Source organism: Cobetia sp. PDI-12MA, from assembly GCF_059507695.1.
Window position 1 is genome coordinate 2,754,687 of record NZ_CM183351.1, and the last position, 57,671, is coordinate 2,812,357.

Here is a 57,671-nt window from a genome sequence, read left to right on the forward strand (position 1 = left end):
CCAGCGTCAGACGGATGAAGTCCTCGGCCTCGGACTCGACCTGATCCTCGGTACAGAAGATGTGGGCGTCGTCCTGGGTGAAGCCACGCACGCGCATCAGCCCATGCAGAGAGCCGGACGGTTCGTTGCGGTGGCAGGAGCCGAACTCGGCCAGACGCAGCGGCAGGTCACGGTAGCTCTTCAGACCCTGATTGAAGACCTGGACGTGGCACGGGCAGTTCATCGGCTTGACCGCGTACTCACGCTTCTCGGACTCGGTGGTGAACATCAGCTCGTTGTAATGCCCCCAGTGCCCGGATTTCTTCCAAAGCGAAAGATCGACCACCTGCGGTGTCTTGATCTCCTGGTAGCCATTGGCACGCTGGATACGGCGCATGTACTGCTCGAGCACCTGGTACATGGTCCAGCCATTCGGATGCCAGAACACCATGCCCGGCGCCTCTTCCTGCATATGGAAGAGGTCCAGCTTCTTGGCCAGCTTGCGGTGATCGCGCTTCTCGGCTTCCTCGAGACGCTTGAGGTAGGCCTTGAGCTGCTTCTTGTCCGGCCAAGCGGTGCCATAAATGCGGGTCAGCATCGGCTTGGTGGAATCACCACGCCAGTAGGCACCGGCCAGCTTGAGCAGCTGGAAGTGCTTGAGGTGGCGGGTATTCGGCACGTGCGGGCCGCGACACATGTCGGTGTATTCTTCGTGGTGGTAAAGACGGATGGTGTCGCCTTCGCCGATGCCCTCGATGATCTCCTGCTTGTACGGCTCATCGCGCTTCTCGAAAGCGGCCATGGCCTGGTCACGCGAGACATACTCACGCACCACATCGTACTCGCTGTCGATCAGCTGCTTCATGCGCTTCTCGATGGTCTCGAGATCTTCCGGGGTGACCGAACGGCCAAAGTCGATGTCGTAATAGAAACCGTCATCGATGACCGGGCCGATGGCCATCTTGGCCTCCGGGTAGAGCTGCTTGACGGCATGACCGATCAGGTGCGCGCAGGAGTGACGAATCACGTCCAGGCCTTCCGCATCACGCGCCGTGAGAATGGCGACGTTGGCGTCTTCGGTGATCATGTCAGCGGCATCGACCTCGACGCCATTGATCTTGCCGGCCACGCAGGCCTTGGCAAGACCGGGGCCGATGGACTCGGCCAGCTGCATCACGGAAATCGGGGTATCGAAGGTACGCTGGCTGCCGTCAGGCAGAGTAACGATAGGCATGAAGAATTCCTTGCGTTCAGTGGTGGCCCTTACCAAGGGTCACGTGAAGCGAATTTGGCCGAACGCGGGGCGCCGGCTCGAAATAGGGCAATGACGATCACACCCCTCACGCTACTGACCCCGGCCTACAATGCCTGGGGCGCCGCCCACCACCCCATGATGATCGAGTGACCAGTCAGGGTGTGGACACATAACGCGGGAACATGAGCGAGGCAAGACCTTAGCAGCCCGTTCAAAAGTCGTAAAGATACGCTTGAGCCACTGAAGACCATGCACGACACAGACGCAGACGGGGCGCCCTGAGGCGCCCCGTCTGATTCAGCTTACCGCGTTCGGCTTACTTGACTTCAGCAAGCTCGACACGACGGTTTTCGGCACGGCCTTCAGCGGTATCGTTGCTGGCGACCGGCTGCTCTTCACCGTAACCCACAGTCTGGATACGGTTGGTGTCAACACCTTCGGAAGCCAGGTAGGACTTCACGGAGTCAGCACGCTTCTGAGACAGCTGCTTGTTGTAGGAGTCAGAACCCACGGAGTCAGTGTGACCTTCGACGCGAACGCGGACGTTCTCGTTGGAGACCAGCTTGGCCGCCACACCGTTCAGCACTTTCTCGGCGTTGGCAGTCAGCTTGGCGGAGTCGAACTCGAAGTTCACGTCACGCAGGACGAGGTCAGCGACACAGCCCAGGGCATTGACCTTGGCGCCGGCCGGGGTATTCGGGCACTGGTCCTGGTAGTCCGGCACGCCGTCACCGTCGGAATCGAGCGGGCAGCCTTTCGCGTCAACAGTGACGCCGGCCGGAGTACCCGGGCACTGGTCCTTGTAGTCAGCAACGCCGTCACCGTCGGTGTCCAGCGGGCAGCCTTTCGCATCAACAGCGACGCCTGCCGGAGTCCCCGGGCATTGGTCACGGTCGTTCGGCACGCCGTCACCATCGTCATCCATGGACTTCGGAGCATCGTCAGCACACAGCAGTGCGCCAGCGGTCGCGCCGCCGACAGCACCCAGAGAAGCGCCGGTGTCTTCGTCGCTGTCACCAGAGACGCCGTAACCAATCCCGCCACCGATCAGGCCACCGGCCAGACCGCAGACGAACGGCTGGCTGTACCAGGGCTTCTCAGCAGATGAAGACTGGGAAGCAGAGCTTGCGCAGCCAGACAGGCCAACAACCAATGCAGAACCCAGAACCAGGCCAGTCGTAGATCTTTTCATGTAAGACTCCTTCTTAACACAGCGCAATATGTAACGAGGGTGTTACGTATCGACTCAGTATAAGAGCCGAACTCGTTACGATGAAAGGAATTTTATTCAAATCTTCCTTTAAGAAGAAAGCACATGCAGGTGCGTCCTTCCAGCTCTGATCGGGTCTGTTTCCCTTGAAAACGGTACCGATCCTCAGGCATACGTTGAAGGAAAACAGTGTTTTTTGCAACGTCGAAAAACTTTGACACTAACTGTATCAGATTGGCGACGCTGTAAAACCCCTGTTTTACTCTCTTCCAAGGTGCTGGCGTACCAGCCCCTCGAAAATCTCGACGCCGGGCGCCAACAGCGTATCAGGAAAATCGTAATCGGGGTGGTGGAGCCCCGGCATTTCCTCACCTGCGCCAAATGTGAACATGGCGGCATGGCAGTCTCGTGCCAGCACGCCAAAGTCCTCGGACCAACGATGCGCCTGGGGGAGTTCCACGCAATCAAGCCCTTGCTGCCGCGCCACACGGCGAATCATGTCATTCGCCTCAGGCGAATTCCAGGTCGCATCAAAGGTGTCACACCAGTCAACGTCGATACCCAGACGGTCTTCTTCCGCCTCGCTGCGCGCCAGTGACACGGCCGCTTCCGCCAGCGCCTTCATCATGTCATCGCTCTCGGTGCGCAGGGTGACCATCACCTCGGCATCGCCTGGCGAGGTACCGAACGCGACCTCGCCCAGGCGCGCATGGATCAGGGTCACCATCGCAAGTCCGGTTTCATCGGCAAATTGCAACGGCAGACGCGACAGGCCTTGCATGATGCGACACATGGCCATCGCCGGACTGCGACCGTTTTCCGGGTGGGCCGCATGCGCACAGAGCCCGGAAAGCCGCACGATCATGCCGCGCGAGGCACAGGTGAAGGCATGGTCGCGCACGCTGACTTCCCCGAGGGGACGCCCCGGCAAGTTATGACACGAGTAGAGATAATCCGGCTTGAGTGCGGCAAAGGCCTTGCTGCGCACGACGGCACGCGCCCCTTCGCCGGTTTCCTCGGCGGGCTGGAACAGCAACACCACCTCGCCCCTGGCGACCGGAGACGCCGTCAGGCGCTGCGCCACGCCCAGCATCCAGCTCATGTGGCCGTCATGGCCGCACAGGTGCCCGACATGCGGATGACAGGAGGACCAGTCGCCACGCGGCGCCTCATCGATGGGCAGAGCATCCAGCTCACAGCGCAGCATGACGCGCGGGCCTGGCTCGGCACCGCGGAAGATGGCGGCCAGACCATGCCCGCCCAGACCGCTGACCACCTCGGCGCCGGCCTCCTGCATCCAGCCGGCGATGCAGGCCGCCGTGGCGGCTTCCTGTCCGGAGAGTTCCGGTGAGCGGTGCAGTGCGTGACGCAGCTCGGCCAGCGGCGTACCCAGCAAGGAAAGTGTCGTGTTCATGCCTGCCTCTTGAAGACTCATCAGACGGCCTGCCCCAGATCTGCTGGAGAAGCGGGACACTTGCGCCCCAGGTAATGCTGATGCCAGAACTCCATGTTGCTCAACACGCGACTCGCCGCCAGCTGCAGCGACTCCGCCAGCGCTTCCTCGACGGCGATGCGCTCCTTGTCTTCGGCCAGGCGCTCACGCGGCGACAGCTCCTTGCGCGCCGAGTGTGTGTGCAGGTGTGAGACCCGCCCATGCAGTACACCGAAGACCGAGAGCACGTCATCTTCGGCCAGTGAGGTATCGAGAATCTCGATCAGTACCTTGCAGCGCAGACCGCCTTCCACCATGTCGACCTGCCCGGCTTGCATGGCGCGTGCGATGGCTTCGAGGCTTTCCAGACAGTTGGCGCGTGCCTGGATGAGCTCTTGCTCGCGGCGCGCTTCACGCACCTTGACCTCGCGACGCAGCTTGAGGGCATAGAACGCCAATCCCGCGATGATGATGATCGCGATGACGGCCAGAATGATGCTGATAGTCAGGGACATGCCTTTCTCCTGCGGTAAACAAGCCATGAGTATAGGGACTGCACACGCGACACCCAAGGCGGGGCACTGCGACCGATGACCACGCACTCCGCCCCAGCCCGAACCTTTCGTCAACAAAAGACCCCGCATCAGGGATACGGGGCCGGTCGTGTCATTCACTCATGCGCGCTTTTCTCTGTCGCACTCATGCTTCGCTCGGCACGCGAGCGGCCAGTCTGGCAGCGCAGACTTCACCGCCCCGTCATCAAGGCCTCGAAGCTGGCCTTGAGCTTGAGATTCTGCGCCTGATGCGAGTAATTGCGTGCCAGGCTGGCCAGCGCAGTGCTCAGCGCCTGCGTGTCGCTCTCGAGCAGATGGGTGCAGCGCTCGGCCCACTGCTGTGGCGTGGACCCTGCGGCCATGACCAGCTCAGGATAGTCATCGAGCAGCTCGGCCGAGCCGACCCGCGCATTGAGCAGCACAGGCGCGCCACAGGCCATCGCCTCCAGCGCGACACGTCCGAATTCCTCGATATGGGCCGGCATCACGAACAGGTCCAGCGCGCCGTAGAGCGTCTCGACCTCCGGGATGGTCGAGCGCCAGAGCATGCGCTCGGCGATGCCCGCCTCTCTGGCCTGCTGCTGGTAAGGCGCGGCATCATCCTTGCCTACCACCAGGAAACGATAGCGGCCCGGTGAGGCCTGCTCCATCAGCGCCGCCATCGCCACGAACCCTGCCACATTGCGCTTGGTGAAGTTGCCGGATGACACCAGACCGACCAGCAGCTCATCTTCGGCCACGCCCAACGCCTCACGCTGGGCGGTGCGCCCTGCGCGCGCACGCTCGACCGTGAATTGCACCGGGTCATAGCCCGGGTAGCTGATCTCGATCCTCTCAGGCGCGATACCGTAGCGCGCCATCAGATCCTCGCCCATCATGCGCGAATTGACCGCGACCTGACGGAACTTGCCACCCTTGAGCACGTGATCATGAATCGCCGCCACTTCGTGGTCGCGAGGCAGCTCACGGCCATGGATGCACTGCGAGGCAAGGTGCACGCAATTGTGCAGATAGACGGTATCCGGGCTTTCGCAGTCACCATGACTGATCAGCAGGTCGGGCGCATGACGGCTGGCCCAGGCCTGGACACGGCGATTGAACCAGAAACGACGATATGCCCCCTTGAAGGGCCACCGCCACAGGCGCACCAGCTCCGCGCCGTGGGAGCGAGCCAGTTCAGGCTTGCCGCGCTCGGCGAGTATCACCACGCGATAGCCCAGCGCGCGCAACGCATCCGCCTGTTCGAAGGCATTGCGGCTGGCACCGGTGTTCTTCTCGACCTGACGAATGGCGATCGCGGCCAGCTTGCCTGCATCAGTGCTCACGACGCCTCCTGCACACGACGCATGGAGTCACCGCGACCGACCGCGTAGTACATCAGGCCAGCGGCCTTCATGGCGGCGGGCTCGAACAGGTTGCGGCCATCGACCACCACCGGGAAGCCGAGCTGGGACTTCAGCCACTCGCCGTCCAGGGTGCGGAATTCCTTCCACTCGGTGCACACCACCAGCGCATCGGCACCCTTGACTGCCTGCTGACGGTCGGCGACCAGCACCAGATCGTCGCGCTCGCCGTAGATGCGGCGGCATTCCTTCATGGCTTCCGGGTCATAGGCCTGCACGGTCGCGCCAGCCGCCCACAGCGCTTCCATCAGCGTGCGGCTCGGCGCGTCGCGCATGTCATCGGTGTTGGGCTTGAAGGCCAGACCCCAGACGGCGATGGTCTTGCCCCTGAGGTCGCCATCGAAGGCCCGCGACAGCTTGTCGAACAGCGTGACCTTCTGGCGCTTGTTGACGGATTCCACGGCGGTGAGCAGCTCGGCGTCATAGCCGACCTGACTGGCGGTACGCGCCAGTGCCTGGACATCCTTCGGGAAGCAGGAGCCACCATAGCCACAACCGGGATAGATGAAGTGGTAGCCGATACGCGGGTCACTGCCGATGCCGCGGCGCACTTCCTCGATGTCCGCACCCAAGCGCTCGGCCAGGTTGGAGATCTCGTTCATGAAGCTGATCTTGGTCGCCAGCATGGCGTTGGCGGCGTACTTGGTCAGCTCGGCGGCGCGCACATCCATGAACATCAGCTTTTCATGGTTGCGGTTGTAGGGCGCGTAGCATTCGCGCATGCGCTCACGCACCGCTTCGGAATCGGTGCCGACCACGATGCGCGCGCCACGTGTGAAGTCCTCCAGCGCGGCGCCTTCCTTGAGGAATTCCGGGTTGGAGCAGACATCGAAGTCGACACTTTCGCCGCGCTCGGCAAGCACTTCAGTGACTCGCGCCGTGACACGGTCCGCCGTGCCCACCGGCACGGTGGACTTGTCGATGATGACCTTGTAGTCATTCATGTGCTCGCCGATGGTCTCGGCCACCGCAAGCACGTACTTGAGGTCGGCGCTGCCGTCTTCGTCCGGCGGTGTGCCCACGGCGATGAACTGCAGCACGCCGTGCTCGACGGCCTGACGGGCATCAGTGGTGAAGTTGAGACGGCCGGCCTCGACATTGCGCAGCACCATGCTCTCCAGCCCCGGCTCGAAGATGGGGATCTCGCCCTGCTTGAGGCCATCGATCTTGGCCGCGTCAACGTCCATGCAGATCACGTCATGGCCGACATCGGCCAGACAGGTGCCAGTCACCAGGCCTACGTAGCCTGTTCCGAAGACAGTGATTTTCATGTCAGTCCTTGAGAGTTTCTGAAGGTAATGAAGCAGGTGACAAGGTGAACGCCGACGAATCCTCTGGCGGCGTCACGCGGGAATCCGATTCTGGCGCTTGCCCATCGCGCGTCGCGCCCTGTCCGGACATGAACTCCGGACGCTCCAGCAGCTCGGTGGTCGCCTCGACCGCTTCCTCGAGCTCTTCGGCACCCGGCGCGAGAGGTCGGGAAAGAAAGTCCGACGGCAGGGCTTCATAGAAGTTCAATCGTCCCAGCTGGTCCAGCACCGGATGACGCTCACGCGGCTGATAGCAGACCGCCCAGGGCGACAGGCACGGCTTGTCACCGGAGAAGCGGATACCCATCCAGTCGCTGGCCAGATAGGGCAGATCAAAACTGGCGAAGGGCTCATCGGCGTTCGAGCGCAGGCGAGTCAGCTCACGCGCGGGATTGGGCGCCTGCCCCATCTGCCACAGCCATAGCGGAATGCGGTACGGTGCCTGGCTGGGGCGATCACCACCATGCACATAGGCGTCACTGAGCGGGTCATGCTCGAGGCCGTGGTCCGACAGATAGAGCACGCCAGCAGGCTGCCCTTCGAGGCGCTGGAAGACGCCCTCGATTATCTGATCCGTGAAGCGGATGCTGTCATCGTAGGCATCGGTCAGCGGCGAGCGGCTGTCCGGAGTCAGGAAATAGCGCAGTGAGTCCGGGTACTGCAGGCTGGCCGGCGGATGGCTGCCGTAGAGATGCAGCACGATCAGCCGCGGCCCCTCGACCTCGCGCGCCAGTGCCTCATCAAGTGCATCCAGCAAGCCGTCGTCATAGTCGGTCATGATGGTGCGAGCGATATCGGCACGCTGGGCGATGGCGGTGATCCAGGTGCGCTCGGAGGTGATATCGAGCCCCTGGCGGGACAGCCACTCGGTATGATAGCCGGCCTGATTGGCCAGCGAGATCAGGTTGGCGTCCAGATAGCGTGGCGAGAAGGTCCGCGGGTCAGTCAGGCTGGCCAGCATCGGTACCGCCAGCACGGTCTGCGGCGCCGGCGCGATGGCCTGATCGAAGACCACCAGCTCATCGCGGCGTGCATCGAGATTCGGCGTCGTGGCGCGGGAATAGCCATACAGCGACAGCTGATCGCGGCGCTGGGATTCGCCGATGATCAGGACGAAGACAGCATCCTCCGACACTTCGGGGCTGCGCGAGACGCCGCCGAAATCATAGTCATCCGCCATCAGCGCCTTGTAGCGTTCCTTCTCCCACCAGGCATGCGAGGTGGTGGCCAGATTCCACCCCGGCGAGACCGACAGCGTCGTGATGACCAACGGCACGCTGGCCCGCCCCCACTGCCAGCTACCGGCCAGCAGCATCAGCATCCAGAGCACGAAGGCGATTCCGCTGCGCCCACCCAGCCGGGCACGCGCCAACCCCGACCCGAAGCGATTGCCCAGTGACAGCGCCAGCAGGAAGAATCCCAGCGGAACGATCAGGGCCAGCGGGAATTTGAACAGCATCGCCATCGATTCGCTGCGACTGGTATCCAGCGAGCTGAGCGCAAAGGCCAGGCCGTAGCGGGAATCGTAATAGACGGCGCTGACCACACTTGCGGAGAGATTGACACCCAGCGCCGCCATCAGCCCCAGCGCCGGCCAACGCCAGCGCGGGCGATGGAGCGCTGCCAACAGACACGGCCACAGCAACAGGTTGCCGAACAGGATCAGGCCGCCCTCGAGCAGGCCGTGATAGATCAACGGCACCAGACTCGCCAGTAGGGACAGCATGATGGCGGAGATCACCCCAGCCCGCTTGCTCGCCTGATCTCTGCGCGCAAACAGGCGACGGATGAAGCGCTGCAGCAGGCCCTTCATGTGCGCCCTCGCCATGACATGAGTGCTTCAACCCTTGCGCGGGCCGATGGATGCACGAGCCGTCGAGCCCCGGCCACCCTCAGACGTCCAGCGCCTGGCGCCAGCGACCATCCGCTTGGCCACAGGCGATGAAGAAGGGATTCACCAGCGTATCGCGGGCGTTGTAGTCCAGACGACGCGGCTGTGCGGGCAATGACTCGGCATCGAAGACCTGGCCGCCGGCCGCTTCCAGCACGGCCTGTGCCGCCGCGGTGTCCCACTCGCTGGTCGGCGCGTAGCGCGGATAGAGATCCGCCTTGCCTTCCGCGATGCGACAGAACTTGAGCGAGCTGCCACAGCTGACATTCTCCACCGGTGCCAGGCGCTCGATCAGCGCCGCCGTGCGCGCATCGAGATGCGACTTGCTAGCCACGACTCTCAATACCTCCGGCTCCGGGCTGACCGCGATCTCGACACGCCCGGCGGCGTCTTCCCGGAAGGCCCCCACGCCGGCAAGCCCGCTCCAGGTCGTCTCCAGTACCGGCGCATCCACTACGCCCAGCACACTTCGCGACCCTTGGATCAGGGCCACGTTGACGGTGTATTCACCGCTGCCGGTGACGAATTCGCGCGTGCCATCCAGCGGATCGACCAGCCAGAAGGTCTGCCAGTCACGCCGCGCCACGATATCGGCCTTGTCGCTCTCTTCCGAGAGCACCGGAATCTGCGGTGCCAGACGGGCCAGCCCCTCGACCAGCACATGATGCGCCGCCATATCCGCCGCCGTGACGGGACTGTCATCCGCCTTGGCGCGCGTGCCGAGCTCTCCCCCACGGGCGACGGCGAGTATCGCCTGCCCCGCTTCACGGCAAAGCTGTTCAATGGCCGTCAGCAGTTCAAGATCGGGGGTGACATCAGACTGGATCATGGGGGGCTCGCAGAGAATTCGAAGGAGTCGGCATGGGCCCTTGGGCCCGCCATCATCATACGCAAAAGCGGCCGCGGATGCTGCCCGCGACCGCTTCGAGAGGTCTTCACACAAGCGCCGTCAACTCAAGCTCGGTCAATTCAAGCTTGGTCAAGTCAAGCTCGGTCAATTTCGGCGCACTGACCATGCAGTATCAGTTGTCAGGCACTGCGATAGCCGTTGGGGTTGCGTGACTGCCAACGCCAGCTGTCGGCCATCATGCGGTCGAGACCCAGCTCTGCCTTCCACTTGAGCTCGCTGAAGGCCTTGTCCGGCTCCGCCCAGCACTCGGCGATATCGCCGGCACGACGCGATGCGATGCGATACGGCACCGGACGACCGCTGGCCTTCTCGAATGCCTTGACCATGTCCAGCACGCTATAGCCGGTTCCCGTCCCCAGGTTGTAGGTGTGAACGCCATCGCGCGCATCACCGGCCAGGTAGTCCAGCGCCTTGAGATGGCCATCGGCCAGATCGACGACGTGGATGTAATCGCGCACCCCGGTACCATCCGGCGTCGGGTAGTCATCACCGAACACGGCCAGTTCCTTGAGACGACCCACGGCGACCTGGCTGATATACGGCACCAGGTTGTTGGGGATGCCGTTGGGGTCTTCACCGATGGTGCCGGACTCATGGGCGCCCACTGGATTGAAGTAGCGCAGCAGCGCGATACGCCAGCTGTCATCCGCGACAGCCAGGTCGCGCAGCACTTCCTCGACCATCAGCTTGGAGCGGCCATAGGGATTGGTCGCGGAGGTCGGGAAGTCTTCACGGATCGGCGTGGAAGCCGGATCGCCATACACGGTGGCGGAAGACGAGAACACGATACGCTTGACCCCGGCACGCGCCATGGCGGCACACAGCACCAGGGTGCCATTGACGTTGTTGTCGTAGTAGGCCAGCGGCTTGGCGACGCTCTCGCCGACCGCCTTGAGCCCGGCGAAATGGACCACGGCCTCGATATCGTGACGCTCGAACAGGCTGTCGAGCAGCGCGCCGTTGCGGATATCCCCTTCGACGAACGGCACTTCACGCCCGGCAAGCGTCGCCACACGCGCAAGAGAGGCTTCGCTGGCATTGGACAGGTTGTCCAGCACCAGCACCTGATGGCCGGCCTCCATGAGCGCCAATACCGTATGAGACCCGATGTAGCCTGCACCACCCGTGACCAGAATCATCAATCATCTTCCTTGTGAAGTAACGCGACAGCGGGCCACGCAGTTGCCCTGCGCTGGCCCTGTTCATGGCTGCTAACCCTACCTTCCAGCCCTTGCGCTCACAAGTCCACAGCCAACGACAGCGTCTGTCGCCAGACAGCAACCTGACCCGTGCAAGATGGCGTCACACAGGGGCCTGGCCGGAGGTTGGAACGCCTCGGATCACGCGTCGCGCTTGCGCGGCGTCAAGGTTTCACTAACCGGCGTTTCAAAACAGGCAATGAAGGCTATTGAGCCGCGCCGCAATACTGAGACAATGGCCGCGCCTTGTCGCCTGAGCGCCCGGCTGATCGACTCGCGAGCGACTTTCTGACAAGGCAGGCAACATGACACGCCGTGCACGTCACCCCGACCGGGGATATATGCGCGGCATGTAATGAATAACACCAACACGACAACTCGCCATCACCTACCATGACCCATACCAACAACACGATGACCACCATGATGAGGAAGCCAGTCGCCGACCGGCTTCTCTGGAGTCGACATGCCTGAGCAATCTCCCGATCACATCGCTGATCAGTCCACTACGCCGCCACAAGCGCCACTCGCGGCGCGCATCGGCCTGATACTCGGACCGCTCCTGTTGCTGATGACCTGGCTTACACCGGCGCCGGGTGACATGCCGGACAGCGCCTGGCTCTGCGTCGGCCTGGCCCTGCTGATGGCCACCTGGTGGGCTACCGAGGCCCTGCCGATCCCGGTGACCTCACTGCTGCCCATCGTACTGGTGCCGGCACTTGGCATTGACGACATCAAGAGCACCACAGCCGCCTATGCCAACCCGACCATCTACCTGTTCCTCGGTGGTTTCCTGCTCGGGATCGCCATGCAGCGCTGGGACCTGCATCGCCGCGTGGCCTTGCATACGCTGAAGCTTGCCGGTCATTCCCCGCGCCGCCAGATCGCCGGCTTCATGATCGCCACCGGCTTCATCAGCATGTGGGTATCCAACACCGCCACCAGCATCATGATGCTGCCCATCGGCATGTCAGTGGTCAGCCTGATGTCGAGTGGTCAGGATGAGCGCGACAGCAATGACCCGGAACTGAAGCGCTACGCCGCCGCCTTGCTGCTGGGCATCGCCTACTCCGCCAGCCTCGGCGGTATCGCGACCCTGATCGGCACGCCGCCCAATGCCCTGCTGGCAGGTTACCTGTCCAGTGATCAAGGCATCGAGATCGGCTTCGCCCAGTGGATGCTCGTCGGCCTGCCGGTCGCCATCGCCATGTGTGCCATCACCTGGTGGTGGCTGACGCGCACGCCCTTCTACTTCAAGTCCGAGACGGCAGACAGCGGCGAGATGATCAGCCGCGAGCTCAAGGCACTGGGTGCCATGAGCAGCGCCGAGAAGCGTGTCGGCGTTGCCTTCCTGGTGGCTGCCCTGCTGTGGATGTTCCGCCCGCTGATCAACCAGATGGGCCTTGCCTGGCTGTCGGACACCGGCATCGCCATGGCCATCGGCGTGGGCCTGTTCGCCATTCCCTCCGGCACCTCACGCGGTCGTCGACTGCTGGTGTGGGAAGACGCGCGTGACCTGCCCTGGGGCGTGTTGCTGCTGTTCGGGGGTGGCCTGGCACTGGCGGGCGTGATCAAGAGCTCGGGCCTCGCCGAGTGGATCGCCGGCCAGCTGTCGATGTTCAGCGTGCTGCCGCTTATCGGCCTGGTCGCCATCGTTGTCGTGGTGATCATCTTCCTGACCGAAGTCACCTCCAATACCGCGACGGCAGCCGCCTTCCTGCCGCTTTTGGGAGCACTGGCGCTGTCACTGGACATCGATCCGCTGCTGATCACCGTACCGGCGGCCATCGCGGCCAGCTGCGCCTTCATGATGCCGGTGGCGACCCCGCCCAACGCCATCGTGTTCGCCACCGGCCACCTCAAGATCCAGACCATGATGCGCGCCGGCTTCTTCCTGAACCTGGCCGGTACCGTGGTCGTCACCCTGCTGGCCTATGGCCTGATCGTGGCACTGTGGGTGTAGAAGCAAGTGCTGACGCGGAGCCTGGAAGGCCACGAGGAAGAGTACGAGGAGAAGAGTGAAGGTGAGAACGAGGGGGAAAACACAAGCGCCTGACAAGTTTTTCACTGCCCTTGAAGCCTGAGCCCTCGAAACCTGTAAGCCTCAGCCCCGAAACGACAACGCCGGACTCCAATGGAGTCCGGCGTTGTCGTTCATGCCAGGCAGATTCTGCGACTTCTCATCATGACACCTGCGGTCATGCTCAGAAGAAGCCGAGGAAGCCCTTGATGATCAGCGAGTTGGCGATATCGATCAGGAAGCCGCCCACCACCGGCACGATGATGAAGGCCAGACGCGACGGCCCATGATGCTGCGTGACCGCTTGCATGTTGGCGATCGCCGTCGGCGTGGCGCCCATGCCGAAACCACAGTTACCCGCGACCAGTACCGCTGCGTCGTAGTTCTTGCCCATCAGGCGGAAGGTGATCTGGGTGGTGTAGAGGAACACCAGCGCAACCTGTGCCAGCAGGATGGCCAGAATCGGCAGTGCCAGATTGGCCAGATCCCAGAGCTTGAGTGTCATCAGCGCCAGCGCCAGGAAGATGGACAGGCTGATATTGCCCAGCACATCCACGGCGTGGGTATTGAGGTGCTTGTCGCCGAAGGCGCGCACCACATTGCCGATGACGATACAGCTGAACAGCACCCACACGAAGGTCGGCAGCGAGAAGGCGGTGCCCGACGTGAGCGACTGCAGCTGCTGGCCACAGACGACTCCGAGCAGCAGCATGAAGAGTGTCTTCAGGGCATTGGCCGTATTCAGCGGATGCTGGACTTCCGTCTCGTCATATTCGGAATCGCTGACCTGGGCGTTGATGTCCTGCCCTTCGCGCTTCATGCGATTGATCAGGAAGCGTGCCGTCGGCCCGCCGATCAGGGAACCGAACACCAGCCCGAAGGTGGCACAGGCCATCGCGACTTCCATCGCGCCATTGATGCCATATTCATCGGCGAAGACGTTGGCCCATGCTGCGCCGGTGCCGTGACCACCGGACATGGTGATGGAGCCACCGAGCAGACCCAGCACCGGATCAAGACCGAACAGGCTGGCGACACCGACACCCAGCAGGTTCTGCAGGATGAGCAGACCGATGACCAGCGCGAGGAACAGCACCAGCTTGCTGCCGCCGGCACGAATCATGCGAACGTCTGCCGACAGGCCAACGGAGCCGAAGAACAGCAACATGAAGGGAGTCTGGAGGCCGCCGAAGAACTGGAACTCGTAACCCAGGCCGCGCAGGCCGGTGACGATGATGGTAGCGATGAGGCCGCCGACCACAGGCTCGGGGATATTGAATTCGCGCAGCACGCGCACGCGCTCGACGATCAGATGGCCAACGACGAGGACAAGCGCCGCCAGCAACAGGGTGGTGATAGCATCAAGTTGAATCATGCGATACCGATGAGTAGTTGTGGGTTGTTCTAGCGGACCTCCTGAACGAGAGGTGCACTGGCGATTCCCGACCAGAGCATGGATGGGGACGCATCCATTATCTCTTCCATCAGGGGGGTTGCCTTTGCACCGCTTGGAATTGTTGTGTTCTCGAATCCGGTCTGCCACCAGATCGTTATCATTATGCGGGTGCAGCGATGATACGCAGGGTGGGCACCGGTGCAAGCCCGGATGTTGACTGAGCCGTCAACATCAGACAAAAGTCTATAGGGGCCTGGCGAGCATGACACGTATTTTCCACGCAAGCCTGCCCGCGTCAGCCCAGCAACGGCGGGCGTGAGCGCCAGCCGGGCAACTTCTGCCCTGCCGCGAAACGCAAAGACCCTCGCTCTGATGAGCGAGGGTCTCGAGAGAGGCAAAAAAGCCTCTGATCAGTCACGCATGAGGCGTGATGTCATCAGACAGCGACCGGGCCGGCTTCCTCGGCACGTTCCGCTTCGCTGCGTGCACTGCTTTCCAGACCGCGATTGACCGCCGACAGCACGGCCTTGAGCGACGCGCTTACGGTATCGCCATCCTCGGCCATGCCGCAGACACGCTTGCCATCCAGGTTGAGCATCACGAAGGCCACCGCGACGGCATCGCTGCCTTCGCCGAGGGCGTGCTCACCGTAGTCCACCACGCTGACGGTGGAACCGGTGTGGCGCTGCCAGGCATCCATGAAGGCGGAGATGGCACCATTGCCTTCACCGGCCAGCGCGATCTGCTCGCCCTTGTCATCGACCAGTGTCGCGGTGAGCTGCTCAGCCCCTTCGCGATCCAGACGATAGCCCTTGAGACTCAGCGGCGCTTCGCGCTTGAAGCTGGCATCGAGAATCGCGCGAATCTGGTCGCTGGACAGCTCACCACTGACCTGCTCGCTGGCCTTCTGCACGTGCGGCGCAAGCTCGAGGCTCATCCAGCGCGGCAGGCTGATGCCGTGATCCCGCTCGAGCAGGAAGGCCATGCCGCCCTTGCCGGACTGACTGTTGACGCGGATCACCGCCTGGAAGTCGCGACCGAGATCCTGCGGGTCGATGGGCAGATAGGCGACCTGCCACGGCTCGTCAGGCTGCTGCTTCTTGAGGCACTTGCGGATGGCATCCTGATGGCTGCCGGAGAAGGCGGTGTAGACCAGTTCGCCGACCCACGGGTGACGCGGGTGAACCGGCAGGTTGGTGCACTCGGTGTAGACCTGGATGATCTCGTCCGGGTTGGAGAGATCCAGCTCCGGATCGATGCCCTGGCTGTAGAGGTTCATCGCCAGGGTGATCAGGTCCATGTTGCCAGTGCGCTCACCGTTGCCCAGCAGGGTGCCTTCGATACGGTCAGCCCCGGCCAGCAGGCCAAGTTCGGCGGCGGCGGCGGCGCCACCGCGGTCGTTGTGGGTGTGCAGCGAGATGATCGCACAGTCACGACGGCTCAGGTGCTTGATGAAGTACTCGACCTGGTCGGCGAAGTGATTGGGCGGGCCCACTTCCACCGTGGCCGGCAGATTGAGGATGCAGCGTTTTTCCGGCGTCGGCTGCCAGACATCCATCACCGCTTCACAGACCTCGACGGCGTAATCCATCTCGGTGGAGGTGAAACTCTCCGGCGAGTACTGGAACACCCAGTTGGTGTCCGGGTAGCGCTCGGCGTAGTCCTTGACCAGCTGAGCACCCTCGACGGCGATGGCCTTGATGCCGTCACGGTCCATCTCGAACACCCGCTCACGCTGCACGGTGGAGGTGGAGTTGTAGACGTGAACGACGGCATCACGCGCACCGACCAGCGATTCGAAGGTGCGCGCGATCAGATGCTCACGCGCCTGCACCAGCACCTGGATGCTGACGCCTTCCGGGACCTGATCTTCCTCGATCAACCAGCGCACGAAGTCGAAATCGAGCTGACTGGCGGAGGGGAAACCGACTTCGATCTCCTTGAGGCCGATCTTGACCAGCAGCTTCCACATCAGCTTCTTCTGCTCGACCGTCATCGGCTCGAGCAGCGCCTGATTGCCATCACGCAGGTCGACACTCGCCCATAGCGGCGCCTGAGTCACGGTACGCGACGGCCACTGGCGGTCGGTCAGTGCAACAGGGGGCACGGGGCGATATTTGGTGTGGTCGAAGGCAGCACTTGGCGTGGATGCAGCAGTCATGGTCGGTTCCTTGGCGGTCTGGGTACGAAAAACCGGCAATCGAGGCCCGATACGGGAGATCGATGGCACCTTTCGCACTCAACAGTGTCCCAATCGGGGCGCCTGAGTAAATGTGAGATGACGAAGGCGTGAAGGCCTTGCATCCGAAAGCTTGCCGTCAGCAGGGCAAGCAAGCAAGTCGGGGGCAGAGTAACGTCACTGCCCGCCGCAAGCCCTGGGACCGGATCACGGTCTCCAGCGCGGGAAGAAGGACGGTGGGATCACCACCAGAGCCCTTTCGGCAGCCTCGCTTCGATCAGAAGCCGACTGCGTACCGCGTTCACCGGTTGCAAGAGGCATGTCGCCAGCGCCGGTGGCTCATCCTGCTCAGGTCTGTCGTTCGCGTCGTGCGTCGTGTCATGCGACAGCCACGACCCGAGCGGACGTCTTCATCGCTGAGCAGTGATTACAGTATATGCCGCATTTCAGGGCGGACGATTGCGAAAATTACATGACATCGCCATCTTAAAAGCAGATTATTTCACCATTCATATCTTCATCGCCAATGGATTGCGAAAATGAGCCAGAATATTTCTCTTCCGACACTGGACCGCTTCGACCGTCGCATTCTTGACGAGCTTCAGCACTCGGGTCGCATCAGCAATCAGGAACTCGCGGAGCGCATCGGCCTGTCCCCGTCGCCTTGCCTGCGCCGTGTTCGTGCGCTGGAAGAAAGCGGCATGATCACCGGCTACCGCGCCCAGATAGATGCCCGCAAGCTGGGACTCAGTCTGATGGCGCTGCTGCATATCTCGATGGACCGTCACACCCCGGAGCGCTTCACCAACTTCGAGGACACCATCGCCTCGCTGCCCCAGGTGATGGAATGCCTGCTGATCACCGGCCAGGAAGCCGACTACCAGCTCAAGGTGGTGGTCAAGGACATGGATGACTATCACGACCTGCTGCTCAAGCAGATCACGCGGATCGAGGGTGTGACCGGCGTGCATTCAAGTTTCGTGCTGCGCCAGGTGATCGATCACCAGCGCGTCCCGACGACCTCCTGAGCCTGACTGTCTGAATCAGGCCCTCATCAACATGAAAGCCCCGTCGGCTATCACCGGCGGGGCTTTCATGTTGATGAAGACACCAGCGTGATCACGCGGTGTTCAGGGCGTGCCGATCGGGAAAGTCACTCGCCACCGATGATGCCGCGGCGAATCTGGTCTTCCTCGATGGATTCGAACAGCGCCTTGAAGTTGCCCTCGCCGAAACCATCGTTGCCCTTGCGCTGGATGATCTCGAAGAAGATCGGTCCAATCACCGTCTCGGTGAAGATCTGCAACAGAATCCCCTCCCCCGGCGCGCCATCGACCAGCAGATTCAATGCCTTGAGGTCCTCGACATTCTCCTCGTGGTTGGGCACCCGCGCATCGACCTTCTCATAATAGGTGGCCGGCGTGGTCAGGAAGGTGACGCCATTGGCCTTGAGCGCCTTGACGGTGGCATGGATATCATCCGTCGCCATCGCCAGGTGCTGAATGCCCTCCCCATTGTATTCGCGGATGAATTCCGCGATCTGGGAGTCATCATCCGCTGACTCGTTGATGGGGATGTGCATCTTGCCGCAGGGTGCCGTCATCGCGCGCGAGAAGAGCCCGGTCATCTTGCCTTCGATATCGAAATATCGGATCTCGCGGAAGTTGGCGATACGCGAATAGAAGTCTGCCCATACATCCATCTGACCGCGCCCGACATTGTGGGTCAGGTGATCCAGCGTATGCAGGCCGACACTGTTGGCATTCTCGATTGCGCCATCAATGGCGACGAAGTCGGTATCGTAGATCGAGCGCTCGCGGTGATGGTCCACGAAGTACAACACCGAACCGCCGATGCCTTGCACCGCGGGGATGCCCACCTCGCCCGGCCCGACCGGATGCTCGACGCTGCGCGCACCGTGCGCCAGTGCGTAACGATGCGCCTGCTCGGCATCCGCCACACGCCAGGCCATCGCACAGGCACTCGGGCCGTGGATCGCCGCGAATTCCGCCGCCGGGCTATTCGGCTCGGCGTTGAGCACCACATTGATACCGTGCTGCTGGAACAGGAACACCTGCTTGGATCGATGGCGGCGGGTCTCGGTAAACCCGAGCTGGTTGAACAACTTGCGCAGGGCATCAATGCCGGCCGCATCCGGGGCCGTGAATTCGACGAACTCGAAACCGTCCGTGCCAATGGGATTGTGCTGTTCGATACGCGCCGGTGCGTTCATGAGAGGCTCCTGAGTCAGGCTGCCGACAGGGCAGGCAAGGTAGAGAAAAGGCGGGCAACATCCTTCACGACAGGTGAATGCGTCACACTGACCACCTGTCGTATCCCGATTCCGTTATCGGAAATCTATGCCTTGCCTGCCGCCCTGCCCATGCGCCTTGCGCCTGCATTGGTGCCGTGCCCTGCCTCCCCTCACGCCAGACATGTAACGAATCTCTGCCATAGCGCAGACGGCCATCTCGACACTGCCCTCTCGGGGCGCTCCCGCTGCGGCGAGCGCCTGACACTGCGTCATGCTTTCTTTACACCCATCGGCGCATCACGCTTGCTGCTGCCTCTTGCCCGTCTTGCGTTGGCTGCTAGAGCCAGGCGCCGCTGCCCAATTGCCAGGCCACCCATAGCAGAATCGTGGCGATGAATGCCTCGATGACCTGCCAGGCGCGCGGGCTGGTCAGGCGTGGCGCCAGCCAACCGGCACATGCCACCAGGCCGAAGAACCAGCCGAAGGAGGCCAGGCTCGCCCCGACGATGAAGCTCTCCGGTGACGGCTGTTGCGCGCCGATCGCGCCCAGCATCACCAGCGTATCCAGATAGACCTGAGGGTTGAGCAGCGTGACGGCCAGAGTCGCCGCCAGCACCTTGCCAAGATTGGCCTTGAGGGCGTTGCTGGCCGTCAGCTGGCCGCCAGTGCGCATGCGCCCCAACGCCTTGAGTGCCTGCCAGAGCAGAAATGCCACGCCGCCCCAGCGGGCAATGCTCATCAACAGCGGTGATTGCTGCATCAGCGCGCCAAGCCCGAGCACGCCGGCGATGATCAGCACGCCATCGCACAGTGCGCAGAGCCCCGCCACCCACCATTGATGCTCGCGCTTGAGCCCCTGCCCCAGGACGAAGGCGTTCTGCGCCCCGATGGCGATGATCAAGCCTGCGCCTACCCCGGCCCCATTGAAGAATGACCACCACATATCGCCTGTCCTTTCGTCGTGTCGTTGCCGTGACTGACAACGCATGCCACGGCTGCCAGTGCTGAGGCAGGCAGAGTACGCTAGGATGAATACATCAAGGAAATTGATTCAGGGAATGGATCATAAGGAATATTGATGCTGGACTATAAATTGCTGGAGGCGCTGGCGGCCGTCATCGATCAGGCGGGCTTTGAACGCGGGGCGAGAGCATTGGGGCTGACGCAGTCAGCGGTCTCGCAGCGCATCAAGTTGCTGGAAGCACGGCTGGGGCAGCCGGTACTGGTACGTACACCGCGACTGGGGCCGACACCGCTCGGGCGGCGCCTGCTCAATCATGTCCAGCAGGTACGCCTGCTGGAGCATGACCTGCTCGACCAGATTCCCGCCCTCGGCGAGAGCGAGCAGCGACTGCGCATCGCCATCAATGCCGATTCGCTGGCCACCTGGTGGCCGACCGTCACCGGCAGTTTCTGTCGCGAGCGTGACCTGTTGCTGGACATGCTGGTGGAGGATCAGGAAGTGGCGCTCAGGCGCATGCGCGACGGTGAAGTCGCGGGCTGCATCTGTGCCACGCCACGCCCGGTGCAGGGTGCGCGCTCCCATCCGCTGGGCAGCATGCGTTATCGGGCGCTGGCCAGCCCGGACTTCGTGCAGCGCCATATCGCGAAGAAAGGCCACGCCATCCCGCCCATTCTGCCGGCCGAGACCCTGCGCAACATGCCCGCCATCGTCTATGGCCGTGATGACCGCCTGCAACACCGGCTGTTGTCGACCATGGGCTTCGATGAGCCCTTCCCACACCATCTCTGCCCGTCATCGGAAGGTTTCGTGCGTCTGGCCCTGAGCGGCATGGGCTACGGCATGATTCCCGAGCAGCAGGCGGCACATCTGCTGGCCAGTGATGCGCTGGTGGATATCGCGCCAAACCATGCCCTCGATGTACCGCTTTACTGGCATCACTGGCGCCACGGAGGCAGCACGCTGGACAAGCTCACCGACCACCTGTTGCGGGAATGTGCCACGGCATTGCGCCCGATGCCGGAGCAGGAGACACCCCGCCCCGGCACGCTGTGAGAGCACGCTTCAGTCGTGCATCAGGCCCATCAGAAGGGACTCAACACAAGAGCCTCAGCCACCCTGTTGCTCACGCACCAGCTGGGACAGGAAGCGATCACAGGCCGTCAGCTGGCTGAGTTCGATGTACTCATTGGCCTGATGCGCGACCCCGATGGAGCCTGGCCCGCAGACCACCGTCGGCCAGCCTTCACTCTGGAACTGGCCCGCCTCCGTGGTGTACGCCACGGCCTCGCTGGCCCGCTCGTCGCCCAGCAGGCGCTGGCAGAGACGAATGGCCGGGTCTCGATCGCCATGCCCCAGTGAAGGCACCGTTTCCACCGTGCGTTCGCTACGAATCGCCACTTCCGGCGCCCGCTCACGATAGGGAGCGACCAGACGCTCGGCGTGGGCATCGATCTCCGCCAGCATCGCCTCGACATCCTCGCCCGGCAGGTGGCGCAGCTCCCAGTCGAAGATGCACTCCCCGGCGGTGATGTTGACCGCCGTGCCGCCCTCGATGCGCCCGACGTGCAGACTGGCGTGGGGCACATCGAAGCGCTCGTCCAGATGGCCGCAGTCGATGCGCGCCTGCATGCGGTCTTCGATGAAGGTCACCATGCGCGCCGCCAGATGGATGGCACTCACCCCCTGATAGACCAGGCTGGAATGCGACGGCTTGCCGGTCACCGTGGTGCGCAGATCGGTAATGCCCTTGTGGGCATCGACGATCGCCATCATGGTCGGCTCGCCCACCAGCACCGCGGCCGGACGCGGCAGGCGGTCACGCAGGCGCGCGATCATGCGCGGCGCGCCCAGACAGCCGATCTCCTCGTCATAGGAGAAGGCAAGGATCACCGGCTTCTTGAGCGTGCCCGCACGCTGGGCATTCACCAGTGCCGGCACCGCCGCCATGCAACAGGCGATGAAGCCCTTCATGTCGGAGGAACCACGCCCATAAAGGCGACCCTCGGCCTCACGCAGCGTGAAGGGATCACTGTCCCAGGCCTGGCCCTCCACCGGCACCACATCGGTGTGCCCGGAGAGCACCACACCGCCCTCGACCTGTGGCCCGATCACCGCCAGCAGATTGGCCTTGTCGCCGCCATCGTTGTGGATGACCTCGGCACTGACACCAGCCACTTCCAGGGCGTCGCGCAGGCAATGGATCAACGCCAGATTCGACTCGCGCGACACGGTATTGAAGCTGATCAGGTGCGCCAGCCAGTCGCGGCTGTCGGGCCAGTCGGAGAAATCGGCGCGCTGTGGCATCAGGCTGGCGGTATTGGCGATGGGGGACGCTGAAGCGGACATGGGCATTCCTGTGCAGATACATCAGAACGGAGAGCACCACGCGCAGCGCGCTGGCCTCATATGCTCACCGGTATAGCGCAGCGCCTCTTCGACAACAAGGGCCTGACTGCCACAAGCGCCTGGCTACGACAAGCGTCCGGGGGCCCGGGGCTGCGTTCAGCCACAGGTGGCCGGCGCCTTGCGACGCACGGGATACAGTACCAGCGCAATTCCCAGCAGGAAGATGCTGCACGAGACCCACTGCGCCAGCGACAACTGCTCATCGAAGATGACGTAACCACTGAGCAGCGCGAAGACCGAGACCAGCAGCGTCAGCGGCGCCAACTGACTCATCGGATACTTGAGCAGCATCCGGTTCCAGACCCAATAACCGAACAGCGTCGTCGGATAGGCCTGAAACAATACCGAGATCCAAGCATCTTCCCCCCACTGCTGATAGGTGGTGCTCAGCACGCCCCAGCCGTTCATCGCGACGCTCAATGCGATCAAGGGCAGTGGCGCGAACAACATGCCCCAGATGTTGAAGGCGAAAGGCATGCGCGTGCCGGAGCTGCGCAGTATCACGCCCGCCAATGGCCAGCAGGTCGCCGCCAGCAGGATGAAGGCCACGCCAGCCAGTGTCACGTTGCCGTTGGTGGTGAAGATCGCAACCACCAGACCGATGAGCGAGACCAGAATGCCCGCGGCCATGCGTGGCGAGATGATCTCCCTATAGAGCAGCACACCGACCAGCACCGTCGTCAGCACATCGACCTGCAGCAACACTGCAGCCATGCCTGACGACAGCCCGAAGGTGATCGAGCACGACGCCATGCCCCAGATCCCGGTACCGAATACCAGTCCGTAGGCCATCAGATGGCGCCATGGCACTTCCGGCTTGCGAATGAAGAGGATGATCGGGAAGATCGCGCACACGAAGCGCGCTGCAGCGATCAGCAAGGGGTCCATGTCACTGACGCCAAGTTTGATCATCGAGAAGTTGAAGCCCCAGATTGCCATCACGCTGATGATGAGCAGTAGATCCCGTCCCTGCATGGCCGTCCTCCTTATCCCTTGCGATGAACGTGCGCCAAGCGTGCGATCAGGCTTGATCGACGCCGAGAAAGGCTCAGTCTCACTTGTCACATCAGAAGCGTACAGATACAGTTTTCTGATATTCCACCAGTACAATTTCCCATGGCGCTCTATCGACAGCTGGCAGAGAAGTGCATTGAGGATATCCAGAGCGGTAGGCTCAGCACTGGTGATCGCATGCTGTCGCTGCGCCAGTTTTCCCGCCAGCACGGCATCAGCGTGTCGACAGCGGTCAGCTGCTACGCGGAGCTGGAATCACAGGGTTGGCTGGTGGCTCGTCCACAGGCCGGCTTCTTCATTGCTGACCAATCCCATGTCGTGCCCACTCCCCGCTGGCAAGCCTTCCAGAGCCGAGTCGCCACTCCGCAACGCAGGTGCATGAGCGGGCACGGCATGGAGGGACACCGCCCGACTGCACACCACACAGACAAGTGTCGTCAGGACAGACTGTGGGGGCCGCTGGGCACGGCGCATCTGGCGCTGGACAAGGTGACTCGGCAGGCACTGGAGCGCAGCCTGCGCCGTGCCATGAAGCGTGCCTCGCATAACCTCACCCGCTATCCGGCTGCCCAGGGAGACCCTGCACTGTTGAGTGCACTGACGACTCACTTCACCCGGACAGGCTTTGCCCTGAAGGATGAAGAACTGGTGATCACCCACGGCTGCATGGACGCCGTGAAGATCGCGCTCGAGGTCTGCACGCGCCCCGGCGACACCGTGGCGGTCAGCTCGCCGTGCTACAACGGCCTGCTGGATCTGCTCTCGCAGCTATCACTCAACGTCATCGAGATTCCCTCCTGCACTGAGGGCATCGATCTCGATCAGTTCGAGCAGCACCTCGACAACGGCCAGCTGCAGGCCGGTCTGTTCTGCACTACGCACATGAACCCGCAGGGCATCACCCTGACCCCCGCGCAGAAACAGCGCCTGGCATACCTGGCCAATCACTATCGCGTGCCGGTGATCGAGGATGATGTCTATCTCGAACTGACCCATCGCGTAGCGCCGCCGCTGCCGGCGGCCTATCACGATACAGAGGGCTTCATTCTGTGGTGTGGCTCGGTTTCCAAGACCCTGTCACCGAGCTACCGCCTGGGCTGGTGCCGCCCGGGCCGCTTCCTGGCGGCATATCTCGAGCGCGCACTTGGCGTGCCGACACTGATACAGTGCGCCATCGCGGACTTCATCGATTCCGGTGCCTATGCCAGTCACCTCAAACGCGTTCGTCACCAGCTAACCCAGCTCAGGGCCTTCTATCTCAATTACCTGAGCAAGCACCTCCCCGCTGGCAGCTGCGTGACTCAACCACAGGGCGGCCTGGTACTGTGGGTCGAAGTGCCGGGGCTTGATGCCAGGGCCCTTGGCAAGGCTGCCGTGCAGCAACAGCTCGATATCCGCATCGGCCCCTGGTTCACGGAATCCCCGCGCTACCGCGACTGTCTGAGGCTCAATATCGGGCTTGTCCCGGATGAGGTGATCGAGAAGGAACTCGCCCGCCTGATGAAGCTGATCGAATTGCACTGTTCAGTCTGAGGGTGGCTTCCAACAACCAGAAACGACGATGCCACGCCCCATTCACAGGGCGTGGCATCGTCATCTGTGGTGAAAGACTTCTGCGACAGGAGCGCCTGGCAGAAATCAGCCCTGCTCAGCATCCATCCGGTCTGGAATCAGGCGGCACGGCCGTTGCGCACCATGGCGTGGGGGTCGATGACGAATTTCTTGGCAGCGCCGCCATCGAAGTCCGCATAGCCCTGCGGCGCTTCTTCCAGACTGATGACCTGCACATTGACCGCATCGGCGATATTGACGCGCCCGAACAGGATCGCCTGCATCAGCGGGCGGTGATACTTCATCACCGGGCACTGGCCCGTGTGCAGCGAGTGGGACTTGGCCCAGCCCAGCCCGAAGCGCATCGACAGCGCCCCGACCTTGGCGGCATCATCCTCGGCGCCCGGGTCTTCGGTGACATAGAGACCGGGAATGCCGATCTGGCCGCCGGCACGCGTCAGCGCCATTGCCGAGTTGAGCACCGTGGCCGGCTGCTCACGGCCGTGGTCACACCCGCAGCCATGCGCCTCGAAGCCGACGCAATCGACGAAGCAATCCACTTCGCGCTCGCCAAGAATCAGCTCGACCTTGTCTTCCATCGAGCCTTCCTGACGCAGATCGATGGTCTCGCAGCCGAAGCTCTCGGCCTGCTGCAAGCGCTCGGGGATCATGTCACCGACGATGACACAGGCCGCCCCCAGCAGCTGGGCGGAGACGGCCGCCGCCAGCCCTACCGGCCCGGCGCCCGCGATATACACCGTGGAGCCCGGCCCGACCCCCGCGGTCACACAGCCGTGGAAGCCGGTGGGGAAGATATCGGACAACAGCGTCAGATCACGGATCTTCTCCATCGCCTGGTCGGCATCCGGGAACTTGAGCAGGTTGAAGTCGGCATAGGGCACCATGACGTAATCTGTCTGACCACCAGTCCAGCCGCCCATGTCGACATAGCCGTAGGCCGCACCGGGACGCGCCGGATTGACGTTCAGACAGATCCCCGTCTTGCCTTCCTTGCAGTTGCGGCAGCGGCCGCAGGCAATGTTGAAGGGTACCGAGACGATGTCACCGACCTTGATGAATTCCACATCGCGCCCGGCCTCGACGACCAGACCGGTGATCTCGTGGCCAAGTACCAGGCCCTGCGGGGCCGTGGTGCGACCACGCACCATGTGCTGATCACTGCCGCAGATATTGGTCGAGACGACCTTGAGAATGACCCCGTGTTCACACTTGCGATTTCCCAGCGCCAGGGTCGGATAGTCCAGTGATTCGACACTCACCTTCCCCGCTCCCTGGTATACGACTCCACGATTGGCATTGGCTGACATGACGTGCTCCTGGCTGGCATGGGATTTGGCACGTGGCCGGCCACAGGCAAACAAGCAGGCTTGCGCCACCCGTCACTTTTCCTGCACCGGCCACCGGCCCCCGGTCGGTGGCGTCCAACCGGTAGGGCTCATGCAGACTAGGTCAGTTGCCACAGGCTGGCTGTCCAGATGAGGCATCGACATGCCTAAATGAGACAGCTCACGACCAAAGTGTCACTTTGGTTACCCGCAGCCCGTTTGCCAGTGCCCCGCGCCTCTGTCGTTGGCGGCAGGCGACAGCCAGCGTCGATGCTTCTCGACACTTGAAGCACGCGCTCATACCCCCCAGTACTGATGTCAGCGTCATCTTGACGACAGGTATCGCGACCCGAGCCCGTTTTGCGGCGGCTCTGGAAGACAGTTCTGAAAGACAGCTCTGAAAGACACTTCAAGGAGAGATCATGACCCTGACATCCAACGCCCTGCGCAATTCCTGCATGACCCTGGCCATCGTCGGTTCCGCCTTCATCGCCGGTTGCGGCAACACCAGCGTGATCGAGAAGCAGGACACGCGCTACGAAGTCAGCGCCGTCGATGAAGACCGCGATGATGCCATCGCACAGGTCAAGGAACGCGCACTCGAGGTGTGTGAAGAGCAGGACCGCGACAAGTACGATGTGCTCGACTCGCGCGTCTTCGGCCCGCACGACGCCACCGCCAAGGCCGCCGACGGCAATGACCAGCTGGAAGGCGGCACCGTCAATGAAGACACCGAAATGGCTGCCGCCACCCATGAGGGCGAAGGCTACAAGGTCGTCTGGACAGTGCGCTGCCGCTGAAGCGCTCCCCCGTCAGGTAGCGTGACCTGACAGCGCGATCGAAAGCGCAGCATCCATCGGAAAGCCGCCCTCAGGGGCGGCTTTCTTGTGTTCCGACATCCGAAGCCCCCCCGGAAAGCCGACACTGCCAAGCCTGTGTTCCAAGTCCGCAACCATAGGTTGCCCCGGAAATCAGCCTATTGCGTCACCACATTAGACGACTCTTGACTATGCTGAGACGACAGCTGCCCCAACGCCGCTTCTGATCGCCGCGTATACCTGGTGAAGAACGTTGTTACCAGACACCCGGCTGGCATACCTGCGGCGACTCGGATGCTGAACATGCATGAACCTTGTTGCATGAAGCGTGTGCACTGCCGTGCGAGACATTCGGCAACCCTATCGCCCGGGGACTGTCGATCACTGCCATACACCATGACGAACCCATCAGGACTCTCTGCGCCCGCGCGCCGTCAAGGAGGCTTTTCCATGAGTATCGAACAACGTCTGGCCCCCGTTGCACTCCCCGACACCCGTCATCGACGCACCGTCGAACACCTGCTGGCAGGTTCCGGCGTCAGGCTCAATGGGCCTGATCCCTGGGACATTCGCGTGCGCCATCCGGACCTCTTCCGGCGGGTGCTGCAACAAGGCAGCCTGGGACTGGGCGAGGCTTACATGGAAGGCTGGTGGGACTGTGAGCAGATCGACGAGATGATCTGTCGCCTGTTGCGACATGGCCTGGGCAGCCGCGCCCACACCACCAGCGAGCGAATCGCCTATCGACTGCAGGCCGGAGTGATCAACCTGCAGAGCCGCCGCCGCGCCGGCGTGGTCGGCAAGGTACATTATGACTTCGGCGTCATTACGGCTGAGATGGACGCCGTATGGACGTCTGTACTTCCCATGGTTACTGGGAGAAGGGATTTTCTGGCTGTCCATGTCGACTCCTTGGCGTGTGGACAGCTCGCACACGATTTTGTCCATATCTCTGTTACTCCCCATGCACAGTAATGACGATGCGCCGGCTGCCGCCATGGTTGCGGTGTTCACATAGATAGATACCTTGCCAGGTGCCCATGTTCATTCGGCCATCAGAGATAGGAATCTGAACACTGGGACCTAGGATACTGCTTTTTAAGTGTGCGGGAAGGTCGTCACTCCCTTCAAGTATATGTTGGTAATAAGGTTCATTTTCAGGCACTGCACTATTAAAGAAGCTTTCGAAGTCGTTTCGTACAGTCGGGTCGGCATTTTCGTTGATCGTCAATGAAGCTGAAGTATGCTTTATAAAAACACTCAGTAAGCCTATTTTTATATTCTTTATGTCGCCGATAGCCTGTGCAACCTCATCGGTGATCAGGTGAAAGCCTCGAGAGCGGGGCTTCAAAGTAATTTCTTTCTGGATCCACATAATTCATCTCCTATTTTCGAAGTGTAACAACCTTCTTTAGGGTTTCAATTTCTTTCTCAAGCTGAGCAAGTCTTTCCAGAAGCATCAATTCACGGTTAAGAGTCTGGTGGTAGAGTTCCCGGTAATTGTTCTTTGCGCTTTTCTCAGCTTTCAGCCTATTGTCATTGGACTGATATGAGTGATTGATGTTATCAGCCGCATCGTCAATAGCCTCGATCAGCTCAGAAAAAGAAGCGCGAGATTTCTTGATGGATCCCCGCTTTCGGCCAGCCTCAAGCGCAACAGTATCTTTATTGATGGGGCTGCTCTTGGGAACTATGGCCGGCGTATTGGAACGCAGTCTACTTAACGCTTCCCAATAATCATTCAATGCACTCATTGATCACCTGCCTTGCTCATGACGCGGTCTTTGTATTCGAGGAGATGGAGGAGTTCCTCCTTTTCTGTGCGAAACTCTACGCTATCAGGAGCGGTGTCTTCCAGCTCGTCGATGAACAATTGTTGCCTAGCAATGACACGATCAAGCTTGCTCTGTTTAATAACAGACCTAGAGCATGTTAGGCAGGAGGTCATCGAACGAAGCAGCTTCTGGTCACAGGGCGCAACCGTTGTGCAGGCACCCAATGGTGTTTGAGTATACGCGATTTCACCCTTTTTGAACTGTTTTATTAGCTCTTCTCTGCTATCCGAAAAGACCAATTGTTTGTTGCTGCTAGGTTTGTTCCGGTCAATAAAGGTACCATGTGCCCCATACAGAGGCTCTCCAGAACTCAGAACATCACTAATGTAGGCAATGGCGTCTGCTTCTGGTTTTTCCCGTTTGATCAGCTGAGCAATGTGCTCTTGACCAGTGGCATCATAGTTTTGGCTGCTGGATTGAGAGTAGTAGATGGTCATTTCTCGACTGACGTGCTTTAGCTGCCTTTTGAGCGAGGGGAGAGAAACTAGAGCCGATTGGGCGACATAGAAAGAAAGCGAACGTCTGAACTGGTGGATTGTAAATCGCCATATGCTGCCCACTGCAAAGGCTTTCTCACTTTCCCAGGCACGGAAAGGGTTTATTTTTTCAAGCTCATTGAGATCGTCTTCAGTAACCCTGAATGCATCTTGATCCAGAAGGTTGTAGATTTCATGAGATTTGCTTGATGCATCACCCATGATTATGTTGATTCCATCATAGTCAACCCGGGTGAAAAGTGAAAGATACCCTATTGATATGAATAGCGGGGTTTCGTGATACAGTAGTTTGATCTTCTGTGAAACGAGCTTGGCAAGCATGCCGGCTATCTCGTAAGCTCTTTCTACTTCTTGGCTGGTGATCCAGCTAACCCCCTTTTTTTGACCCACAAACTTACTGGTTGTCCCTAAAAGCTTGTAAGTTCCATTAGATACTTTCAGCGAATTAGTTAGAAGGCTCAGCGATTCGGAGCTTCGCATTCCTGTGTAGATATGTAAAATAATACGAGCGCCATGCTGAATTCGCGTTAAGAAAGTTGACAGAGAAGGCATGTTTTTAACTTTGTACTTGACTAGGTACTCCCAGATGCCGTGTTCCTGTGCAGCTTCCTTGAAAAAAGGTTTGAAATCTTTTGTGCGATAGCCAATCTTTGTTTGTAAAGCTGAAGAGCGTGCATAACGGTCACAGGCAAGGATTGACTCAATGAACCTTTGCAGCTGGTCTTTGATCTCATGGAGATCTTGAAAGAAGTCATCCAGCTGCTGTATCAGTTCTGAGTAAATTCTGTTGGGGATCACCGGATGCTGGTTGTCTTCACCCAAGCTGTGTAGTCTTCTTTTTACCGTCTCGAACTTAAAATTGGATAATATTTTATACCCCGACGCTTCGCTTGGTAGCGTGATTAGGTGAGATAACACGGAAGATAGACCAGCAAGAAGACTTCTCGTTGTAATCTTGCCCACAAATTTGGTTAGTTCGTCTTCCGCCTGAAGCACTTCTTTGATAGTTAGTCCATGGTTCTCACAGTATTTGGCCAGACTTCTGACTGCTTTGAAATATGTCATCGTGGTGCTAATGCTGATACCCGATGCTCGCCCAGAATCTACCATAAATAATAAGAGGAACATCAGCCATTTGACTTCTTCTTTTGTGCTGTTGCTGAAGATCTTGAAATTGAATCTTGCATTACCAGTGTTGCCACTCAGGCGATAGGGTCTAAAATCCCATACATCATCTGAATAGATAGATAGTGTTTTGCCCTCAAGAGTCTTTGATACAACAAAATCAGGAAGAGGGCGTTGGCCCACTTCATTTGGAGTAAATGGGGCAGGCGCACTGGCGATGTCCTGGGCCAGTGATGAAAAGTTTGGATAGTAGGCCTGTGCTTTCATCATATTAACTCCAGGTCATCCATAAGTTTAAGCTTCTTGGCCCAGTATTTGGATAGCAACTCTTCGTCTTTTATTGAGCTTTGTATTTCTTGTGCATCAACTTTGGAGAGCTTGCCCGATGCCTCTATCTGTGAAGCTATGCTGTTGATGGCATCTACGACCGGTTGAAGCATTTCCTCGAAGTGATGGTCATTGAAAGCTAAATGCTTTGACTGCTCAAGTATGTATTTGAGGCTTAAGATTTTTCTGTAATCTATAGTGTCTGCGTGAACACGGAAGTTTTTGCAGAACAAACACCCTTCCGGTGTTTTACAGTCTGGCTGGATATGTGAGCTTGAAGAGGGGGTGGGTGAGTGAAGCTCTACACACTGCCCTGTGGCGATAGAGTTGGTAGGCTTTTTATTGGAGATTATGATATCGTTTTTAAACTTGGTGAAAAAGTCCGTCAGCTCCTTGCTGGCTTGCTGGTCAGAGCCTTCAGAATAATGCTTTATCACCGTCTCCGGTGTGTTCTGTAATAGCGTAGCGGTGGTGCTTAAGTCAGCTTTTTCAAGTAGCCAGTTGCTCTTGTGGGCTCGCCACATGCGCGTTGTGATTTTGGTTTTGAAGTCGAAACATATTTCAAGCCTTCGATGGAAGTCCGTTGATAGGTTCATGGATAGAGGGTAGATATCTTTCCCGTTGAAGGAGAAGAAGAGATAATTAAAGCTTTCCCTTCCGGTTCCTTTGATTAAGTGGTCTCGCAACCTTAATGCTTTCCTGAAAAGGTTGAGAAACCTAGCCTCAATGTAGAATTCAACCGGTCTTCCGCCTGCCCTATACTTGATTGATCGAAATCCCTGTCGGTCGATGCCGACCTGGTAGTCGTCTGACCACTCTAAAGAGGCGAACTGCCCGAGGCTCATACCCGTGCTGGAAGAAAATAGCATCATGAAAGCCTGAAAGGCCATTGATGCGGCCCTCATCCTATGGATACTGTATTTATCATTATTGGCTTGATCGATTCTTTTTAATGCTCTATTTCGAGCAACCTTTGCATTTTGTCCTTGGGAGCGGTGCCGTGGCATTTTTCGTGCTATTTCTTCAACACCGAATATCGTTCCATTGATATAGTCGTAAGCTTTATAGTTTTTCCCATTCTGAGTTTTTTTCTTGATATTCGAGGGGCCCGCAAATGGCATCTGAGTAGGGAAAAACCAATAGTAGCCATGTTCAAAGTCTAGCCTCTTAGGGAAGCGCTCAAAGTCAATGATAAAGTCAGACAGTTGGTGGAATAATAATGTGTAGAACTTTAGTGCTGATCGTGCTTGTTTCTGCTCAGGTGTTTCAGTGATGTTAACCGCTCTAAATGAGCGACTGATTTTTCTAACGCCTCTGAAAAGATCACCATAACGATCAGAGTAGATGTTTCTACCAGCAGTGAATAGCACTAGCTGAAGAGTGGCAGCGGTATTGATATTCATCTGACTCTTTCGTACAAGGTCAATTAAATATTCTGTGAATACTCCAACTGCATCTATATAATGCTGTTGGGAGTCCAGGCCTTGCACGTAGCTATCGTCACACCAATTAACAAAGCGTTGAAATTGACCGACTGATGTTTTTAGGCTGGCTGGTGATTTTCCTAGTCGTATATGCTGACTCAGATAGTCAAGGTAGTTTGTGATAAAAGTCCTTCGACCCGTACGGTAACTGTCCGTATCCACAAGGTTGATAACGCTTTCCTCCCTTGTGTTATCGCCACTTTTGCGTCTGCGGACCGAATAACACCAGGAGCCAACGTCCATAGGGAATTTGTAACCGGGAATGTAGACACGAACCAAGTGCGGGGCAATCAGGGTAAGCTTGCCTTGCGTATCGAAGGGGAGGTCCGAAAGTTTATATACTGTAGTGTTGCGCTCCATCCAGGCCATAGAGTCACTCTTCGTTAACAATTCGTTCCAAGAAGGATTCAAAGTCGCTTTGCAGGTGGCTAGCGATCTTGAATTTCTTCCGGTAATTCAAGTAGCCCTCAGTTGTGCTGAGTTGGCTATGCCCCATTCGCTCCCGCACGTACATCAATGCCTGAAAGAACTCGGGCCGCTGTTCATCGGTAGCGTGTCTTTCGCTATGTTGGTCAAGCAGGCTCTCCACAAGATTCATGCCGAAACTGGCACGGAGGTCGTGGAATCGAAAGGTGAAATCATGTCCATGCTGATTCAGGTTTGGCATCAGTTGTTGATGAATGAACTGAGTCACAGCATTACCGCGTGGCGGAGAGCGATATAGAAACGCAAAAGGGTCGCTTGTGGCCATGTAGTAAGGCTGACCTGCTCGGGTCAAAAAGAGATACTGCTCATCAACCTCCGGATAGGTGTGCTGACTTTTCGCCACCCGTTGCAATCTGCGCGGTGATTGGCTGTAGATCTGGAGCCTGGTGTAGAGCCAGACTGGCACAAGTAGCGTCATTTGCTTGCCATACTTGGTGTTGACCAATGTGCCATGCCCGACCTTGATTCGCTTCGATACGGTGCCGTCACGTGGTGGTGAGGCCACATGCTTCGAGCGAAGCGTGAAGACGGTTTGTAGTCGGGCACCTGTCGTCAAGGCGAGCAGGAACGCCAGCGTCATCTCGGTATTGCCAATGCGCTGGAGTGCCTCGACTAAGGCTATCTGCTCGTCTTTCGGCAGTGGCCGCAGTTTGCCGCCGTCTTCCAGGTATTCGCTGAAATCGTGACTTTGTCGCGCTGTGCGGAACGATCGGGTCAAGTCAGTGCTCTTGACTTGCCTCTGGTGCTGGAGGCCTTTCGCATCCTTGAAGCTGAGGCGCGTGTCACTCTCGACCCAAAGGGGGTGGGGGAAACGAACACCATCATGCTCCAGCCAGCGATAAAAATTCTGCACTGTACTCATGCGGCGTTTGGCCGTGCTGGCTTTGATGGTGTGAAAGCCCACGAGGTCATGCAGGAAAGCGCAGTAGCGATAGGTCGGGCGAGCACGAGGGCGTCCGGGGACGTTGAGGAAATCGATATCGTCATCGAGCTGCCACTGGCGAAAGTGAGCGAGGTCGCCAGCGATAGACTCCAGGGTGCGATGGCTGATCGGCGAGATGTCAGCTAGCCGGCTTAAGAGGTAGCGGTTGGCTTCTTGCCAGGGGCTACCGTCCGGATCCAGCACCACCGGGTAGTGGTAGCAATTGTCCCGGAAATGGCTCTGAAGGCGCTCCGCCCAGAAGGGCCGCCCATCACGGGGGGAGCACCGCCATGCCTCGGGGCTGGGACTTTGGGAGACGGTCGGCTGGTAACAGTCCAGCTTGCGCAGTATCTCAACGCGCACCTGTGTCGGTGAAGCCTTCACTACCATGCACCTTTTTATTGCATCAATGGCGATGAGACAAAAATAGCTTGACAGGAGTGAGAAGGCAAACCAGTATTCTGCATCATTGACGATGAAACGAGATCAATATGCAGCTGGGCGACCTAGCAAGTATCCAGGCGGGCTACCCGTTCCGGGGCAAGATTGCCGACGTGCCGGAAGGGGAAGCTCTGGTGGTGCAAATGCGAGACATCGCGGATGACGGCATCGAATGGGCCTCTTGCACCCGCACTGCACTCACCGGCAAGCGAGCGCCGAATTGGCTCAAGCCGGGCGACCTGCTTGTGGCTGCACGAGGCAGTCACTACTACGCAATCGAGGTGGATACTCAGGCCGAGGAGCATTGCGTGGCGGCGCCGCACTTCTACGTGGTGAAAGCCCAGCTAGAGCGGATTCTCCCTCGATACCTTTGTTGGCTGATCAACCAGCGCCCTTGCCAGCGCTTCCTGGAACAGAATGCCGAAGGCAGCCTGACCAAGAGCATCCGGCGTCGTGTGCTGGAATCGCTTCCCATTACCGTTCCTCCGCTCAAGCGGCAGCACCAGTGGGTCGGGCTGATCGATACGCTGTCGCAGGAGCGCAGGCTGCTGCATGAACAACTGGCCGCTAATTCGGCATTGCAGTCGGCACTGGCCGCTGATCTGCTGGGCCATCAGGATGAACGCAACCCATGACAGGACATGACTCAATGAGCGAGCAAATCAACCAGGACAGTATCAACAAGGCCCTGTGGGCGGCCTGCGATACGTTTCGCGGCACCATCAGCGCGGACACCTACAAAGACTTCATCCTCACGATGCTGTTTCTGAAGTACATCTCGGATGTATGGCAGGACCACTACGATAGCTACCAAGCCGACTATGGCGATGAGCCGGAGCTGATCGAAGAGTTGATGAAGAACGAGCGCTTCGTCCTGCCGCGCAATGCCAGCTTCTATACGCTTTGGGAGCACCGTCACGAACCAGGTAATGGTGAGCGGATCGACCAGGCGCTGCACGCCATCGAGGAAGCCAACGGTACTAAGCTCAAGGACGCGGGCAAAAGCGTGTTCCAGGACATCTCCTTCAATACCGACAAGCTCGGGGAAGAGAAACAGAAGAACACCATTCTGCGCCACTTGCTGGAGGACTTCGCTAAGCCGGAGCTGAATCTCAAGCCCAGCCGCGTCGGTTCACTGGACGTGATCGGCAATGCCTATGAGTACCTGATCAAGAACTTCGCCGCCTACGGTGGCCAGAAGGCCGGTGAATTCTATACGCCACCGGAAGTGTCGGATCTGATCGCAGAGCTGCTGAATCCGCAGCCGGGTGACACCATCTGTGACCCTGCCTGTGGCTCAGGCTCGCTGCTAATGAAGTGTGGTCGCAAGGTCCTGGCAAACTATGATAGCCGTGAGTATGCCCTCTATGGCCAGGAAGCCATCGGTTCGACCTGGTCACTGGCCAAGATGAACATGTTTCTTCATGGCGAGGACAACCACAAGATCGAATGGGGCGACACCATTCGCAATCCGAAGCTGCTGGACCGAAACGGCGAACTCATGCTGTTCGACATCGTCACGGCGAATCCCCCTTTCAGTCTCGACAAGTGGGGCCATGACGATGCGAGCCATGACAAGTTCAGTCGCTTCCGTCGAGGCATCCCGCCCAAGACAAAGGGGGACTACGCCTTTATCCAGCACATGGTTGAAACGCTGGAGCCGTCTTCTGGCCGCATGGGAGTAGTGGTGCCTCACGGTGTGCTTTTCCGTGGCTCTAGCGAGGGCAAGATCCGTAAGCAGCTGATTGACGAAAACCTGCTTTACGCTGTTATCGGCCTGCCGGAAAAGCTCTTCTACGGTACGGGTATCCCTGCGGCCGTCCTTATTTTCAAGAGAAAGAAGTCAGATGATTCGGTGATTTTTATCGACGCCAGTCGTGAATTCAAGCCTGGAAAGAATCAGAATCTACTGACTAATGATAATATCCGGAAGATCGTTTCGACCTATCGCGAGCGTGTTAATGTCGATAAGTACGCTTATCTAGCAACTCGTGAAGAGATTTTGGAAAATGACTACAACCTCAATATTCCGCGTTATGTGGATACATTTGAGGAGGAAGAGGAGATTGATTTGGTCGCCGTGAGGGCCGAGCGAGAAAAGCTGAAATATCAGCTGTTCGAGCTGGAAGGTGTAATGGACAAGTATCTTCAGGAGCTTGGATATGGTGAATGACGAAGGTTATTCGCAACTTGAATTGATGCAGGCACGAGTTAAATTCGTGCCTGAAGGTTGGGGCTTTGGTTATGTCGGAAAAATATTTAATATTAAAAACAACTTGCGCAAGCCGATAAGCGAAGAAGAAAGGAAAAATAATCCCGGATCGTATCCATATTATGGGCCGACAAAGGTTCAGGGCTACATAGGCACCTTTGAGCAGGATGGAAGCTATGCATTGATCGGTGAGGATGGCGATCATTTCTTGAAGTACAAAGTGCAGTCGATGACGCAATTGGTCGATGGGAAATGTACCGTCAATAATCACGCGCACATCATTGAAGGGACAAAAAAGGCTACTAGAGAATGGTTTTATTACTATTTTATGCATCGTGACATATTTAGCTTTCTGAGTCGTCAAGGTGCTGGTCGCTATAAATTAAATAAAGCATCGCTTGAGAAAATCCCGCTGCTTATTCCTCCTGTAGAAGAACAGGAGAAGATAGCCAAAATTTTGACTACCTGGGATAAAGCTATATCCAAGGCTGAGCAGCTTCTCGCCAATAGCCAGAAGCAGAAAAAAGCCCTGATGCAAAAACTGCTGACTGGCAAGGAACGCTTACATGATAAGAATGGGGTAAGGTTCGGTGGAGAGTGGAAGTGGCTTAAAGCGAGCGAGTTGTTTAGGACAGTATCCAAAAAAAATAACTCTGATAATGAAGAGTTGCTTGCAGTAACTCAGGATCAAGGTGTTCTGCCGCGTTCATTTTTAGAACGACGGGTAGTGATGCCTGATGGCTCTACCAACGGTTACAAGCTGGTTGTTCCGGGGAATTTTGTTATTAGCCTTCGTTCATTTCAGGGTGGGCTAGAATATTCTAAATTCAGGGGGGTCGTCAGTCCTGCATATACAGTTTTGGAGCCTATTAAAAAAATAGAGGATGAGTTTTATAAGCAGTATTATAAGTCCCATGAATTTATTGGGCACCTTGCTGTTGCGGTGATTGGTATAAGAGATGGAAAGCAAATTAGTTATGGCGACTTCTCTTTTTTGAAAATCCATACCCAAGCTTAGAAGAGCAACAGAAAATCGCAGCTGTTTTATCTTCTTCTGATCAAGATTTGAATGCCCTTAAGAAGATGGTCAATGCCTTAAGGCAAGAGAAGAAAGCCTTAGCGCAACAGTTGTTGTCAGGTAAACGTAGAGTGTGTATTGAGGATGTCGTATGCTGAAGCAAATACATATCAATAATTTTAAAAGCTACAAAAGCCAGGTCTTGCACCTCTCGCCGCTGACGTTGATGATCGGAGCTAATGCTTCTGGTAAAAGTAATGCACTGGAAGCTTTCCGCTTTTTATGCTGGTTGAGCCAAGGGCAGAAATTGTCTGTCTTGAAGCATCGGGTTGATGATTCCGAGCAGGTTTTACGCGGTCAAGTTAAGGACTTGGGATATCTAGGTTCGGAGAGTTTTCAGCTGGGGTGCCTGACAGATGATTCAGTTTGGAATCAGTTTGATGTCGAGGTGACACTGCGAGATTCTGAGTTACATATATCTAATGAATGTATTGTGTCTCCCAGTGAAGGGTTTCCGCTTTACAGAGTTGAACAGCCCTCCTCAGGCCTGAGCACGGACGTAAGGGTGGCGTATAACAATTTTGCTAAAGGCGGGAAAAAGCCGCAGGTAACTTGTACAGACCAGATTTTGATTATGAGCCAGTTGGCGAGCTCGGCTATGTTTCAGTCTGGACATAAAAAAGCTCAAGTTGAAATTCCCAAGGTAACCGGGCGATTTCAGAAGCTGCTAGAAAACACTCTGTTTTTAGATCCGGTGCCCTCCTTGATGAGAGGTGAAAGTTATCCAGAAAAACAGCTGCGTGGTGACTGTGCCAACTTGTCAGGTGTCCTATATAGCTTGTGGCAAGACAATGATGCCCGTCCTGTTGTCATTGAATTTATTAAAAGCCTGCCCGAGCAGGATGTTCAAGATATTGAGTTTTTCGAAGATCGCCGTGGTCAAGTGGCTCTGGAGCTTATAGAGAGCTTTGGTGGGCAGGCGAGAAAGTATCCCGTTGAGTTGCTATCTGATGGAACTTTGCGAGTACTAGCAATTGCTGCTGCCATTCTGTCTGCACCAGAGGGCTCTACTGTAGTCATTGAAGAAGTCGATAATGGTGTGCATCCCTCTAGGGCTCGCCAGCTGTTGGCTACAATGCGCGAGCAGGCTGAGAGTCGCAATGTGCACCTTCTGCTTTCTACACATAACCCAGCGCTAATGGATGCTTTGCCAGATAGATCACTAGGTGATGTGGTCTTCTGTTATCGTAATCCAGAAGTTGGCGATAGTTGTTTGGTTAGGTTGTCTGATCTTGATGATTATGTTGGGCTTGTATCACAAGGCCCGTTGGGTGAGCTAGTAACTAACGGTGTGGTTGATCGCTTTATCAAGACTCCTGCGACGCCAGAAGATAAAAGGCAAAATGCGATGGACTGGTTGGCCAAAATGCAGGGGGATGACCAATGAGTTCTGTCTGTCTTATTGATACTAGTGTTTTCTTAAACCTTTTGAATGTTCCTGGGAAGAATGCTGAAAAGGAACAGGTTGTTGAATCTTATTCCGAGTACGCCGAGCTTGGGATGACTTTTATTTTGCCAATGGCTACTATTGTCGAAACAGGAAATCATATCGCACAGAATGGCGATGGAAACCAAAGGCGAAGCGTCGCTGGTCGATTCTGTGAGGTTGTGGAAGGTGCTTTTTCTGGAGCTGCACCTTATCGTCCGAGTGATTTTCCTGCTGCTACCGAGGTGCTCAGGTGGCTTCATGAATTTCCTAATCATGCTGGCTGTAACAAGAGTCCTGAAAAAACAGGTGAAGGGACTAGTTTTGGTGACTTAAGTATTATTAAAGAGTTTGAAAAATGTGTTGAACGTTTCTCAATGTCTGAGGTTTTCATCTGGTCTCTGGATGGTGATCTCTGTTGTTATCACTATGTTCCATAGTTAGTGTCAGCAAATTTTTTAAAATTTAATGAGATAGAAATGGCTCAGAACGCACCTAAGTTTCAGGAAGAATACAGTGCTAAAATTCCTGCTCTCTCGTTATTGTCTCAATTAGGCTGGTCGTTTATTACACCTGAGCAGGCATTGGGTGCACGTGATCAGCAGCCTGATGAGGTGGTGCTTCGAAATATTTTGCGTCAGGAACTTGAAAAACGTCGCTTTTTCTTTGGAGGTAAATCTTACCCTCTTTCCAAAAATGCGGTTGATAACCTGATTGATGAGATATCTACGCCCGCCCTGAATGAAGGGCTGCTGACAGCGAACGAGAAGCTCTATAACCATTTGCTCTACGGCATCTCGGTCACAGAATTTGTGGAGGGCCGTAAGGCTAGTCCGACAGTGGCTCTGATCGATTGGGAGATCCCAGAGAACAATAGCTTCCACTTCACAGAGGAGTTCAGCGTTGCTCGCTCGGGAGGCGTGGATACGCGCCGGCCGGATATCGTCTGCTTCGTAAATGGTATCCCCTTGGCGGTGATTGAGGCCAAGCGGCCTGACGGCCAGTCTCACAAGGGGCCAACTCTTCAGGAAGGGATTTCTCAGTGCTTACGTAATCAGCGCTACGACGAGATTCCCCATCTCTTCGCATACAGCCAGCTTCTGTTCTCCATCAATGGCCACGAGGGGCGCTATGGCACCTGCCATACACCAGAGAAGTTCTGGACGACCTGGAGCGAGGAGGACATTCCGGATGCCGACATGCATTCGCTCAAGAATGCGCCTCTCTCGTCGCAGCAACTAGATGCGCTCTTAAGTCATCGTCCCCCAGCAGACCGCGAATGGTACGAACAGCGTCTGCAGGCTGGCGAGTTGGCCGTGACTGGCCAGGACAGGCTCCTGATCAGTCTGCTTTCACCGGGGCGTCTGCTGGAGATGACGCGCTTCTTCACCCTATTCGACAAGAAGGCCGGGAAGATCGTCGCTCGCTATCAGCAGGTGTTCGGTATCAAGCGGCTGATCGAGCGGATCAATACCCGGCGTCCGGATGGTGGACGAGAAGGTGGTGTCATCTGGCATACCACGGGCTCCGGCAAGTCCTTCACCATGGTGTTTCTCAGCAAGGCACTGATCCTGCATGAATCGCTCAAGCAGTGCCGCCTGGTGATTGTCACCGATAGAGTCGACCTTGAGAGCCAACTGAGTGCCACCTTTACGTCCGGTGGCGAGCTGGCTACCAAGAAGGACAAGGCTGCGGCCATGGCCACCTCAGGTACACGCTTGGCCGAGCAGATTGGTAAGGGCAACGAGCGCATTGTCTTCTCGCTGATTCAAAAGTTTAACTCCGCGACTAAGCTTCCGGAGTGCCACAACGACAGCTCTGACATCATCGTCTTGATCGATGAGGGGCACCGCAGCCAAGGCGGCGAGAACCATATCCGCATGAAGCAGGCGTTGCCCAATGCCGCCTTTGTGGCTTTTACGGGCACCCCCCTGCTGAAGGAGGACCGAACCACTAACAAGTTCGGCCCCATCGTTCATGCCTACACCATGCAGCGAGCTGTAGAGGATAAGACGGTTTCCCCGTTGCTCTATGAGGAGCGTATCCCTGATCTGGATGTGAACGAACGGGCCATCGATGCCTGGTTCGAGCGGATCACCGAAGGGCTGGAAGATGCTCAGAAGACAGACCTCAAACGCAAGCTGGCCAGGAAGGGGCAAATCTACAGTGCCGATGACCGTATTCGTCTGATCGCACTCGATATCGCCAACCACTTCATCAAGCACGTGCCGGAGGGCCTCAAGGGCCAACTGGCATGCGACAGCAAGAGATCAGCCATCAAGTACAAGAAGTACCTGGACGAGGCCGGACTGTTCGAGTCGGCGGTGGTGATGAGCCCACCGGACACCCGTGAAGGTAACACCGAGGTGGATGAAACCACCTTGCCGGAGGTGCAGCAGTGGTGGAAAGACAATGTCGGCAACCAGGAAGAACAGGTTTATACCCGCAGCGTGATAGAACGCTTCAACAAGAATGATGACCTCAAGCTGCTGATCGTGGTCGACAAGCTGCTGACCGGGTTCGATGAGCCTAAGAATGCGGTGCTCTACATCGATAAGCCGCTTAAGTCCCATAACCTGATCCAGGCTATTGCTCGCGTGAACCGCCTGCACGACAAGAAGCGTTTTGGCTTCCTGATCGACTATCGCGGCATTCTGGCCGAGTTGGATACCACCATCGCCCAGTATCAGGACCTGGCTTCACGCACCCAGGGGGGCTTCGATATCAACGATATCGAGGGGCTCTATCACTCCATGGGTACGGAGTATAAGCGGCTGCCTCAGCTCTACACCCAGCTGTGGTCCATCTTCGAAGGGGTGACGAACAAGCAGGATATCGAGCAGTTACGCCAGGTGCTAGTCCCACGTATGGAGACTCTGGAGCCCGCCTCGTCGGGAGGAAAGTCCGAGCTGGTTGATGTGCATCAGAAGGTGCGTGAAGACTTCTATGAGGCGCTGACGGCGTTTGCCAGCTGCCTAAAAGTCGCGCTTCAGTCTGCCACCTTCTTCGAAGACAAGAGCTTCACTGACGACGATCGTCGTCATTACAAGGAGACTCTCAAGCAGTTTTCCAGCCTTCGCCAGCTGGTCAAGCAGGACGCTGGCGAGTCCGTGGACTACGACGACTACGTGGAGCAGGTCAAGAAGCTGCTGGATCGCCATGTGGTAGGTATCGATATCCAGGAAGCGGACGGGGCCTACGAAGTTAGCCGTATGGGAGCACCGCAGGCGCCAGAAGTCTGGAGCGAGGACAAGACCCGCAACGAGACGGATATCATCAAGACTCGGGTCACCAAGATGATTGAGCAGGACCTCAAGGATGACCCTTACGCCCAGGAAGCCTTCTCGGCTCTTCTGCGCCAGGCCATCGAGGAGGCCGAGAAGCTGTTCGACCACCCCTTGAAACAATATCTTCTGTTCAAGGAGTTCGAGCAGCAGGTCAGCGAGCGCCGACTAGATGAACTGCCCGACGCTTTTCAGGGCAATCGGCATGCGCAGGCGGTGTATGGTGTCTTCAAGCAGGCGTTGCCTAAGGTGCTGTCCAGTGACGATTCCCAGGTTCAGCAACTCTGGATCAATCTGGCATTCGAGACCTGTGAGGTGGTCGACGACGCGGTAGCCGTTCACTCCATCAATCCGCAGAACATCGAAGCCGCGATACGCAAGCAACTGTTGCCGGTGGTCTTCAGGCAGTGCAAGTCCGTTGGCGCGGGCATGGATCAGGCGAAACAGATTGTGGAGAGCATTGTTCAGATCACCCGAGTAGGATTGGCAACATAATGAGCGTCATGATCGCTGATGCCGCTCTCTATGGTCGCGAGCTGGTGTTTCGTTATGGCGACGAATGTATCACCATCCGGCGCCTGGACCGGTCCCAAGGCATCAATCGGGTGCTGATCAAGGTCCATCCGGATACCCGGGTCGAAGCCCTGGCTCCACGGGAAGCCAGTGACGATGAGGTGCTCGATGCTGTTCGGCAGCGGGCGCGGTGGATCTATCAACAGCTACGCCAGTTTCGCGCTCAGAATGAATACGTGATCCCACGCCGCTATGTGAGTGGCGAAAGCCATTACTACCTGGGCAGGCAGCACCTTCTGAAAGTGATCGAGACGCTGACGGAGCGACAAGGTGTCAAGCTGCTACGCGGTCGGCTGGAGGTACGCGTTCGCCATAGGCGGCCTGACAAGGTCAAACAGCTACTGGCACGCTGGTATCGGGAGCGTGCGGGTGAGGTGTTTGGGCGGCGGCTCGACGCCATGCTGGAACAGGCGCTCTGGGTCTCTGAGCAGCCACCGATGCGGGTGCAGGCCATGCAAACGCGCTGGGGAAGCTGCTCGCCGCAAGGGCGTCTGACGCTGAATCCGCACCTGGTGAAGGCTCCTCGGGAATGCGTGGATTACGTCATCCTGCATGAGCTATGTCACATCGCGGAGCATAACCATAGCGAGCGTTTCTATCGCCTGATGGGGCAAGTGATGCCACAGTGGGAGGGCGTCAAGGCCAGGCTGGATGACATGGCAGGCCGACTGATCGATTGAGCGGGGCAGGTATGGCGCACGGATCAGATGAGCTGGAGGCCGGGAAACACGGTCAGTTTCGGCGTCTCAGCGTACAGGAGCTTCAGGATCTCCGTGATGAGATGCGTGAGGCGGGCCACTGGATGAAAGCGCAGCTCAGGAAGAAGCGACGAGGGATCGTCAATCCGAAGAAGACACGCTAGGGGTTGCGGTGCGGGGGAAGAGGTCGGCGACCTCGATGCCGAGGGCTTCGCTGATCTGGTAGACCTTGGTCAGGGTGATGTTCTTCTCACCGCGCTCTATGTGGCCCATATAACTACGGTCCACTCCGGCCAGTGCAGCCATGGCCTCCTGAGATAACCCTCTGTTTTTGCGGAGCTCTCTGACCCTCTGGCCGAATGCCACCAGCTTCTCGTTCCGCATCTGTCCCGCTCCATCCAAAGGATGGAACTATCACGGCCCACTGCATACAATTCCACGGACTATAATTCTCATTTGGAGTGGCCTGGATGCAGTTGGAGATTCTCACTGATGATGAGCAGAACGCTCGCATCTGCGCGGACTACTGGCGACAGACTGAGGAAGGCGAGTATGCGCTCAAGATACGCGAGATTGCGACCACTCATGGAATGAAGCCCCATGTGGTCAGTAGGTTCGTCGAGCAGCACGCCTTCATATGGCTGGAAGACATCTGCTGTGGGCGTTGCAAACAGCCGTACCGCTTTGGCACCCGCAGCCAGTATCAGGAGCGCCGGTGGCTTCAGGATCGGGTCTGCAAAGCATGTATGGGTGCTGAGCGCCAAGCCATCGCCGACAAGAAGAGGGACTTGATCCTGAAAATGCGGCAGTCGGCGGAAAACAACACGCCAGACCCAGCAATGCTAGACCTGACCAGCAAAATCTACCTTTTAGCTGTGATTCAGGCGTTAGGCGATGAAAACTTCAGTATCATTGAGCCGCTAGATGATTACCCCGCCTGTACTCTGTCGCCCGATTTTGTCTATGACCACAAAGTTCTTCGGCATTTGATTGACGGCCACCTACTGCTAATCTGCCTGGATACGCGTCTTGAGGCGGTCGAACTTCAGGAAGATGATCGGTTCAGTATCGATCTTGGTGAGTGCGCGTTTAACCTTGCTTTAGGCGCTGATCAGATCACGGCGCTGATCAATGATTTTTTCGATGAGGAAACCGTACAAAGCTTCCGACAGGCGCCGGAATTCATAACGCTATGCAAGGAAGTCCAACTGAATGAATGCCTCGGTTTTCTGAAGACTGTTCTGGAGGAACATCAACTGTACCTGTCGCCGGGGGAGAAAACTCGGCAGGTTCTAAGCCAGTGCTTAGAGAAGTTCAGTGTGGCCCAGGTCTACAACTTCATTTGGCGAGCCGCTAAGGACGCAGCCGCCTATTATATGAGAGGTTCTATCAGCAAAAGGCAGGCAGCTAACTCGGTCGTAGGAAACATCTCACGGAACATGGAGCGGGCTTTGGCCAATGGCTGGGATGTGAAGCCGTTTAACAGGAACTATAGTCTTCCTCAGTCTTCCCTGAGCCGCATCATCTTTAACATGGTGCTGGGAACTGATGATGGTGGGTTTGAGTATTTGTTAACTGATCTTTTGGAAGAAAAAGAAGCCGTTTAGGTATGTCTGAGATTTTTTAGAAATTTGCGAACTTAGTGTTGTTGTGCTTTAAAAAACCGACCCTCTCAGTCATTAGGTGTGATGGCTGAGAGGGCTTGAGGGCTTAGGTTTTAGTTTTTACAGCCATTTTTGTCACACGTTATCCGTTGAGATGATGAAACCCAATGATGAGAGTTTTCTCGGGTGTTAAATCCGCATCCTGTGGTTCCACCTTTTGTTCCTTTGTGCACCACGCCAGTAGGTGTGTGTTTGACAGCCATATCAAACCTCTTTTTTAACAATTTTTTTGCGATGAGTGGATTGCTCGTAGGTGGTGACGTATGCAGGGATAGTGTAATGCTTTTCTACATTCAGCCACCCTAATGAAAATAGCCGAGGTTTATTTTCTTGGCCAGAAATGAAGAGTAGGCACGATCACTTGGCTGTTATCTCATGGGAGGCGGCTTCTAGCCAGGAAGCTGAGGTGAAGGGGGTTGGATGTGTCCATACGGAGGTATATGTCCATATCCGGAAAGGCACACTCATATAACCCGTACAATGACCTCTTCACGCGCATGCTGGATGACACCCTGTGCTACAGCTGCGGCTACTGGAAAGATCTGGCGGTGAGCGCGGAGAACCTGTGCAAGGCGCAACAGGCCAAGCTGGATCTGGTGTGTCGCAAGCTGGGGCTCACGCCCGGCATGCGCCTGCTGGATATCGGCTGTGGCTGGGGGAGTCTTGCCGCCTACGCCGCGCGCCATTACGGCGTGGAGGTAGTCGGTATCACCATCTCCGCCGAGCAGGCCGCGCTGGCGCGCGAGCATTGCGCAGGGCTACCGGTGGAAATCCTGCTCAAGGACTATCGCGACCCTGACTTCCGGCGCACGGTCGGAAGCTTTGATGCCATCGCCTCGATTGGCATGTTCGAACACGTCGGCCACAAGAACTACGCCACCTACTTTGCGCATGCCGCGCATCTGCTGCGCCCCGGCGGACGCTTCGTGCTGCATACCATCGGCTCCAACCAGAGTGATATCTCGGCCGACCCCTGGGTCAATCGCTATATCTTCCCCAATGGCGTGCTGCCCAGCGCCAGTCAGCTGGTACGCGCCAGCGAAGCGCATCTGGTGATGGAGGACTGGCACAACTTCGGCGCCGACTATGACCCGACATTGATGGCGTGGCGTGCCAATCTCGACCAGCACTGGCATGAACTGGCCGATACCTACTCACCGCGCGACAAGCGCATGTTCGAGTACTATCTCGGCGCCTGCGCAGGTGCCTTCCGCGCCCGCCAGCTCCAGCTGTGGCAGGTGGTGTTCACCCATGGCACCGCAGGGCGCTACGACGCGCCACGCTGATCGGATGCTACCCCTGGCGACTGCGCTGATATTCAGCCTGGGAGCGCGCGATGCTGGCACTGGCATTGTCTTCGAACTGGAGAAGAGCTCGGGCGAAGGCATTGAGCTCTTCGTCATCGAAGCCGACGTACAGCTCGGCACGCACTCGCTCGATGCGCTCCGTCAACTGGGCCAGGCACTGGCGGCCTTGCTCGGTGAACCACAGACAACGCGCCCGCTTGTCGGTCTCATGCGCCACGCGCGCGATCAGCTGCCGAGCCTCGAGCTGGTTGAGGGTGCGCGTCAGAGACGGCATCTCGATGCCCAGCTCACTGGCCAGCATCTGTTGGGTACACCCCTCGCCGAGCTTTTCCAGATGGACCATGACCGTCCAGCGCGATTCCGTCATGTCCAGGCTACGCACCGCGCTGGTGATGGCGGTGCGCCACAGACGATGGACCCGGCCGACTTGGCCACCCAGCGAGGGCTTGATCTGCTCGTGAAGCGGGATTTCCTGTGTCGAATCCGACCCCGGAGAAGGTGCGCTCATGTTTCATCTCTCGACATGAAGGCTCCCATGACACTTCCCCTCATCGGTACTGAGCGGAAGCCCCACGAGAGCCTGGATTGGTGAGGCGTCAGGGTAACTGTTGCCGCCGACACCAGACGCCACCTACATTAGCTTGCTAACAATATGAGAATCATACCCTTTATTAGCGAGCAAAACAATTCGCCAATCCCGATATCCAGACACGCATTCAAGCCCCTCTCCGCTCCTGCCTTCTTGCCTGCCTTCTCCCCCTTCTTCTCCTTCTCCTTCTCCTTCTCCTTTTCCTGCTCGTCCGCTTTTCTCGCGCCCTGTTGTGCTGACTCTCCCGCCATCAACTGCACCGTGGGTCACTCCTGTGCGATGCCGTGACGCTTGAGCTTGTTGGCGATGGTGGTATGCGAGACCCCCAGACGCTTGGCCAGCAATCGGCTGGACGGATACTCGGGATAGAGATGCGCCAGGATGCGCCGTTCGACTTCGTCATGGATATCGCCCAGGCTGCCGGTCAGGTCGATATTGTCCAGCCCCTCATCACGCGCCTTCCCGGTCAGGCGCAGATGCTGCGCCTCGATCACCTCGCCATCGCACAGCGACACGGCCTGAAACAGCACATTCTCCAGCTGACGCACGTTGCCCGGCCAGTGATAGCCCTGCAGGCGCGCCATGGCCTCGGGCGAGATATCTCGCACACGAGCGCCGATCTGGCGCACTGCCCGCTCGAGAAAATGCCTCGCCAGCTCCTCGAGCCCATCCAGACTTTCCCTGAGCGGCGGGATCTGCACACACAGCACATTGAGGCGATGGAAGAGATCGTGACGGAAGCGCCCTTCACTGCACAATGCCGGCAGGTCCTGTTGGGTGGCGCAGATCACGCGCACATCGAGGAAGGTTTCCTCATCGCTGCCGACACGCCGGAAACCGCCGTCCTGCAAAAATCGCAGCAGCTTGACCTGCATGCGCGGGCTCATCTCGCCGACCTCATCCAGGAAGATGGTGCCGCCACTGGTCAGCTCCAGCAGGCCCAGCTTGCCCTCCGGGCGCGCGCCCTCGAAGGCGCCCGGGGCGTAACCGAAAAGCTCCGTTTCAGCCATCGACTCCGGCAGCCCCGCGCAATTGAGCGCCATGAAGGGTGCCTGGCCGCGGGGGCTGGCCAGGTGGCAGGCCCGCGCCAGCAGCTCCTTGCCGGTGCCGGTTTCGCCCTCGATCAAGAGCGGCGCATCCAGCGGAGCCATGCGGCGAGCTTCCTTGACCACCGCCGACAGCTGACGGCTCGCCTGGAATATCGCTTCGAAGCCGCGCACCTCGGTGCGCTGGATCTGATAGATGCGCGAGCCCAGGCGGTCTGCACGGTGCAGGGTGACCACGGCACCCGCCAGCGAGGCAACATCCTCGTTCTCGGTGTGCAATGGCGCGATATCGGCGAGAAAGGTCTCCTCCCCCACCCGCAGGCGCAGGCCATTGACGCGGGCATTGTTGCGTCGGATCAGCTCCGGCAGATCGACATCCTGGACATGACGCGTCAGCGCCAACCCCGGCACCTCATCGATGCGTACCCCGAGCAACTTGCCCGCCGCGCGATTGGCCGCCACCACGCGTCCATCCATGTCGATGGACATCACCGGGTCTGACAGCGATGACAGCAGCGCATTGAGCTCCAGATGGCGTCGCTCGGTGGGCATCAGGCTGACACGACTGACCTTGAAGACCCCAGGAATCTCCTCGAGAGTCGGCTTCAGGGTGGAGAGCTGCATACGCAGCATGTTGGGCACATGCAGATAGATGGAGTTGTTGGCCTCTCCGCCCACCTCACCGCGCAGCACATTGAGGCCGTAATCGGCAAAGGGAGCCAGGATGTCGCGCAGGATCCCGATTCGATTCTGACAGGTCAGTTTGAGGCGCATGGCGTTCTCGGCATTGTTGTTGGAATTCTTGTCGAAATGATGTCACCGGCTTGACGTCGCCGACCGAGTGACGGCTGAGTGACGTTAACGTAAGCGTTATCAAAAACCTCGTAAAGCATTCCTTACAAAAGACGGCGACACAGAAGTGCATGAGCGCCCGAATGGCACAGGATACGCCCAGTCACCGCTCCAGTGTCAGAATTATGTGACAAGACACGTGCCAACGCGGACTCATCTGCCGCGCAAAGCCACGCCTGACCACTGGTCAACGCCACCCGACAAGGCCTAGCGTTGTCATCGACATGCAAGGATTGGCATGTACGCCATAATGACAACACGGCAGCCTGCTTGGCAGCGCCGCCAACTCGTTGGGGAGGTTGCATGAACGCACCGCAAGGTCGTCATTGGCCACAGACATCCCAGGAAGCTCAGCACGGCTCGCAAACCAGGGCCAAGGGCACCCGCTACATGGCCCATGAGCCTGATGCCCGGGGCCATATCCAATACAGCGATCAGGAAAACGCCACCTGGCAGGCACTGATGACGCGCCAGATGGCACTGGTCGAGGGGCGTGTCTGTCGCGAGTATCTGCAAGGGCTCGAGCGCCTTGCCCTGCCAGTGGACCGCATCCCCCAACTTGGCGAGATCGATCGTGTCCTCGAGGCCGCCACCGGCTGGCGAACCGCTCGCGTGCCGGCCTTGATCCCCTTCACGCGCTTCTTCGAGCTGCTCGCCGAGCGGCGCTTCCCGGTCGCCACCTTCATCCGCTCCCCGGAAGAACTCGACTACCTGCAGGAGCCGGACATCTTCCACGAGATTTTCGGCCACTGCCCGATGCTCACGCATCCCGCCTTTGCCGAATTCACCGCCACCTACGGACGACTCGGTCTTGCCGCCAGCAAGGAAGAACGCGTCTATCTGGCCCGCCTCTACTGGATGACGGTGGAATTCGGCATGCTGCGCGAGACTCAACCCGATGGCAGTCGTGCGCTGCGCCTCTACGGCGGCGGCATCATCTCCTCGCCACGCGAGACCCGCTATGCCCTGGGCGAGCTTGCGGACAACCTCGAGCGGCCCGAGCATCTGCCCTTCGATGCCATCGAGGCACTGCGCACTCCGTATCGCATCGACATCCTGCAGCCGCTCTACTATGTCCTTGAGTCACTGGAGGACCTGCATGAACTCGCCAGCCGCGACATCATGGCGCTGGTGCACGAGGCCATGGCACTCGGTCTCAAGACACCGCGCTTCGCACCACGTTGATCGCACCATGCTGATCGCACCAGCACCCTTGCCCCATGGGGTACGCCTTTCCATCAACCCCACCCTTTCCTCAAGCCGGAGATAGCGCCATGACCGAACTCGCCAGACAGTCCTGTGAAGCCTGCAGCTTCGATGCCCCCAAGGTCAGCGATAGCGACATCGAGACGCTCAAGACCGCCATTCCCGAGTGGCAGTTGCTCAATCGCGATGGCATCATGCAACTGGAACGGTGCTTTACGTTCCGCAACTTCAAGCAGGCACTGGCATTCACCAATCGCGTAGGCGAGATTGCCGAGGAAGTCGGGCACCACCCGGCACTTCTCACCGAGTGGGGCAAGGTCACCGTGACCTGGTGGTCCCACGAGATGAAGGGTCTGCACAAGAACGATTTCATCATGGCCGCCAGAACCGACGAGGTAGCGAAATAAGATGTTCGAGCAGATTGCGCGTGTACCCGGGGATGCCATCCTCGGCCTGATCGAAGCCTTCAACAAGGACACCAACCCGCAGAAGGTCGACCTCGGCGTGGGCGTCTATCGCGATGCCAACGGCAATACGCCGGTCATGCGTGCGGTCAAGCAGGCCGAGAGCCGCCTGGTCGAGAATGAAGTCACCAAGACCTACATCGGCTCTCACGGTGACCCGCGCTTCGGCAAGGTCGTGCTGCCGATGGTGCTGGGCGCCGAGTCGCCGGTGCTGGCCGCCAATCGCGCCAGCGCCACCCAGGCGCCCGGTGGTACCGGTGCCCTGCGTCTGGCCGCGGACTTCATCGCCAGCAACCTCAAGGGCCGTGATATCTGGCTGTCGACCCCGACCTGGCCGAACCACCTGGGCATCTTCGACGCCGCTGGCGTCACGCGCCACAACTACCCCTACGTCGACGAGAACAACCGCCTCGACTTCGATGGCATGCTGGCGACGCTCAAGACCATCCCGGAAGGTGACGTGGTGCTGCTGCACGCCTGCTGCCACAACCCGACCGGTTTCGACCTGAGCCGCGAGCAGTGGGACCAGGTGCTGGAAGTCGTCCAGGCACGCAAGCTGCTGCCGCTGATCGACTTCGCCTACCAGGGCTTCGGTGACGGCCTGGAAGAAGACGCCTACGGCGTGCGCCTGCTGGCCGAGAATGTCGATGAAGCCATCATCACCAGCTCATGCTCCAAGAACTTCGGCATCTATTGCGAGCGCACCGGCTGCCTGATCCTGATCGCCAAGGACGAGGAGAGCATGCTCGACGTGCGCTCCCAGGCCGCGATCACCGCGCGCGAGAACTACTCCAATCCGCCGGCCCATGGCGGCGCGGTGGTCATCGATATCCTCGAGGACGACACCCTGCGCGGCGAGTGGCAAAGCGAGCTGACCGAAATGCGTGAGCGCATCAACGGCCTGCGTCGTGACTTCGTCGAGGCGCTCAAGCCGTATGGTCTGGATGAGCAGTTCGCCTTCATCGCCGAGCAGCGTGGCATGTTCTCCTACACCGGCCTTTCGCCGGAACAGGTCGATCGCCTGCGTGACGAGTTCGGCATCTACATGGTGCGCTCCGGGCGTGCCAACGTGGCCGGTTTCTCCACCGAGAACCTGCCCTATGTGGCCAAGGCCATCGCGACCGTCGTCAAGAGCTGAGCCCAGGCCAACGCTTCGTGAAAGATATGAAAAAACCCGCCGATTGGCGGGTTTTTTCATTGCCTGTACAAGGCATCGTCAGGCGTTATCGGCCGCCAGCATTCTGATCATCACTCCTCGCCCTCCTGCGCAAACCCGGCCAGGCTCGCCGCCACCTCCTCTTCGAGCAGACTGATCAACAGGGTCTGCACCGCGTTCAGTGCCTCTCCTTTCCCGGCCGTCGGGCACTGCCATGTGAGCTCCAGATAGCGCTCGCTGCGCATCGAGAGCGGCACACCGAACAGGTCTCCACCGGCATCTTCAAGAACTTGATGCGCCGACAGCGCATCAATGATGGTGGCGGCACTGCCCGCGCGCGCCAGGCGCCCAGCGCTTGCCGGCGTGGCGACTTCCAGCAGACTCGCCGGGGTCACACGCTCACGCTTGAGCAGCCCACGAATCAAGCGCCCCTGACTGCTGGTTTCCGGCAGATCGACAAACGGGCGTTCATTGAGGCGAGCAAGGGTCAGCGGCTTGTCCAGCAGCGGCCAGCGCGAGGGCCACAACAGTATCAAGGGCAGCCTCAGCGCGGGCGGTGCCTCGGCTTGCGCCTCGTCACTGGCCTCTTCGCTTGCCACGCTCCGGGGAGCGGCCCCCTCGGCATTGTGCGCATCATCCTCGACGTCAAACGGCAGCTCCGGTGTATCCCCCAGTTCTGGCATGGCCGCCTTGGCGGTAGGCTCTGCCTCGTCATCATTGCCCTCGATGAGAGTCGTCTCCTCGCGCGCTCGCTGACGCAGGCTGGCCTTCAGCTCGCGGGCGCGTGCCGCTGCGGTCTTGGCACGCTTGCCACCCTGGGGCTCCGGCGGTGCTTCCAGGCTCACCGCCATCGCGACCCGGCCCTCGCGGATGGCGAGGTCATGCTGTGATACCTCCAGCACTTCCAGGCTTGGCAGCCACTCACTCAAGGCTTCACTGGCCGCGATACGCGTCAGCCAACCGGCACTGAATGCCTCCAGACCGGGCGTCACCGCCAGCACGAGACGCGGACGCTTGCCGCTGCCCGGCCCGAAGGCCAGTCGCCTGAGCTCGGATTGAGCGCTGAACATCCGGGCGAGTGATGGCGTCAGGCGCTCGGCTTCCGGGGTCGGCACCAGCTTGCCGCCCTCACGCAGAAACAACGAATAGCCCAGCGTCTGCTCGAGCTGCGCCAAGCCCCGCGAGACCACCGGCACACTGATCCCCAGTTGAGCGGCACCGCCTTTCATCGAGCCACACTCGATCACCGCCCACAGCATTTCCAGCTGACGCAGCCGTATGCCGGGTTCACGGGTGCCTGTGTCTGACTGCGCCATGGTGTTGCTCCTTGAAGGGTTCGTCCGCGATGCTCCGAGAGTCAGCAAAGGGCGCTGGCTCATTTAGCCTTACGCTAATCATGCAGGCGCCAAATGTCACGCTTCACTTGCCTACATGGCGTCACGACCCCTGAAACGACACTCCCCCCGCTGAGAAATCAGCGGGGGGAGTGAGAGACAAGGCATCGATTCGCGCCAGACGTTCGTTGAGACCGGCCGCTGGTTCAGAGCGGCCGCTCGTTCAGACCGACAATCGACGAGCGATCAGGAGAGTGCCAGTACACCTTCTGCTTCAAACAGCACGCCCTTGGGCAGCTCCTTGACGCCGACGGCCGCACGCGCCGGATACGGCTGGCTGAAGTACCGCTCCATCAGCGTATTGACCACGGCGAAGTTGCTGAGATCGGTCAGGAACAGATTGACCTTGACCAGTTGATCCAGGCTGCCACCGGAAGCTTCACACACCGCCTTGAGATTGCGGAAGACCTGGTCTGCCTGGGCTTCAAAACCGCCTTCCACCACTTCCATGGTCGCCGGGTCCAACGGGATCTGGCCGGACAGGAACACCAGATTACCCGTGCGCACCGCCTGGGAATACGGGCCGATGGCAGCCGGTGCGGACTCGGTAGAGATAATCTGCTTGGTCATGCGCAATTCCTTGTTCAATCAGTTGACGGAAAGACACTCAAAAAAGACGACGACACGGTAGTACGCACGGCCTGGCAGACCCTGGCGCAGCCACTGACACTGTCACAGATACTGCGCCGAGCATCAGGCAGCGTAACGACCAAGACTGAGACCGTTGGGATCGATGGTGGGCTTGCGACCATCCACCAGGTCCGCCAACAGACTCGCACTGCCGCAGCTCATGGTCCAGCCCAGGGTGCCGTGGCCAGTGTTCAACCACAGATTGTCGTACTTGGTGCCACCGATGATCGGCGTGGAATCCGGCGTCATCGGACGCAGGCCGGCCCAGAATTCCGCCCGCGCATAGTCACCGGCTTCCGGGAACACGTCACGCACCACCATGTTGATGGTCGCACGGCGCTTCTCGAGCAGCGACAGATCGAACGAAGCCAGCTCGGCGGTGCCACCCACGCGAATACGGTCATCGAAGCGTGTCAGCGCGACCTTGAAGGTCTCGTCCATCACGGTGGACTGCGGCGCAGCATCGGCATTGATGATCGGCACGGTCAGGCTGTAGCCCTTGACCGGATAGATCGGCAGATCCAGATCCAGATCACGCGCCAGGAACGGCGAGTAGCTGCCCAGACACATCACGTAGCTATCTGCGGTCATCTCGCCACGGTCGGTGATGACCTTCTCGATGCGGCTGCCGCTGCGCTGGATGCGCTGAATGGTGGTATTGAAGACGAAATTGACGCCCAGGGTGTCGCTGCAGTAATCCGCCAGCCGGTTGGTGAACAGGTGACAATCGCCGGTCTGGTCATCCGGCAGGTGCAGGCCGGCGATGAACTTGCCCGGCACGCGGGTCAGTGCAGGCTCCACCGTGGCGCAGGCGTCGGCGTCCAGCAGCTGATGGCGCACGCCACAGCCCGCCAGCACCTTCATGTCGCTCTGCACGGCATCGACCTGGGCCTGGGTACGAAACAGCTGCAACAGCCCCTTCTGGCGGTCTTCGTAGCGCAGCCCGGTCTCTTCGCGCAGGGCGTTGATGCAGGCGCGGCTGTACTCGGAGACACGCACCATGCGCTCCTTGTTGACGGCATAACGATCGGCGTTGCAGTTGGCGAACATCTTGACCATGAACTTGGCCATCTGCGGGTCCATGCGCGGCTGGATCTTGAGCGGCGCATGCTCCTGGAACATCCACTTGACGGCTTTCTGCGGAATGCCCGGCGCTGCCCACGGCGAGGAGAAGCCGAAGGAGACCTGACCGGCGTTGCCGTAGCTGGTTTCCATCGCCGGACTGGCCTGACGGTCGACGACCGTGACCTCATGCCCCTGACGCGCCAGATAATAGGCACTGGTGACACCGACGACGCCGCTACCGAGTACAAGAATCTTCATGTTGGCCTACCCCATGACTGCAAGCCGCGCCCCACGGCAAATGACAGGCGTATCCGCGCACTCGGCAGCGAATAAAGACGATGAAGGCCAACACCGGTCGACTGGGCGACGCATAGTGGCTTGGCCTGAATGCATCCAGTATAGAGGCGCAAACCACGGTTAATATTCTGTTATGAGCCTATAAATCAGAAAATAAGCAGGTAAATTTTGTGCCATGGCAGTGATAATAAACAAAAAAGCGGCCATTTTTGGAATGGCCGCTTTCGGTCTGCTCAACGGGACTGCTGACGGGGCTTCTGACAAGGTCTACTGGCAGGGTCTCCAGCAGGACCTTCTGGCGAGAATCTCATGAAAAGCGCCTGACATCTCGAAGGGGCGCTCGGGCAGGACGTCACGAGGGCCCGGGCGATCAGGTCGTCGCGACATAGGCATGGCGACGCACTGACTTGCCGCGGTCGCCCAGTGCCTGACGATAGACACGCCATGCCACCACACCCGCCAGCAGGTTGCCGATCGCCGAGCCGATGGCGACCCCGCGCAGACCATCCAGATGTGCCCCCAACCATACCGCCGGCAAGAAGCAGACGAAGAGACGTACGAAGGACAGCGCCGTGGCACGCAGCGGCCACCCCAGCGCGTTGGCAGCCGACACGACCAGCATGCAGATGCCGAGGAAGGAGTAGCTGGGCAACATCCACGGCAGCAGGACCGCCAGCGCCGCCGAGACCTCATCACTGCCCACCAGCACATAGGCCAGCGGAGTCGCCATCACTGCCGCGATGATGCCCAGCACCAGCTGCCAGAGCATCACCACGCGAGCGGCCAGGTTCATCAGGCGGCGAATTTCCTGCCAACGGCCGGCACCATAACAGCGTCCCAGCCACGGCGGCAGCGACATGGTCAGGGCCAGCACCACGATCAGCGAGAAGGTTTCCAGGCGTGAGGCGATCCCCCAGGCGGCCACCTCCGTCTGGCCAAGCCCCGCGACGATGGCGGTGACCAGCATCGCGGAGAGCGCCGGCATCATCTGGCACAGAATCGCGGGTATCGCGATTCCCGCCAGCTGACGGCGCGAGGCCTGCCATTCGGCCCACAGGCCGCGATATTCCATCCAGTCGCGGCGCGAGAGCTTGAACGCCGTGATGGCAAGCCCGGCCCCGAACGAGAGTACGGTCGCCCAGGCAGCCCCCGCCAGACCGAAGCCGGGCAGCGGTCCCACGCCGAAGATCAGCAGCGGGTCCAGCACCAGATTGAAGACACTGGTCAGCAGCATCATCTCACCCGGCAGACGCGTATCGCCGTGGGCGCGGAACAAACTGTAGAGCACATAGGCCATGGCCCCCAGCCAGCTGGCGATCAGTGATGGGCCCCAGTAGACCTCGATCAGCTTCATCTCGGCGGCATTGGCACCCAGCAACTCGAAGGCCGGCCCCCTGATGACCCACAAGAGCAACATCAGCAGTGCCATCACCACACCGGACCCCAGCAGCACCACACCGCCCAGGCGCCGTGCACGCGCCTCATCCTCGGCACCCAGGGTTCGCGAGACGATCGCGGCGATCGCGATGCCCATGCCGACCTGCACCCCGATGATCAGAAAGGTCAGCGGGAAGGTGAAGGATTGCGCGGCCAGTGGTGCGGTGCCCAGATGCGAGACGAAGGCGGCATCGACCAGGTTGAAGCCCAGCAGTCCCATGATACCGAGTGTCATCGGCAAGGTGCTGCGCCACAGGCGTGACATCAGCTCACGCGTCGTCGGAGTTTCCGACGTTGGCGGGGTCGGTGCAGAGGCGTCGTTGGACATAGAAGAAGACATGAACTCACTCCCAGCATGTCGAGCATGACTGGTTGGATGAAAGTAAAGGCGTCGGAACACTTGCGTGACGCTGGAAGGATGATTCTAGGGATTTCACCGGACCCCAGATAGGCTCAGTGGGACATGTCTTTGATGCATTGTCGGCAACAGGAAGAGCGAGAAACGCGTTGATGCGTGGTATTAGAGGAAACAGTGACCGTGATAAACTCATCCTGTCAGAGATTTCCGTCACCTGGATTCGTGAAGATGATCCATGCAATGTCACCGGTTATCGACTGCTACCGAAGATGGACCGTCGCTTTATATGCACTGACTGCCTCATGGATGGCTGGCAGAGTGTTCCCCTCCCCATGGCATCACGAGAGGTCAGACCGTGGATAAAGCATCCCGTTTGTTGCTGTTTCTCGATGTGGTAGAAGCACAGAGTTTTTCCAAGGCGGCTGACCATCGTCAGGTCAACCGCTCGGTGGTCTCCAAGCAGATCAGCCGTCTGGAAGAAGAACTGCAGATTCGCCTGTTCAATCGCTCGACTCGCTCGCTGGCCCTGACGGATGCGGGGCGCGAGATCCATCAGCACGCACTGCGTCTGCGTGAAGTGCTGGAAGATACCGATGATGTGGCCGGCGCCTATCAGGATGGCCCGCGCGGTATCCTGAAGATCACCAGCCCGAGCCACTTCGGCCGCACCTACGTCGCCCAGGCCGTGCGTCTGTACATGGAGCGCTACCCGGATACCCAGGTGGAA

Annotated in this window: 48 protein-coding genes (2 of these 48 cut by a window edge); 19 read left to right on the forward strand and 29 right to left on the reverse strand. The window is 58.7% G+C overall.

Going from position 1 to position 57,671, the window contains the following annotated elements; translation table 11 throughout:
* The 9 genes from thrS to galE form a co-directional block, all read right to left on the reverse strand.
* Positions 1-1,213: the 5' portion of a threonine--tRNA ligase gene (thrS, locus tag AC5WNI_RS11775; RefSeq protein ID WP_175089331.1), read on the reverse strand. It extends 686 nt beyond the left edge of the window; 1,213 of the gene's 1,899 nt are visible here — the first part of the coding sequence; the start codon lies at positions 1,211-1,213; its stop codon lies beyond the left edge, outside the window.
* A gap of 337 nt (positions 1,214-1,550) precedes the next feature.
* Positions 1,551-2,426 (reverse strand): OmpA family protein, encoded by an 876-nt coding sequence (locus AC5WNI_RS11780; protein WP_368449567.1) that lies wholly within the window; start codon positions 2,424-2,426, stop codon positions 1,551-1,553.
* A 277-nt stretch (positions 2,427-2,703) separates the two neighbouring features.
* Complete coding sequence (locus AC5WNI_RS11785) at positions 2,704-3,858, reverse strand: amidohydrolase (RefSeq protein WP_175089328.1); 1,155 nt, start codon at positions 3,856-3,858, stop codon at positions 2,704-2,706.
* A 20-nt stretch (positions 3,859-3,878) separates the two neighbouring features.
* Positions 3,879-4,391, reverse strand: coding sequence for a DUF2489 domain-containing protein (locus AC5WNI_RS11790; protein ID WP_368449569.1), 513 nt, complete (start codon positions 4,389-4,391; stop codon positions 3,879-3,881).
* Between the two features lie 230 nt (positions 4,392-4,621).
* Positions 4,622-5,755 (reverse strand): glycosyltransferase family 4 protein, encoded by a 1,134-nt coding sequence (locus AC5WNI_RS11795; protein WP_175089324.1) that lies wholly within the window; start codon positions 5,753-5,755, stop codon positions 4,622-4,624.
* Positions 5,752-7,104, reverse strand: coding sequence for a UDP-glucose dehydrogenase family protein (locus AC5WNI_RS11800; protein ID WP_282627780.1), 1,353 nt, complete (start codon positions 7,102-7,104; stop codon positions 5,752-5,754). The genes AC5WNI_RS11795 and AC5WNI_RS11800 overlap by 4 nt, the downstream gene beginning before the upstream one ends.
* A gap of 1 nt (position 7,105) precedes the next feature.
* A complete protein-coding gene (locus AC5WNI_RS11805; RefSeq protein ID WP_368449571.1) occupies positions 7,106-8,956 on the reverse strand; it encodes a sulfatase-like hydrolase/transferase in 1,851 nt (616 codons plus the stop codon).
* A 79-nt stretch (positions 8,957-9,035) separates the two neighbouring features.
* Entirely contained in the window at positions 9,036-9,863 is an 828-nt protein-coding gene (gene cysQ / locus AC5WNI_RS11810) for a 3'(2'),5'-bisphosphate nucleotidase CysQ (protein WP_175088649.1), read from the reverse strand.
* Positions 9,864-10,063: 200 nt separating this feature from the next.
* Complete coding sequence (gene galE, locus AC5WNI_RS11815; RefSeq protein ID WP_368449573.1) at positions 10,064-11,086, reverse strand: UDP-glucose 4-epimerase GalE; 1,023 nt, start codon at positions 11,084-11,086, stop codon at positions 10,064-10,066.
* 523 nt (positions 11,087-11,609) lie between these two features.
* Between galE and AC5WNI_RS11820 the strand changes: the two genes are divergently transcribed.
* Positions 11,610-13,106, forward strand: coding sequence for an SLC13 family permease (locus tag AC5WNI_RS11820; protein WP_368449575.1), 1,497 nt, complete (start codon positions 11,610-11,612; stop codon positions 13,104-13,106).
* A 241-nt stretch (positions 13,107-13,347) separates the two neighbouring features.
* Here AC5WNI_RS11820 and gltS read toward each other — a convergent pair whose 3' ends face one another.
* Both gltS and AC5WNI_RS11830 read right to left on the reverse strand, forming a co-directional pair.
* Positions 13,348-14,538, reverse strand: coding sequence for a sodium/glutamate symporter (gltS, locus tag AC5WNI_RS11825; RefSeq protein WP_175088646.1), 1,191 nt, complete (start codon positions 14,536-14,538; stop codon positions 13,348-13,350).
* A gap of 457 nt (positions 14,539-14,995) precedes the next feature.
* Entirely contained in the window at positions 14,996-16,720 is a 1,725-nt protein-coding gene (locus tag AC5WNI_RS11830) for a 2-isopropylmalate synthase (protein WP_285461430.1), read from the reverse strand.
* A 557-nt stretch (positions 16,721-17,277) separates the two neighbouring features.
* On the opposite strand from AC5WNI_RS11830, the gene AC5WNI_RS11835 reads away from it, so the two are divergent.
* Entirely contained in the window at positions 17,278-17,766 is a 489-nt protein-coding gene (locus tag AC5WNI_RS11835; protein WP_175088644.1) for an Lrp/AsnC family transcriptional regulator, read from the forward strand.
* A 125-nt stretch (positions 17,767-17,891) separates the two neighbouring features.
* Here the strand turns inward: AC5WNI_RS11835 and hppD are convergent, their stop codons facing one another.
* Together hppD and AC5WNI_RS11845 are read right to left on the reverse strand one after the other, a co-directional pair.
* Positions 17,892-18,971, reverse strand: a complete 1,080-nt coding sequence (gene hppD, locus AC5WNI_RS11840) for a 4-hydroxyphenylpyruvate dioxygenase (RefSeq protein ID WP_285461431.1) — start codon at positions 18,969-18,971, stop codon at positions 17,892-17,894.
* A gap of 358 nt (positions 18,972-19,329) precedes the next feature.
* Positions 19,330-19,935: a LysE/ArgO family amino acid transporter gene (locus AC5WNI_RS11845; protein WP_175088642.1), complete on the reverse strand. Its 606-nt coding sequence runs from the start codon at positions 19,933-19,935 to the stop codon at positions 19,330-19,332.
* Positions 19,936-20,070: 135 nt separating this feature from the next.
* Between AC5WNI_RS11845 and AC5WNI_RS11850 the strand changes: the two genes are divergently transcribed.
* The gene (locus AC5WNI_RS11850) at positions 20,071-21,009 is read left to right on the forward strand and encodes a LysR family transcriptional regulator ArgP (protein WP_175088641.1); all 939 of its coding nucleotides are present in this window, start codon (positions 20,071-20,073) and stop codon (positions 21,007-21,009) included.
* Between the two features lie 54 nt (positions 21,010-21,063).
* On the opposite strand, the gene argE is transcribed toward AC5WNI_RS11850, so the two are convergent.
* Positions 21,064-22,302 carry an acetylornithine deacetylase gene (argE, locus tag AC5WNI_RS11855; protein ID WP_285461432.1) on the reverse strand — a complete coding sequence of 413 codons (1,239 nt, stop codon included), beginning with the start codon at positions 22,300-22,302 and terminating at the stop codon, positions 21,064-21,066.
* A 156-nt stretch (positions 22,303-22,458) separates the two neighbouring features.
* Entirely contained in the window at positions 22,459-23,337 is an 879-nt protein-coding gene (locus AC5WNI_RS11860; protein WP_175088640.1) for an EamA family transporter, read from the reverse strand.
* Between the two features lie 141 nt (positions 23,338-23,478).
* Here AC5WNI_RS11860 and AC5WNI_RS11865 point away from each other — a divergent pair, with 141 nt between their 5' ends.
* A complete protein-coding gene (locus AC5WNI_RS11865) occupies positions 23,479-24,909 on the forward strand; it encodes an aminotransferase-like domain-containing protein (protein WP_368449577.1) in 1,431 nt (476 codons plus the stop codon).
* Between the two features lie 137 nt (positions 24,910-25,046).
* Here AC5WNI_RS11865 and fdhA read toward each other — a convergent pair whose 3' ends face one another.
* The gene (gene fdhA / locus AC5WNI_RS11870; RefSeq protein WP_495928506.1) at positions 25,047-26,255 is read right to left on the reverse strand and encodes a formaldehyde dehydrogenase, glutathione-independent; all 1,209 of its coding nucleotides are present in this window, start codon (positions 26,253-26,255) and stop codon (positions 25,047-25,049) included.
* Between the two features lie 440 nt (positions 26,256-26,695).
* On the opposite strand from fdhA, the gene AC5WNI_RS11875 reads away from it, so the two are divergent.
* On the forward strand, positions 26,696-27,073 hold the full coding sequence (locus AC5WNI_RS11875) for a hypothetical protein (protein ID WP_175088637.1): 378 nt from the start codon (positions 26,696-26,698) through the stop codon (positions 27,071-27,073).
* 468 nt (positions 27,074-27,541) lie between these two features.
* Positions 27,542-28,066, forward strand: a complete 525-nt coding sequence (locus AC5WNI_RS11880; protein ID WP_495928507.1) for a hypothetical protein — start codon at positions 27,542-27,544, stop codon at positions 28,064-28,066.
* Here AC5WNI_RS11880 and AC5WNI_RS11885 read toward each other — a convergent pair.
* The 5 genes from AC5WNI_RS11885 to AC5WNI_RS11905 form a co-directional block, all read right to left on the reverse strand.
* Positions 28,047-28,466 (reverse strand): secondary thiamine-phosphate synthase enzyme YjbQ, encoded by a 420-nt coding sequence (locus AC5WNI_RS11885; protein ID WP_317292186.1) that lies wholly within the window; start codon positions 28,464-28,466, stop codon positions 28,047-28,049. The genes AC5WNI_RS11880 and AC5WNI_RS11885 overlap by 20 nt on opposite strands.
* A 10-nt stretch (positions 28,467-28,476) precedes the next feature.
* Positions 28,477-28,845, reverse strand: coding sequence for a hypothetical protein (locus AC5WNI_RS11890; RefSeq protein WP_317292185.1), 369 nt, complete (start codon positions 28,843-28,845; stop codon positions 28,477-28,479).
* Entirely contained in the window at positions 28,842-30,818 is a 1,977-nt protein-coding gene (locus AC5WNI_RS11895; RefSeq protein WP_317292184.1) for a site-specific integrase, read from the reverse strand. The genes AC5WNI_RS11890 and AC5WNI_RS11895 overlap by 4 nt, the downstream gene beginning before the upstream one ends.
* On the reverse strand, positions 30,815-32,278 hold the full coding sequence (locus AC5WNI_RS11900; protein WP_495928464.1) for a hypothetical protein: 1,464 nt from the start codon (positions 32,276-32,278) through the stop codon (positions 30,815-30,817). The genes AC5WNI_RS11895 and AC5WNI_RS11900 overlap by 4 nt, the downstream gene beginning before the upstream one ends.
* A gap of 454 nt (positions 32,279-32,732) precedes the next feature.
* Complete coding sequence (locus AC5WNI_RS11905; RefSeq protein ID WP_317292182.1) at positions 32,733-34,151, reverse strand: site-specific integrase; 1,419 nt, start codon at positions 34,149-34,151, stop codon at positions 32,733-32,735.
* Between the two features lie 107 nt (positions 34,152-34,258).
* Here AC5WNI_RS11905 and AC5WNI_RS11910 point away from each other — a divergent pair, with 107 nt between their 5' ends.
* From AC5WNI_RS11910 to AC5WNI_RS11940, 7 genes are all read left to right on the forward strand, one after another.
* Positions 34,259-34,843 carry a restriction endonuclease subunit S gene (locus AC5WNI_RS11910; protein WP_317292181.1) on the forward strand — a complete coding sequence of 195 codons (585 nt, stop codon included), beginning with the start codon at positions 34,259-34,261 and terminating at the stop codon, positions 34,841-34,843.
* 14 nt (positions 34,844-34,857) lie between these two features.
* Positions 34,858-36,381 (forward strand): type I restriction-modification system subunit M, encoded by a 1,524-nt coding sequence (locus AC5WNI_RS11915; protein ID WP_317292180.1) that lies wholly within the window; start codon positions 34,858-34,860, stop codon positions 36,379-36,381.
* Positions 36,371-37,438, forward strand: a complete 1,068-nt coding sequence (locus AC5WNI_RS11920) for a restriction endonuclease subunit S (RefSeq protein ID WP_495928463.1) — start codon at positions 36,371-36,373, stop codon at positions 37,436-37,438. Before AC5WNI_RS11915 ends, AC5WNI_RS11920 begins: the two co-directional genes overlap by 11 nt.
* 151 nt (positions 37,439-37,589) lie before the next feature.
* A complete protein-coding gene (locus AC5WNI_RS11925; protein ID WP_317292178.1) occupies positions 37,590-38,885 on the forward strand; it encodes an AAA family ATPase in 1,296 nt (431 codons plus the stop codon).
* Entirely contained in the window at positions 38,882-39,364 is a 483-nt protein-coding gene (locus AC5WNI_RS11930) for a hypothetical protein (RefSeq protein WP_317292177.1), read from the forward strand. Before AC5WNI_RS11925 ends, AC5WNI_RS11930 begins: the two co-directional genes overlap by 4 nt.
* Before the next feature lie 39 nt (positions 39,365-39,403).
* Positions 39,404-42,703 (forward strand): type I restriction endonuclease subunit R, encoded by a 3,300-nt coding sequence (locus AC5WNI_RS11935; protein WP_317292176.1) that lies wholly within the window; start codon positions 39,404-39,406, stop codon positions 42,701-42,703.
* An 8-nt stretch (positions 42,704-42,711) separates the two neighbouring features.
* Positions 42,712-43,461, forward strand: a complete 750-nt coding sequence (locus AC5WNI_RS11940; protein ID WP_317292175.1) for a M48 family metallopeptidase — start codon at positions 42,712-42,714, stop codon at positions 43,459-43,461.
* A gap of 159 nt (positions 43,462-43,620) precedes the next feature.
* Here AC5WNI_RS11940 and AC5WNI_RS11945 read toward each other — a convergent pair whose 3' ends face one another.
* Entirely contained in the window at positions 43,621-43,863 is a 243-nt protein-coding gene (locus AC5WNI_RS11945; RefSeq protein ID WP_317292174.1) for a helix-turn-helix domain-containing protein, read from the reverse strand.
* Between the two features lie 86 nt (positions 43,864-43,949).
* Here AC5WNI_RS11945 and AC5WNI_RS11950 point away from each other — a divergent pair, with 86 nt between their 5' ends.
* Together AC5WNI_RS11950 and cfa are read left to right on the forward strand one after the other, a co-directional pair.
* Positions 43,950-45,086, forward strand: coding sequence for a hypothetical protein (locus AC5WNI_RS11950; RefSeq protein ID WP_317292173.1), 1,137 nt, complete (start codon positions 43,950-43,952; stop codon positions 45,084-45,086).
* Between the two features lie 497 nt (positions 45,087-45,583).
* Positions 45,584-46,429: a cyclopropane fatty acyl phospholipid synthase gene (gene cfa, locus AC5WNI_RS11955; RefSeq protein WP_495928508.1), complete on the forward strand. Its 846-nt coding sequence runs from the start codon at positions 45,584-45,586 to the stop codon at positions 46,427-46,429.
* Positions 46,430-46,436: 7 nt separating this feature from the next.
* On the opposite strand, the gene AC5WNI_RS11960 is transcribed toward cfa, so the two are convergent.
* The 3 genes from AC5WNI_RS11960 to AC5WNI_RS11970 form a co-directional block, all read right to left on the reverse strand.
* Entirely contained in the window at positions 46,437-46,958 is a 522-nt protein-coding gene (locus AC5WNI_RS11960; RefSeq protein ID WP_175088635.1) for a MarR family winged helix-turn-helix transcriptional regulator, read from the reverse strand.
* 128 nt (positions 46,959-47,086) lie between these two features.
* Positions 47,087-47,299: a hypothetical protein gene (locus tag AC5WNI_RS11965; RefSeq protein WP_368449585.1), complete on the reverse strand. Its 213-nt coding sequence runs from the start codon at positions 47,297-47,299 to the stop codon at positions 47,087-47,089.
* A 6-nt stretch (positions 47,300-47,305) separates the two neighbouring features.
* The gene (locus AC5WNI_RS11970) at positions 47,306-48,859 is read right to left on the reverse strand and encodes a sigma-54-dependent transcriptional regulator (protein ID WP_495928509.1); all 1,554 of its coding nucleotides are present in this window, start codon (positions 48,857-48,859) and stop codon (positions 47,306-47,308) included.
* A gap of 468 nt (positions 48,860-49,327) precedes the next feature.
* On the opposite strand from AC5WNI_RS11970, the gene phhA reads away from it, so the two are divergent.
* From phhA to AC5WNI_RS11985, 3 genes are all read left to right on the forward strand, one after another.
* Positions 49,328-50,122 (forward strand): phenylalanine 4-monooxygenase, encoded by a 795-nt coding sequence (phhA, locus tag AC5WNI_RS11975; RefSeq protein WP_254627001.1) that lies wholly within the window; start codon positions 49,328-49,330, stop codon positions 50,120-50,122.
* Between the two features lie 89 nt (positions 50,123-50,211).
* Positions 50,212-50,550, forward strand: coding sequence for a 4a-hydroxytetrahydrobiopterin dehydratase (locus AC5WNI_RS11980; RefSeq protein ID WP_054555480.1), 339 nt, complete (start codon positions 50,212-50,214; stop codon positions 50,548-50,550).
* Between the two features lies 1 nt (position 50,551).
* The gene (locus AC5WNI_RS11985) at positions 50,552-51,745 is read left to right on the forward strand and encodes an amino acid aminotransferase (protein WP_285461436.1); all 1,194 of its coding nucleotides are present in this window, start codon (positions 50,552-50,554) and stop codon (positions 51,743-51,745) included.
* 110 nt (positions 51,746-51,855) lie between these two features.
* On the opposite strand, the gene AC5WNI_RS11990 is transcribed toward AC5WNI_RS11985, so the two are convergent.
* The 4 genes from AC5WNI_RS11990 to AC5WNI_RS12005 form a co-directional block, all read right to left on the reverse strand.
* A complete protein-coding gene (locus AC5WNI_RS11990; RefSeq protein WP_495928510.1) occupies positions 51,856-53,079 on the reverse strand; it encodes a LysR family transcriptional regulator in 1,224 nt (407 codons plus the stop codon).
* A 264-nt stretch (positions 53,080-53,343) separates the two neighbouring features.
* Positions 53,344-53,727, reverse strand: coding sequence for a RidA family protein (locus tag AC5WNI_RS11995; RefSeq protein WP_175088629.1), 384 nt, complete (start codon positions 53,725-53,727; stop codon positions 53,344-53,346).
* Positions 53,728-53,850: 123 nt separating this feature from the next.
* Complete coding sequence (locus tag AC5WNI_RS12000) at positions 53,851-55,110, reverse strand: D-amino acid dehydrogenase (protein WP_368449591.1); 1,260 nt, start codon at positions 55,108-55,110, stop codon at positions 53,851-53,853.
* Between the two features lie 409 nt (positions 55,111-55,519).
* Positions 55,520-56,851, reverse strand: a complete 1,332-nt coding sequence (locus tag AC5WNI_RS12005) for an MATE family efflux transporter (protein WP_368449892.1) — start codon at positions 56,849-56,851, stop codon at positions 55,520-55,522.
* Positions 56,852-57,299: 448 nt separating this feature from the next.
* Here AC5WNI_RS12005 and AC5WNI_RS12010 point away from each other — a divergent pair, with 448 nt between their 5' ends.
* Positions 57,300-57,671 carry the start of a LysR family transcriptional regulator gene (locus tag AC5WNI_RS12010; RefSeq protein WP_175088627.1) on the forward strand. The gene runs 591 nt beyond the window's last position, so 372 of the gene's 963 nt are visible here — the first part of the coding sequence; its start codon is at positions 57,300-57,302; the stop codon falls past the right edge of the window.

Excerpts from the sequence above, each read along its gene's own strand:
- AC5WNI_RS11830 (WP_285461430.1), bottom strand. The coding sequence starts at position 16,720 with ATGACTGCTGCATCCACGCCAAGTGCTGCCTTCGACCACACCAAATAT.
- AC5WNI_RS11875 (WP_175088637.1), top strand. The coding sequence starts at position 26,696 with ATGACCCTGACATCCAACGCCCTGCGCAATTCCTGCATGACCCTGGCC.
- AC5WNI_RS11990 (WP_495928510.1), bottom strand. The coding sequence starts at position 53,079 with ATGGCGCAGTCAGACACAGGCACCCGTGAACCCGGCATACGGCTGCGT.
- AC5WNI_RS11930 (WP_317292177.1), top strand. The coding sequence starts at position 38,882 with ATGAGTTCTGTCTGTCTTATTGATACTAGTGTTTTCTTAAACCTTTTG.
- AC5WNI_RS12005 (WP_368449892.1), bottom strand. The coding sequence starts at position 56,851 with ATGTCACGCCTGTGGCGCAGCACCTTGCCGATGACACTCGGTATCATG.
- cfa (WP_495928508.1), top strand. The coding sequence starts at position 45,584 with ATGTCCATATCCGGAAAGGCACACTCATATAACCCGTACAATGACCTC.
- phhA (WP_254627001.1), top strand. The coding sequence starts at position 49,328 with ATGGCCCATGAGCCTGATGCCCGGGGCCATATCCAATACAGCGATCAG.
- AC5WNI_RS11940 (WP_317292175.1), top strand. The coding sequence starts at position 42,712 with ATGATCGCTGATGCCGCTCTCTATGGTCGCGAGCTGGTGTTTCGTTAT.
- AC5WNI_RS11910 (WP_317292181.1), top strand. The coding sequence starts at position 34,259 with ATGCAGCTGGGCGACCTAGCAAGTATCCAGGCGGGCTACCCGTTCCGG.
- AC5WNI_RS11790 (WP_368449569.1), bottom strand. The coding sequence starts at position 4,391 with ATGTCCCTGACTATCAGCATCATTCTGGCCGTCATCGCGATCATCATC.
- AC5WNI_RS11860 (WP_175088640.1), bottom strand. The coding sequence starts at position 23,337 with ATGCAGGGACGGGATCTACTGCTCATCATCAGCGTGATGGCAATCTGG.
- hppD (WP_285461431.1), bottom strand. The coding sequence starts at position 18,971 with ATGAACGCACCGGCGCGTATCGAACAGCACAATCCCATTGGCACGGAC.
- AC5WNI_RS11780 (WP_368449567.1), bottom strand. The coding sequence starts at position 2,426 with ATGAAAAGATCTACGACTGGCCTGGTTCTGGGTTCTGCATTGGTTGTT.
- AC5WNI_RS11885 (WP_317292186.1), bottom strand. The coding sequence starts at position 28,466 with ATGTGGATCCAGAAAGAAATTACTTTGAAGCCCCGCTCTCGAGGCTTT.
- argE (WP_285461432.1), bottom strand. The coding sequence starts at position 22,302 with ATGTCCGCTTCAGCGTCCCCCATCGCCAATACCGCCAGCCTGATGCCA.
- AC5WNI_RS11880 (WP_495928507.1), top strand. The coding sequence starts at position 27,542 with ATGAGTATCGAACAACGTCTGGCCCCCGTTGCACTCCCCGACACCCGT.
- AC5WNI_RS11935 (WP_317292176.1), top strand. The coding sequence starts at position 39,404 with ATGGCTCAGAACGCACCTAAGTTTCAGGAAGAATACAGTGCTAAAATT.
- AC5WNI_RS11805 (WP_368449571.1), bottom strand. The coding sequence starts at position 8,956 with ATGAAGGGCCTGCTGCAGCGCTTCATCCGTCGCCTGTTTGCGCGCAGA.
- AC5WNI_RS11925 (WP_317292178.1), top strand. The coding sequence starts at position 37,590 with ATGCTGAAGCAAATACATATCAATAATTTTAAAAGCTACAAAAGCCAG.
- AC5WNI_RS11995 (WP_175088629.1), bottom strand. The coding sequence starts at position 53,727 with ATGACCAAGCAGATTATCTCTACCGAGTCCGCACCGGCTGCCATCGGC.
- AC5WNI_RS11785 (WP_175089328.1), bottom strand. The coding sequence starts at position 3,858 with ATGAACACGACACTTTCCTTGCTGGGTACGCCGCTGGCCGAGCTGCGT.
- AC5WNI_RS11850 (WP_175088641.1), top strand. The coding sequence starts at position 20,071 with ATGCTGGACTATAAATTGCTGGAGGCGCTGGCGGCCGTCATCGATCAG.
- AC5WNI_RS11835 (WP_175088644.1), top strand. The coding sequence starts at position 17,278 with ATGAGCCAGAATATTTCTCTTCCGACACTGGACCGCTTCGACCGTCGC.
- AC5WNI_RS11845 (WP_175088642.1), bottom strand. The coding sequence starts at position 19,935 with ATGTGGTGGTCATTCTTCAATGGGGCCGGGGTAGGCGCAGGCTTGATC.
- AC5WNI_RS11960 (WP_175088635.1), bottom strand. The coding sequence starts at position 46,958 with ATGAGCGCACCTTCTCCGGGGTCGGATTCGACACAGGAAATCCCGCTT.
- AC5WNI_RS11920 (WP_495928463.1), top strand. The coding sequence starts at position 36,371 with ATGGTGAATGACGAAGGTTATTCGCAACTTGAATTGATGCAGGCACGA.
- AC5WNI_RS11865 (WP_368449577.1), top strand. The coding sequence starts at position 23,479 with ATGGCGCTCTATCGACAGCTGGCAGAGAAGTGCATTGAGGATATCCAG.
- AC5WNI_RS11900 (WP_495928464.1), bottom strand. The coding sequence starts at position 32,278 with ATGAATATCAATACCGCTGCCACTCTTCAGCTAGTGCTATTCACTGCT.
- gltS (WP_175088646.1), bottom strand. The coding sequence starts at position 14,538 with ATGATTCAACTTGATGCTATCACCACCCTGTTGCTGGCGGCGCTTGTC.
- AC5WNI_RS11890 (WP_317292185.1), bottom strand. The coding sequence starts at position 28,845 with ATGAGTGCATTGAATGATTATTGGGAAGCGTTAAGTAGACTGCGTTCC.
- AC5WNI_RS11950 (WP_317292173.1), top strand. The coding sequence starts at position 43,950 with ATGCAGTTGGAGATTCTCACTGATGATGAGCAGAACGCTCGCATCTGC.
- AC5WNI_RS11915 (WP_317292180.1), top strand. The coding sequence starts at position 34,858 with ATGAGCGAGCAAATCAACCAGGACAGTATCAACAAGGCCCTGTGGGCG.
- AC5WNI_RS12000 (WP_368449591.1), bottom strand. The coding sequence starts at position 55,110 with ATGAAGATTCTTGTACTCGGTAGCGGCGTCGTCGGTGTCACCAGTGCC.
- AC5WNI_RS11820 (WP_368449575.1), top strand. The coding sequence starts at position 11,610 with ATGCCTGAGCAATCTCCCGATCACATCGCTGATCAGTCCACTACGCCG.
- AC5WNI_RS11800 (WP_282627780.1), bottom strand. The coding sequence starts at position 7,104 with ATGAAAATCACTGTCTTCGGAACAGGCTACGTAGGCCTGGTGACTGGC.
- cysQ (WP_175088649.1), bottom strand. The coding sequence starts at position 9,863 with ATGATCCAGTCTGATGTCACCCCCGATCTTGAACTGCTGACGGCCATT.
- AC5WNI_RS11970 (WP_495928509.1), bottom strand. The coding sequence starts at position 48,859 with ATGCGCCTCAAACTGACCTGTCAGAATCGAATCGGGATCCTGCGCGAC.
- AC5WNI_RS11895 (WP_317292184.1), bottom strand. The coding sequence starts at position 30,818 with ATGATGAAAGCACAGGCCTACTATCCAAACTTTTCATCACTGGCCCAG.
- AC5WNI_RS11980 (WP_054555480.1), top strand. The coding sequence starts at position 50,212 with ATGACCGAACTCGCCAGACAGTCCTGTGAAGCCTGCAGCTTCGATGCC.
- AC5WNI_RS11985 (WP_285461436.1), top strand. The coding sequence starts at position 50,552 with ATGTTCGAGCAGATTGCGCGTGTACCCGGGGATGCCATCCTCGGCCTG.
- AC5WNI_RS11945 (WP_317292174.1), bottom strand. The coding sequence starts at position 43,863 with ATGCGGAACGAGAAGCTGGTGGCATTCGGCCAGAGGGTCAGAGAGCTC.
- fdhA (WP_495928506.1), bottom strand. The coding sequence starts at position 26,255 with ATGTCAGCCAATGCCAATCGTGGAGTCGTATACCAGGGAGCGGGGAAG.